Origin of the sequence: Neotamlana nanhaiensis (assembly GCF_000943555.1) — a bacterium.
Classification (GTDB): Bacteria; Bacteroidota; Bacteroidia; order Flavobacteriales; family Flavobacteriaceae; genus Neotamlana; species Neotamlana nanhaiensis.
The window spans coordinates 403,700-461,370 of record NZ_JTDV01000001.1 but is presented as its reverse complement, the minus strand read 5'-3'; the positions used below and the strand labels follow the sequence as shown (position 1 = coordinate 461,370).

Annotated in this window: 46 protein-coding genes (1 of these 46 cut by a window edge); 35 read left to right on the top strand and 11 right to left on the bottom strand. The window is 34.3% G+C overall.

Annotated elements, in window-relative coordinates:
- Window positions 1-227 precede the first annotated feature (227 nt).
- On the top strand, window positions 228-1,010 hold the full coding sequence (locus PK35_RS01765) for an SDR family oxidoreductase (protein WP_044624925.1): 783 nt from the start codon (window positions 228-230) through the stop codon (window positions 1,008-1,010).
- Between the two features lie 66 nt (window positions 1,011-1,076).
- Here PK35_RS01765 and PK35_RS01760 read toward each other — a convergent pair whose 3' ends face one another.
- Genes PK35_RS01760 through PK35_RS01730 form a run of 7 tightly spaced genes read right to left on the bottom strand, consistent with a single transcriptional unit; the run spans window position 1,077 to window position 9,193 of the window.
- Window positions 1,077-2,081 (bottom strand): polysaccharide deacetylase family protein, encoded by a 1,005-nt coding sequence (locus PK35_RS01760; protein WP_044624924.1) that lies wholly within the window; start codon window positions 2,079-2,081, stop codon window positions 1,077-1,079.
- 12 nt (window positions 2,082-2,093) lie between these two features.
- The gene (locus tag PK35_RS01755) at window positions 2,094-3,737 is read right to left on the bottom strand and encodes a glycosyltransferase (protein ID WP_044624923.1); all 1,644 of its coding nucleotides are present in this window, start codon (window positions 3,735-3,737) and stop codon (window positions 2,094-2,096) included.
- Window positions 3,738-3,741: 4 nt separating this feature from the next.
- Window positions 3,742-4,986: a glycosyltransferase family 2 protein gene (locus tag PK35_RS01750; protein ID WP_044625210.1), complete on the bottom strand. Its 1,245-nt coding sequence runs from the start codon at window positions 4,984-4,986 to the stop codon at window positions 3,742-3,744.
- A 7-nt stretch (window positions 4,987-4,993) separates the two neighbouring features.
- Window positions 4,994-6,007 carry a glycosyltransferase family 2 protein gene (locus PK35_RS01745; protein WP_044625209.1) on the bottom strand — a complete coding sequence of 338 codons (1,014 nt, stop codon included), beginning with the start codon at window positions 6,005-6,007 and terminating at the stop codon, window positions 4,994-4,996.
- A 16-nt stretch (window positions 6,008-6,023) separates the two neighbouring features.
- The gene (locus PK35_RS01740; protein ID WP_044624922.1) at window positions 6,024-7,286 is read right to left on the bottom strand and encodes an ABC transporter ATP-binding protein; all 1,263 of its coding nucleotides are present in this window, start codon (window positions 7,284-7,286) and stop codon (window positions 6,024-6,026) included.
- Window positions 7,287-7,289: 3 nt separating this feature from the next.
- On the bottom strand, window positions 7,290-8,153 hold the full coding sequence (locus PK35_RS01735) for an ABC transporter permease (RefSeq protein ID WP_044624921.1): 864 nt from the start codon (window positions 8,151-8,153) through the stop codon (window positions 7,290-7,292).
- Window positions 8,153-9,193 (bottom strand): glycosyltransferase, encoded by a 1,041-nt coding sequence (locus PK35_RS01730; RefSeq protein ID WP_044624920.1) that lies wholly within the window; start codon window positions 9,191-9,193, stop codon window positions 8,153-8,155. The genes PK35_RS01735 and PK35_RS01730 overlap by 1 nt, the downstream gene beginning before the upstream one ends.
- 249 nt (window positions 9,194-9,442) lie before the next feature.
- Between PK35_RS01730 and PK35_RS01725 the strand changes: the two genes are divergently transcribed.
- Together PK35_RS01725 and PK35_RS01720 are read left to right on the top strand one after the other, a co-directional pair.
- Window positions 9,443-10,390: an NAD(P)H-dependent flavin oxidoreductase gene (locus tag PK35_RS01725; protein ID WP_044624919.1), complete on the top strand. Its 948-nt coding sequence runs from the start codon at window positions 9,443-9,445 to the stop codon at window positions 10,388-10,390.
- Window positions 10,391-10,462: 72 nt separating this feature from the next.
- On the top strand, window positions 10,463-11,449 hold the full coding sequence (locus PK35_RS01720) for an aldo/keto reductase (RefSeq protein WP_044624918.1): 987 nt from the start codon (window positions 10,463-10,465) through the stop codon (window positions 11,447-11,449).
- Between the two features lie 5 nt (window positions 11,450-11,454).
- Here the strand turns inward: PK35_RS01720 and PK35_RS01715 are convergent, their stop codons facing one another.
- Window positions 11,455-11,817 (bottom strand): dsRNA-binding motif domain-containing protein, encoded by a 363-nt coding sequence (locus PK35_RS01715; RefSeq protein ID WP_044624917.1) that lies wholly within the window; start codon window positions 11,815-11,817, stop codon window positions 11,455-11,457.
- 208 nt (window positions 11,818-12,025) lie between these two features.
- Here PK35_RS01715 and PK35_RS01710 point away from each other — a divergent pair, with 208 nt between their 5' ends.
- On the top strand, window positions 12,026-12,643 hold the full coding sequence (locus PK35_RS01710; protein ID WP_044624916.1) for a MarC family protein: 618 nt from the start codon (window positions 12,026-12,028) through the stop codon (window positions 12,641-12,643).
- Here the strand turns inward: PK35_RS01710 and PK35_RS01705 are convergent.
- Window positions 12,635-13,210: a GNAT family N-acetyltransferase gene (locus PK35_RS01705; RefSeq protein WP_044624915.1), complete on the bottom strand. Its 576-nt coding sequence runs from the start codon at window positions 13,208-13,210 to the stop codon at window positions 12,635-12,637. The two genes, PK35_RS01710 and PK35_RS01705, sit on opposite strands and share 9 nt — an antisense overlap.
- 78 nt (window positions 13,211-13,288) lie before the next feature.
- On the opposite strand from PK35_RS01705, the gene PK35_RS01700 reads away from it, so the two are divergent.
- From PK35_RS01700 to PK35_RS01650, 11 genes are all read left to right on the top strand, one after another.
- Complete coding sequence (locus PK35_RS01700) at window positions 13,289-13,711, top strand: PaaI family thioesterase (protein ID WP_044624914.1); 423 nt, start codon at window positions 13,289-13,291, stop codon at window positions 13,709-13,711.
- 2 nt (window positions 13,712-13,713) lie between these two features.
- Window positions 13,714-14,832, top strand: coding sequence for a chorismate-binding protein (locus PK35_RS01695; RefSeq protein ID WP_044624913.1), 1,119 nt, complete (start codon window positions 13,714-13,716; stop codon window positions 14,830-14,832).
- A gap of 119 nt (window positions 14,833-14,951) precedes the next feature.
- Window positions 14,952-16,274 carry a TolC family protein gene (locus PK35_RS01690; RefSeq protein ID WP_044624912.1) on the top strand — a complete coding sequence of 441 codons (1,323 nt, stop codon included), beginning with the start codon at window positions 14,952-14,954 and terminating at the stop codon, window positions 16,272-16,274.
- 10 nt (window positions 16,275-16,284) lie between these two features.
- Complete coding sequence (locus PK35_RS01685; RefSeq protein ID WP_044624911.1) at window positions 16,285-17,490, top strand: efflux RND transporter periplasmic adaptor subunit; 1,206 nt, start codon at window positions 16,285-16,287, stop codon at window positions 17,488-17,490.
- A gap of 18 nt (window positions 17,491-17,508) precedes the next feature.
- Window positions 17,509-18,267 (top strand): ABC transporter ATP-binding protein, encoded by a 759-nt coding sequence (locus tag PK35_RS01680; protein WP_044624910.1) that lies wholly within the window; start codon window positions 17,509-17,511, stop codon window positions 18,265-18,267.
- 1 nt (window position 18,268) lies between these two features.
- On the top strand, window positions 18,269-19,489 hold the full coding sequence (locus tag PK35_RS01675) for an ABC transporter permease (RefSeq protein WP_044624909.1): 1,221 nt from the start codon (window positions 18,269-18,271) through the stop codon (window positions 19,487-19,489).
- Window positions 19,482-20,525 (top strand): sensor histidine kinase, encoded by a 1,044-nt coding sequence (locus PK35_RS01670; protein WP_052825758.1) that lies wholly within the window; start codon window positions 19,482-19,484, stop codon window positions 20,523-20,525. The genes PK35_RS01675 and PK35_RS01670 overlap by 8 nt, the downstream gene beginning before the upstream one ends.
- A complete protein-coding gene (locus PK35_RS01665; RefSeq protein ID WP_044624908.1) occupies window positions 20,525-21,268 on the top strand; it encodes a LytR/AlgR family response regulator transcription factor in 744 nt (247 codons plus the stop codon). The genes PK35_RS01670 and PK35_RS01665 overlap by 1 nt, the downstream gene beginning before the upstream one ends.
- Before the next feature lie 50 nt (window positions 21,269-21,318).
- Window positions 21,319-23,079: a 2-succinyl-5-enolpyruvyl-6-hydroxy-3-cyclohexene-1-carboxylate synthase gene (gene menD / locus PK35_RS01660; protein ID WP_044624907.1), complete on the top strand. Its 1,761-nt coding sequence runs from the start codon at window positions 21,319-21,321 to the stop codon at window positions 23,077-23,079.
- Window positions 23,080-23,175: 96 nt separating this feature from the next.
- Window positions 23,176-23,514 (top strand): DUF2853 family protein, encoded by a 339-nt coding sequence (locus PK35_RS01655; protein ID WP_044624906.1) that lies wholly within the window; start codon window positions 23,176-23,178, stop codon window positions 23,512-23,514.
- Window positions 23,515-23,606: 92 nt separating this feature from the next.
- Complete coding sequence (locus tag PK35_RS01650; RefSeq protein WP_414629293.1) at window positions 23,607-24,437, top strand: CvfB family protein; 831 nt, start codon at window positions 23,607-23,609, stop codon at window positions 24,435-24,437.
- Here the strand turns inward: PK35_RS01650 and PK35_RS01645 are convergent.
- Entirely contained in the window at window positions 24,430-24,852 is a 423-nt protein-coding gene (locus PK35_RS01645) for a hypothetical protein (protein WP_044624905.1), read from the bottom strand. The genes PK35_RS01650 and PK35_RS01645 overlap by 8 nt on opposite strands.
- 149 nt (window positions 24,853-25,001) lie before the next feature.
- Between PK35_RS01645 and mnmE the strand changes: the two genes are divergently transcribed.
- On the top strand, window positions 25,002-26,417 hold the full coding sequence (mnmE, locus tag PK35_RS01640; protein ID WP_044624904.1) for a tRNA uridine-5-carboxymethylaminomethyl(34) synthesis GTPase MnmE: 1,416 nt from the start codon (window positions 25,002-25,004) through the stop codon (window positions 26,415-26,417).
- Window positions 26,418-26,468: 51 nt separating this feature from the next.
- Here the strand turns inward: mnmE and PK35_RS01635 are convergent, their stop codons facing one another.
- Window positions 26,469-28,565, bottom strand: coding sequence for a helix-turn-helix domain-containing protein (locus PK35_RS01635; protein WP_044624903.1), 2,097 nt, complete (start codon window positions 28,563-28,565; stop codon window positions 26,469-26,471).
- A 227-nt stretch (window positions 28,566-28,792) separates the two neighbouring features.
- Between PK35_RS01635 and PK35_RS01630 the strand changes: the two genes are divergently transcribed.
- The 19 genes from PK35_RS01630 to PK35_RS17470 form a co-directional block, all read left to right on the top strand.
- Window positions 28,793-29,377 carry an ankyrin repeat domain-containing protein gene (locus PK35_RS01630; RefSeq protein WP_044624902.1) on the top strand — a complete coding sequence of 195 codons (585 nt, stop codon included), beginning with the start codon at window positions 28,793-28,795 and terminating at the stop codon, window positions 29,375-29,377.
- A 28-nt stretch (window positions 29,378-29,405) separates the two neighbouring features.
- The gene (locus PK35_RS01625) at window positions 29,406-30,515 is read left to right on the top strand and encodes an acyltransferase family protein (protein ID WP_044624901.1); all 1,110 of its coding nucleotides are present in this window, start codon (window positions 29,406-29,408) and stop codon (window positions 30,513-30,515) included.
- Between the two features lie 44 nt (window positions 30,516-30,559).
- The gene (locus PK35_RS01620) at window positions 30,560-31,147 is read left to right on the top strand and encodes a hypothetical protein (RefSeq protein ID WP_044624900.1); all 588 of its coding nucleotides are present in this window, start codon (window positions 30,560-30,562) and stop codon (window positions 31,145-31,147) included.
- 94 nt (window positions 31,148-31,241) lie between these two features.
- The gene (locus PK35_RS01615) at window positions 31,242-31,844 is read left to right on the top strand and encodes a hypothetical protein (protein WP_044625206.1); all 603 of its coding nucleotides are present in this window, start codon (window positions 31,242-31,244) and stop codon (window positions 31,842-31,844) included.
- A 96-nt stretch (window positions 31,845-31,940) separates the two neighbouring features.
- The gene (locus PK35_RS01610; protein ID WP_044624899.1) at window positions 31,941-32,381 is read left to right on the top strand and encodes a hypothetical protein; all 441 of its coding nucleotides are present in this window, start codon (window positions 31,941-31,943) and stop codon (window positions 32,379-32,381) included.
- 71 nt (window positions 32,382-32,452) lie between these two features.
- Window positions 32,453-33,145, top strand: coding sequence for a DUF6624 domain-containing protein (locus PK35_RS01605; protein ID WP_044624898.1), 693 nt, complete (start codon window positions 32,453-32,455; stop codon window positions 33,143-33,145).
- A 63-nt stretch (window positions 33,146-33,208) separates the two neighbouring features.
- A complete protein-coding gene (locus tag PK35_RS01600) occupies window positions 33,209-33,565 on the top strand; it encodes a hypothetical protein (RefSeq protein WP_044624897.1) in 357 nt (118 codons plus the stop codon).
- Window positions 33,565-33,933: a YchJ family protein gene (locus tag PK35_RS01595; protein ID WP_316930157.1), complete on the top strand. Its 369-nt coding sequence runs from the start codon at window positions 33,565-33,567 to the stop codon at window positions 33,931-33,933. Before PK35_RS01600 ends, PK35_RS01595 begins: the two co-directional genes overlap by 1 nt.
- A gap of 73 nt (window positions 33,934-34,006) precedes the next feature.
- Window positions 34,007-34,420 carry an HYC_CC_PP family protein gene (locus PK35_RS01590; RefSeq protein ID WP_238320851.1) on the top strand — a complete coding sequence of 138 codons (414 nt, stop codon included), beginning with the start codon at window positions 34,007-34,009 and terminating at the stop codon, window positions 34,418-34,420.
- A gap of 116 nt (window positions 34,421-34,536) precedes the next feature.
- Window positions 34,537-38,343 (top strand): efflux RND transporter permease subunit, encoded by a 3,807-nt coding sequence (locus PK35_RS01585; protein WP_044624895.1) that lies wholly within the window; start codon window positions 34,537-34,539, stop codon window positions 38,341-38,343.
- Window positions 38,333-39,568 (top strand): TolC family protein, encoded by a 1,236-nt coding sequence (locus PK35_RS01580; protein WP_044624894.1) that lies wholly within the window; start codon window positions 38,333-38,335, stop codon window positions 39,566-39,568. Before PK35_RS01585 ends, PK35_RS01580 begins: the two co-directional genes overlap by 11 nt.
- Before the next feature lie 3 nt (window positions 39,569-39,571).
- Window positions 39,572-40,303, top strand: coding sequence for a heavy-metal-associated domain-containing protein (locus PK35_RS01575; RefSeq protein ID WP_044624893.1), 732 nt, complete (start codon window positions 39,572-39,574; stop codon window positions 40,301-40,303).
- Window position 40,304: 1 nt separating this feature from the next.
- Window positions 40,305-42,017 (top strand): efflux RND transporter periplasmic adaptor subunit, encoded by a 1,713-nt coding sequence (locus PK35_RS01570; RefSeq protein ID WP_044624892.1) that lies wholly within the window; start codon window positions 40,305-40,307, stop codon window positions 42,015-42,017.
- A gap of 65 nt (window positions 42,018-42,082) precedes the next feature.
- Window positions 42,083-42,478 (top strand): heavy-metal-associated domain-containing protein, encoded by a 396-nt coding sequence (locus PK35_RS01565; protein ID WP_044624891.1) that lies wholly within the window; start codon window positions 42,083-42,085, stop codon window positions 42,476-42,478.
- A gap of 158 nt (window positions 42,479-42,636) precedes the next feature.
- Window positions 42,637-43,083, top strand: coding sequence for a hypothetical protein (locus PK35_RS01560; RefSeq protein WP_044624890.1), 447 nt, complete (start codon window positions 42,637-42,639; stop codon window positions 43,081-43,083).
- Between the two features lie 253 nt (window positions 43,084-43,336).
- A complete protein-coding gene (locus tag PK35_RS01555) occupies window positions 43,337-44,659 on the top strand; it encodes a hypothetical protein (protein ID WP_044625204.1) in 1,323 nt (440 codons plus the stop codon).
- A gap of 146 nt (window positions 44,660-44,805) precedes the next feature.
- Window positions 44,806-46,242 (top strand): T9SS type B sorting domain-containing protein, encoded by a 1,437-nt coding sequence (locus tag PK35_RS01550; protein WP_044624889.1) that lies wholly within the window; start codon window positions 44,806-44,808, stop codon window positions 46,240-46,242.
- Window position 46,243: 1 nt separating this feature from the next.
- The gene (locus PK35_RS01545) at window positions 46,244-49,099 is read left to right on the top strand and encodes a PorP/SprF family type IX secretion system membrane protein (RefSeq protein ID WP_044624888.1); all 2,856 of its coding nucleotides are present in this window, start codon (window positions 46,244-46,246) and stop codon (window positions 49,097-49,099) included.
- A gap of 248 nt (window positions 49,100-49,347) precedes the next feature.
- Window positions 49,348-57,671 carry the 5' portion of a T9SS type B sorting domain-containing protein gene (locus tag PK35_RS17470; protein WP_044624887.1) on the top strand. The gene runs 5,557 nt beyond the window's last position, so the window shows 8,324 of its 13,881 coding nt (coding positions 1-8,324); the start codon lies at window positions 49,348-49,350; its stop codon lies off the right edge, out of view.

The following is a 57,671-nucleotide window of genomic DNA, read 5'->3' as shown; positions in this document are numbered from 1 at the left end:
AATATTCTTCAGCAAATTCTACAAAGCATCTGTTTAGCTTAGTAAGCTATGTTAGGAGTACAAGAATAATAGGATTTAATAGCCAAATGTTCGTTAAAACTTCTACTAAATTAGGGTTAAAATCCCGATGAAATCACCTGTTTTTTAAGTTAAGTTTAATAGGCTCTTAACGACGATTCTTTTATGTTCTAGGTAACTTTATCTAAACCAAAAAACATAAAAAAATCATGAAAGATAAAGCAATTATAATTACAGGAGCAGCCATGGGGTTAGGGCTTGCCACAGCAAAAGTTTTGGCCGAAAAAGGCGCTAATTTATCATTAGTAGATTACAACGAAGAACAATTAATCAAGGAAGCTGAAAAATTAAAATCAGAGTACCCTGAAATCGAAATTATTAGAGTAAAAGCAGATGTTTCCAACGAAGAGGATGTTAAGAATTACATTAATAAAACAGTTGAGACTTTTGGTAAAATCGACGGACTTTACAACAACGCCGGAATAGAAGGGAAGCAAGCGCCATTAATTGATTACGATTTAAAAGTCTTCGAAAAAGTTATCGATATTAATTTAATGGGGGTGTATTACGGTTTACGTTACGTTATTCCTATAATGCAAAAACAAAAATATGGGCGTATTGTAAATGTAGCGTCTGTGGGAGGTATTCGTGGGGTTATAAACCAAACGCCTTATGTGGCAAGTAAACACGCCGTTTCAGGTATGAGTAAACAAGCCGCAGTTGAGTATGGTAAAGATGGTATTTTGACTAATGCCATTGCACCCGGAGCAATTTTAACGCCAATGGTGGCAGAGGCTTTTAAACAAGTAAACCCTGAAGACCCAAAGGCAGCCGAAGCAGAATATGCAAAACGCAACCCAACAAGAGCATTAGGCGATCCTAAACATGTTGGTTTGTTGGTGTCGTTTTTGTTAAGTGAAGAAAATGGTTATGTAAGTGGGCAAACTATTGCCATTGATGGTGGTGAATCGAATATGTATGGAAATGCATAACCATTGAGTGTTGTGTGTAAAAGAGCCTTTAATGTTTTATGTTAAAGGCTTTTTTGGGTTATCAAGTTAGTTTAAAATTTCCGTTAACTTTTCAATCAAATCAGCCCCAGAACAATTAGGGACTTGAATTCTTCCCAAAATAAATGGGTTCGATTTTTTAGTAATACATTCTGCTTTTGTAGTAAAACCTAGCTCTATTTTTAATTCTTTTATGCTTGATATTGTATCGTTGTTGTAATCTCCATAAGGAAAGGCAATAGCGTTTACATTTTTTAAATTGTTTTGCGTAAAAAACGCCTTGTTATTCATTATCTCTTTTAACTGAACAGGTTTTTCATGTGCGTGTAATGATAGATGCGTTTCAGTATGGAAACCTAGAGAGAATAATTTATTATTAATTAATTCTGAAAGTTGTTCCGTTTTCATTGCAAAATTATCTTCTAAATTCGTTTGCTCATATTTAGCCCAGATTTTAATACTATTCATTATTTTATTTATTTCAATTAAGGAACACGGTTTTAATAGGCTCCAAATTTCGAGGTAAAGCTCGCATCTTCGAGTTGGTGGGGCGGTATGCCAAGTCCAATCTTGTTGTTTCCTTTGTAGAGTATCAGTGAGAACTTCAACTTCAGTCTTAAATTCAATTGTATTATCTTTAATCGTTAAGGTAAGAGTTTTGGGGAGAATGTTAGTATGTAAAAAAATGTTTTCTAGTTCATCCCACCAAAACATTTGTTGTTTTCCTGTAAAATAATTTGGTACGAAAAATGTTGCAGGACATTGATGTTTTTCCAAAATAGGTTTTGCGAGGGTGAAATTATCTTGATAAGTATCATCGAAAGTAATATAAACGGATCGATTTTTAATTTTTAAATTATCAAATTGTTTAAATAGAGCACTAATGGGTAAAATTGTATAGTGCTTTTTGAGCTCATTAATTTGACTCTCGAAATTTTTTGGACTTACAGCTAATTCCCAAGGGTCTGTTTTAATGTTGCAAACTCTATGATACATCAATACGAGTGCCTTTGGTTCTGCTTTAACAAAATGTTTTTTTATTAAATTAAGCATATTATTGATGATTTATTTAATTGCAGAGGCACTTATAATTAATTGAAAGTGTGGGTCGTTATAATCTAATTGTTCTTGATTTAATTCTGGTAGCCCCAGTCCGTATAGAAAAGCACTTGAAACAAGTACATTTCCGTAGGTATTTGTTGTAATATTTTTTTCTGGGAAATATTCCTGTAAGATTTTTGTAATAGATGCCTTAGTAAAAGACCATAGCCAATATTCTCCCCATTGATCTTGGGCAATGTGACTTATACCAGGAACGGTTAGTAAAAGTGCACCACCGGGTTTTAAAATTCTGTAACAAGTTTCAATTGCGGCTTTGTAATTGTAAATGAGGTGAAGTGTTTGAGTAAGTATAACACAATCAAAATTATTTGATGGTACGTGAGGGGCATCACTTAAATCTCCTATATAGGTAGCTTTTTCATTTTTATCATCTATGTGTAAAATGTCGCTTTTTTTTATATTACTTCCTCCAAACCTTAAGGAGTACGTATTATCTCCAATTTCTAAAACATTGTTTTTTATTTTATTGGCATTTTCGCTTAAAAAGCTCTCAATATAATACCTGTCGATAGGCCCACCTCTGTCGTATCCAAATTGAGTACTAAAAGGCGTGGTTCGGTTAAAATCGCCTAAGTTGACTTTAATTGAATTTGACTTTTTATACTTTAGTTTGTTTTTAATAGTTCGTAATAATTGCATAAAAGTTGGTGCTTTTATTTTTTTAGTTCGATAATTGTTCTTTAAAGTTTTTTGGTATTCTTTTTTTTCTAATTTAAAGGCTTTGTAAAGTTTGGAATTATGACGTTTTAAACTTTTAATTTCTTGAATATTTAATGTATTGTTAGTTTCGTATAATTGATGGATAAGATGGTTGTAAGTTTTTTTTGAATAGTACGATTTCCAAAAATCTTGACCATATTTTAGAGCCGATTTTTCATTTTCTGACAGCTTTAGTTTTTTTTGTTTAGATAAAATTAAAAGGGCATAGCGAAGCATTTTGTGATAGTTAGACGACATATTATTATCGTGTATTCTATAGACTGCGATAATATTTGTATGATGCAAAACAGGAAATGATTTGGCAATTTTTAAATACAAATCGTAATCTTCACAGTATTTTATAGTTGTATCGAATTTTAACTTTTTAAAAACCCATTGACTGTACATGACGGTAGCATGCATTCCAATAAAATTCCCTTTTAATAATTCCAAATACGTATTGTTATTCGGTTTTTTTTGAATTAGCCAAGATTTATCATCTGGTTCGTAATAAATTTTATGTCCTCCTGAAACAAAGGCAATTTTAGAATTTTTTACGATGAAGGATAAATTTAGTTTTATCCCATCAGGAACAAGCCAATCATCAGCATCTAAAAAAACTAGGTATTCTCCTTTAGCGTGTTTAATTCCTGTATTTCTAGCTGCTGAAAGACCTGCGTTTTTTTGATGTATATATATTACTTCAGGAAATTTTAAACAAACATCTTTTGTATTGTCTGAAGACCCATCATCAATAACTATTATTTCATGTTCAGAATACGATTGATTTAATACGCTATTTATGGCTTTAGGAAGATATTGCGCATGATTATAACACGGAATTACTACTGAAACTAAAGGTGATTCTTTTAAAGCTGCTTGATCCATGTATTTATTTTTTGGTTATCGCTGGCTTATTTTTGTTTAAAATATAAAATTTAATTCCCGAAAAATATCCAGTAAATTCGGCCCATAAGGTTTTATATCTAAATCTATAATTAGGAAATCCTAGTCTAAATAAAAGTAAATAATATTTTGGAAGATTAAATATATACTTTTTATATCCTAGAGTTTTATTTTGACTATGGTGTATTAATGCAGCAACAACATGGCCTTTCATGTAACTAAACAGTTGTTTTTTTAATTGAGTTATTTGGCTTCTATGTTCGTGAAATACAATTATTCGTGGGTTATATTGAATTTTAGAGTTTTCCAGAAGCATTCTAAACCATAATTCAGAATCTTCACTACATCCTGACGCTCCAGCTCCTAAACGTTCATCAAAATAATTAAGCTTACAAATAATATCTTTACGGAATGCCATGTTTGCACCAGCTCCAAGTTCCCATATTCGCGGGACTTCTGTTGAGTTTGTTAAATATTTTTTGTCAAAATAAATATCTTGGTACCCTTTATTAAAACCCCAATATTTCTCAAATATTTGCTGGCTTTCAGTTTCTAGTGAAGACGCAATAATTAATCCTGTTAGTGCATCAATATTATTATTTTTAAATGTATCCCAAATATTGAATATCCATAATTTATCTACTTCAACATCATCATCTGTAAAAGCAATAATAGCATTTTTTGCTTGCTTTACGCCTAAGTTTCTAGCAAAAGAAAGGCCTGGTGTTGGCTCTATATAATAGTTAACATTACTAAATTGTTTTACTACTTTTTCTGTAGTATTATCAAAAGGAGCGTTGTCTATAACTAAAACTTCCGATGGTTGGCACGTTTGATTTTGTAATTTATTTAAACATTTTTTTAGGCTTTCGCTTCTGTTTCTAGTACAAATAACAACCGAAACATCAACTTTTTTAGGAATTTTTTTGTTTATAAAAGGAGTGAGAATAGAATTTATTTGTTTAAAAAAGTGCTCTCTTTTACTGGATAATAAACCTTCAATATTGCCAGTTTTTTTTAGTCCGTAGTATGTTAAAGTAGGTATTATTACCTTTAAAATCGTTCTTTCTAAGTCTTCAACACCATTTTCGTTAATGTATAAATTACCAAGAGGAATAGTTTTCCACCAAAAAACGAGGTAATATTTTTGGTTGGGTTTAATTACTAAACTTAAGTCATGATCTTTATTAAGTTTAATATGAATAATTTGATATGGTTTAGTTTTAGTCATTTTTTTATTACGAATGGCTAGTTTTAACAAAATATTTTCGAATGGGCCAAGTCCAAATAGAAAGTAATATTCGAGCAGATTTTGTAATAACAAACCTATCTAGGTAAATAGGTATTATAGTTTTTATTTGGTTGTAAATAATACCTGTATTACTTCTTTCTAAAACCCACATATTATGGATAACACCTAAAATCCAATGTATGTATATTCTTCGAGAAGTTCTTAGCATACTGGGTTGGTCTTTTTTTGGTAAATAACTAACTATTACCGATGTTACTTTGGCTAGGTCTCTAATGTTTTGACCATTTTTGTAGCTTTGCCAAGTAATTGAATTTTCATGTTCACGATACTCGGCTAAAAATTTTGGAGTGTAGGCAGTTGGGTAATGTTTTGCTATTCTAGCCCACATTTCCCAATCTTCGCCATAATGAGCTATATAAAAGCTACCTAATTTTTCGTAAACTTCACGTTTTACCGTGATAGCAGCATATTGCAATCTAGGATGTTCTGCAAGTTTATATAGCCAATTATCTAATATACAGGTTTCATTGGCTTCAATTCTTGATTCATGAGAGAACTTGCCATCACTGGTTATATAGTCCCAAGCTGTATATGCGGCTCCGGCATTTGGGTATTTTTCAAAAAGTTGAGTAATGGTATGGTAATATCCTTTTTTTACGCGGTCGTCGCCATGCAAAATATGTATATACTTACCTCTTGCTCGATTTATACATGTTTCAAAATTTCTTAAACTACCAACATTTGTTTTTTGTCTGTAAAAGTTTATACGTCCATTACCAATTGTCTTTACTAACTTTTCAATATCTTCATCAGTACTGTAATCGTCAATTACTTCAATTTGCATATTATCTTTCCCCAAATCTTGTTGCAAAACACTATTAATTGTTTCAGGTAAATATTGAGAACAATTGTATGTAGGTATCATAACAGACCATAAGGGTCGGTGTAAATTGTCTTTAATTGATGCAATTTTTGGTGGTGATTTAGGTATCCTTTCCATAACTTTAATGGTGAATTTATTCAACGGTTTTCAACTCTAAAGGAAAATCAGGACGAACATAGCCCCACCATTTATCATACCAATTAGTGTTTTTACGATAATCTGCGATGTCGAACATTAAGCAATCTTTATATGAAAATAATTCGGAAGATGTATTTTTTGAAAAGTGAAGCGTAAACGTATAAGATCCGTCATTTAAAAAATTACCAGGTATCTTACATTCACCTTCAATAACACCTTTGTTAAATATGGTTTGTTTAGAGGGGATATCAAAAATACAGTCACCAGATAATGTAAATAAAAGAAGGTCGGCAGATAGTGGTATATTATCACTTTGGTTATAAAACTTAAATTTTACTGTAAGTGGTGTACGTATATCAATAACCGAACTTCCTGGAACCAGTTTAGGAATAAGCTCTACGTAAAATACTTTTATAAAATCATTTCCTGGCGCCTCATTAATTTTAAACTCTTTTTTCCAACTTTTTTGATGAACGGTTGATAGGTAACTGTTAATAACCGTTTTAGTATTTCCAAAAGCCTTTAAATTTCCTTTTTCCAGCCAAATGGTACTTGCGCAAAGATTATTTATAGCTTGTAAATTATGGCTAACAAAAATTACAGTTCTTCCACTTTTGGAAGAAGCTTCGTTCATTTTACCCAAACATTTTTTTTGAAAATCGGCATCACCAACGGCAAGAACTTCATCAACTATAAGAATATCGGGTTCTAGGTGCGCAGCAACAGCAAAGGCAAGTCGTACGTACATCCCCGAAGAATATCTTTTTACAGGTGTGTCAATAAAAGCTTCAACCCCAGAAAAAGCCACTATTTCATCAAACTTATTTTGAATCTCAGCTTTTTTCATTCCAAGAATATGTCCGCTTATAAATATATTTTCTCTTCCTGTTAAATCGGCATGAAATCCTGTACCAACCTCAAGTAAACTACTAATGCGTCCTTTACCTCGAACAATGCCTTCTGTGGGTTTTACTATACGTGACAAAATTTTTAATAGGGTAGATTTACCAGCTCCGTTATGGCCAACAATACCTAAGGTTTCACCTTGTTTTATTTCAAAATTAATGTTTTTTAAAGCCCAAATAGCTTCATTATTATCAACTTTAACACCATTTTGTATGTAATTGTTAGGGTTGTCATGTTTTAAAATATGTTGTTCCCACCATAATTGCATGTCGCGTTTTAACGATCCCGATCCAATTTTACCAAGATGGTATAATTTTGAAATATTTTCGACTTGTATTACCGCTTCCGTCATAAATTATAAAACATCAATTAAACTATCACTGATTTTATTAAATAGCATAATACTTAATAGTAATAAAATTAGCATAAAAACAATACTATATACCAATAAAGAAAGCTCTAAGTTTCCAATCCCTAAAAGTGCAAATCTAAAATATTCGAATAAGGATGATAATGGATTTATTTTAACAATCCATTTAGCATTTGGTGGTACTAAACTTAAGGAGTAAAATACTGGTGAAGCAAACATAAGTAGTCGAATAACAAGTTGAATTAGTGATAATAAATCGCGATATTTTGAGGTTAGTACCGAAAATATTAACCCGCCACCAAAACCAATGCCAGCTGTTATAATTATTACAGGAATGAATAAAATAAAATTTGCTACATTAAAGGTAATGCCTCCTGTAATATAATAGTAGCTACAAACTAAAATTAAAAAAAATAATTGTATACAGAATAGAGATAATTGAAGCCAAAGTGCAGATATAGGTACTATTATTCTTGGAAAGTATACTTTAGAAAAAATATCGGCATTTTGAGCAAAAGATCTAGAAGTTTGTAAAAATATTTCGGAAAATAAGTTCCATAAAGTCAAGCCTGCTAAATTGAATAGAAAAGGAGGGATGTTACTTGTAGGAACACCAATTACTCTATTAAAAACAAATACATATACAATAACAGATAGTAAAGGTTGCACTAATGCCCAAAAGGGACCTAAAAGAGTTTGTTGATATTGCCCTAAAAATTCCTTACGAACGAGTTGTTTAATAAGGTCTTTATATGAAAATATTTCGCGAAAGTTTAGCTGCCACCACGAAGTTTCTGGTTTAATTTCCCAATCCCAATCGGAATTTTTTTGTAATATTCTATCTTTCATTAGCGCTTAAAAAAAAACTTTTTGAAACTTTTACTTTCAGGAAAAATAAAGCTTTCTATTTGTTTAAATCTAGAAAAATACATAACATAAAACCTAACAATACGATACATGGTGTAAAAATCTTTACTCATACTCCAAGCACCTTTTATTTGAGTTTTTGCAACTTTTGTGTTTTTTAATATTAAGCTATTTGCAATTTTTATGCAATAGTTTGCATTATATTTTAACGCAGCATCTTTTATGTGTTGTCTCTTATTATCGGGTAAATAATTTTGTATAATATTTATAACCGTAAGGAGGTCTTTAAAATTTTGGCCACTTTGAAAACTATTATAACTAATACCATCGCCATGACCAACTCTGTAATTAGCTAATTTTTTTGGCGAATAGGCAACAGGATAATGTGCGCTTATTCGTGTCCACATTTCCCAATCTTCTCCAAAATGAACAGCAAAAAAGCCCCCTAAATTTTCGTAGGTACTACGCTTAACTACAATAGCAGGTGGTTGCAATAATTGTTTAGATGCTATTTTTTCTAAAAAATTAGGTATTATTCCAGGAGCATCAAGTATAAATTCATCTTTCGATTCTGCAATTTTACTATTACCATTTATTAAGTGAAAATTAGTAAAGGCTGCACCTGCATTTGGGTAGTTCTTAAATAAAAAATCAATTTCGTTATAAAAGCCAGGTTCTAATTTGTCGTCTCCATGTAAAATATGAACATACTTACCTTTGGAGCGATTAATACAAGTTTCAAAATTTCTTAAGCTACCTACATTTTGTTTTTGACGAAAATATTGTACTCTGCCGTTTCCTAATTGTTTAACAAGTTCTTCAACTTTTCCGTCTGTACTATAATCATCTATTACTTCAATTTGCATGATATTTTCACCAAGATCTTGATCTAGTACACTTGTGATTGTTTCTTCTATAAATTTAAAGCAATTATAAACCGGAATCATTACAGACCAGATTATTTGTTCTTCCCCCAGATAAGGTAAAATATGTGGAGGACTTTCAGGAATTCTTTTAACCATTTGAGGTTGTACTATATTTTTCTAATAATTTTTTTGCTTTATAGTTTAGGAGTATTGTAAATCTATTTACAAAAAGTTCTGAGCAACAATTAAATAGACTAAAAACAAAATTATCGGTTTAATGTATAATTTGAGTATTTTGATGTTGTTATAAAAGTTTATTAATACAATTTGTAAATACAGGCTAACGCAATGTCTTATGCGTGCATAATATTTAGTATATTTGTGTGAAACCAAAACAAACTAAACATGGCAGCAAACCTCACACAATTGTTAAGCATTAAACATCCTATAATTATGGCGCCAATGTTTTTGGTGTCTAATGTGGCTATGGTTAAAGAAGCCATGAACTCAGGAATTGCGGGTTGTATTCCTGCTCTCAATTATAGAACACTTGATGAATTAAAAGTCGCCGCCAGAGAACTTAAAGCAGCGAAACCAAGTGGAGGTTCGTTTGGGTTTAATCTTATTGTAAACAAGTCAAACCCTAAAGCGAAAGCGCAATTAGACGTTTTGTGTGAAGCAGGTTGCGATTTTATTTTAACCTCTTTGGGAAATCCAAAAGAAACGATCGAGCAGGCTCACAAAGTTGGTATTAAGGTGTTTTGTGATATTACCGATTTACGTTTTGCGCAAAAAGTAGAATCTTTAGGAGCCGATGCTGTTGTTGCCGTAAATAATGAAGCTGGTGGGCATAGAGGAAATATATCACCAAAGGAATTAATAGCAACGTTAAAAAAACACTTAAAAATTCCAGTAATTTCTGCCGGTGGCGTTGGTGTGAAAGCCGATATTGACGATATGATAAGTTATGGTGCCGATGGTGTTTCGGTTGGTAGTCCGTTTATTGCTTCAGTTGAATCGAACGTTACAGATGAATATAAACAAGCCTGTGTAGATTACGGAGCGGACGATATTGTTATGACCGAGCGAATTTCAGGAACACCTTGCACCGTAATTAATACACCTTACGTTAAAAAGATTGGAACAAAGGCAACATGGATTGAGAATCTACTTAACAAAAACCGAAAGCTTAAAAAGTGGGTGAAAATGATTCGGTTTTCAATAGGCATGAAAGCTACTGAAAAAGCGGCGAAAAAAGCAACGTATAAAACGGTTTGGGTGGCTGGCCCGAGTATTAAACATACTACAGAAATTCTTCCTGTAAAAGCTATTGTAAAGCGCTTAACGGAATAAATTCGAGCTACTTTTAGGTTACACGATGTCCTTTTTTGTACTTTAGTCGGATAAAAACTGAACAACATAAGGATGAAAACTAGAAAACTGGGAGATAACGGATTTAATGTAAGTGAAGTAGGGTTAGGATGCTGGCAATTAGGCGCCGATTGGGGTGACGATATTTCAAAAGAAAAAGCATTTAAAATTCTTGATGAAGCCGTTAAAAATGGCATTACTTTTTTTGATACAGCCGATGTTTACGGTAACGGGAAAAGTGAATCTCTTATCGGTGAATTTTTAAAAACTTGCGATACACCTATTCGTGTGGCAACTAAATTTGGTAGAGCTGCAAATTCATACCCAGATAAATACTCGAAAGCGATTTTAAGACAAACCGTTGAAGAATCGATTGCTAGATTAGGCGTAGCTTCTTTAGATTTGTTACAATTGCATTGCATTCCTACGGAATACTTAAAAGATGGTGCTATTTTCAATTGGCTACGTGAATTGCAACAAGAAGGTTTAATAAAACATTTTGGAGCCAGTGTTGAAACCGTTGAAGAAGGCTTAATCTGTATCGAGCAAGAAGGCTTATTGTCTTTACAAGTAATATTTAATGTGTTCAGGCAAAAATTGATTTCAGAATTATTTCCAAAAGCGAAAGAAAAAGGTGTGGGTATTATTGTGCGTTTACCATTGGCTAGCGGACTTTTAACAGGAAAATTCAATGCCAATACGACGTTTCCAGAAAACGACCACAGAAACTATAATAAAGATGGCGAAGCCTTTAACGTGGGAGAAACCTTTGCTGGACTACCATTTTTAGATGGTTTAAATTTTGTTGAAACCATTAAAGACGATATTCTACCAAATGATTTGAATATGGTGCAACTGGCGTTGCGTTATATTTTAGATTTTGATGCCGTAAGTACTATAATCCCAGGCGCGAGTAGCGAAAATCAAGTGATTTCGAATGCTTCAGTTTCAAGTTTAGATAATTTATCAAACGAGACTCATAAAAAACTTAAGGCGCTTTATACTAATGAAATAGCTTCTAAGATTAGAGGAGGTTATTAAAAACCCTAATTAACCAGAGCTATTTCCTGTTGTTGTTTTTTCTTTTTACCTTTTCCAGTAAAAATATAAAAAGTTGTTGAGGCAAAAGCACCTCCTAATGCGGTTGCTAATACTTCCGATTTATCTAAAGGCGAATTAAATTTTTGGCTGTCGTAAATTTCTTTTCCAAAGCCTGCCAATACCGATGCGCCAAAGCTTATAAAAAAAGCTTTTCCTTTACGTTTTGTTGTCGAATAAATTACTGGATAAGTAATTCCAGATATTATTGCGCCAGCAGCAAAATGTTTTTTTTGGTCGGGTGTTGATAATTGGGCGTTGCAAAGCTGGGTAAAACAGCTAAGACCTAGTAAAATAATAAGTGTCTTCAATTGTAAGGGATTTTGAAGCTCCGAGGGAATTTTGTTTTAAAAATAGTAATAATATTTTTTAAATGGATGGTATTTGAGGATGAAATTAATTTTTAAGCAAAATTAATTTAAGTATAACGTGTTGTTAACTAGGGTGTTTTGTGAATTTTGATCAGCTGTTTTGATAATTTTATTATAAAATATAACTTCGTTGTTTAAATATTAAATAATGGATCATTTATTAGCGTTTTCAATTACAGTTTTTACAGGCTTTTTCGCCATAACCAACCCAATTTCTAACATGCCTATTTTTATGGCTTTGGTAGATGGTTACGATAAAAAAGACAAGCGCATGATTAGTAGAAAAGCGGCTTTCATTGCGTTTATCATTGTTTTAGTGTTTGTTATTTTAGGGAAATTTATTTTTCAATTATTTGGTATTACTATTCCCGCGTTTAAAATAACAGGTGGCATTTTAATTTTTTATGTCGGTTTTGAAATGCTTCAAAGTAAAAAATCCAATGTAAAACATCTAAATAAGCCTAATGTAGATGAAGATATTGCAGTGTCGCCATTAGCCATTCCTATTTTAGCGGGTCCAGGAACAATTGTAACGGCAATGAACTTCGTCTCTAAAGCAAATTACATTCAAATTGGTATCGTTATTTTAATTTACGCTATTATGTGTGCGCTAAATTATATGGCGTTTAGTTTAAGTGATTTCATTCTGAAAAAACTCGGTCGAAACGTAATATCGGTTATTGGGAAAATCATGGGATTAATCATCGCGATTATCGGTACCAGTATGATTATTGAAGGTGTGAAAATATCATTTAATTTAGGCTAAAATTTGTTGCTTTAAAGAAGGCCATTCTTCTTTTAAAATGCCATAACAACAAGTGCTACGCTTAAAACCGTCAAGCATTAAGGTGTCTTTTCGTAAAATACCCTCAAGAGTGCCACCAATTTTTTCAACAGCTTTTCTAGAGGTGATGTTGCGCTCGTCAACACGAAATTCAACTTTATCAAATTGTAATGTTTCAAAAGCATATTCAAGCATTAAAAACTTCATGTTTTTATTTAAACCAGTACCTTGAAAACGTTTACCAATCCACGTCCAACCGATGTGCAAGACTTTGTTGTGCCAGTTAATATGTCCAAATCTGGTACAACCGGCATAGGCGTTTTCCTTTTTATCAAAAATAATAAAAGGAATAGCGGTTTTTTGCTGAAAGCTATCTAATGCATTTTGCACATAGCTTTGTAAATCCTCTGGAGTATCAATTTTTGAAGGTGAAAACTGAACCAATTTATCTTCTTGTGCAATTTCAAGAAGTTGTTTATAGTTCTCTAAATTTATAGGAGATAAACGAATACGCTCATTTTCTAAGGTTGGAATCCTTAAGTTTTCCATTATTTTAAGATTAAATTCTAAAAAAATTGATTGCTGGTTTTGTATTTTTGTAATCTAGATTAAAAGTACAAGAATTTTATGAAATTATCGAAAGAAGCCATTTTAAAACAAGCGAATTTAGCTTGCAAAAACACGTTAATGGAAACGTTACAAATTGAAATGGTCGATTACGGTGAAGATTTCCTAGTCGCAAGAATGCCAGTGAATTCTAGAGTTTATCAACCCGATGGCGTATTACACGGTGGCGCAACAGCCGCTTTAGCCGAAAGTGTGGGTAGTTTTGCAACCCATGTTTTTATCGATACCGAAAAACTATTTGTTCGTGGTATAGAAATTACGGCGAACCATTTAAAAAGCGTTCGCGAAGGCTATGTGTATGCGAAGGCTACGTTTATTCATAAAGGAAGAACCACACAATTACTTGATATTAGAGTAACCGACGAGTCCGATAATTTAATTTCACTTTGTAAATTATCAACCATTTCTTTGCCTAAAAAATAAGCATGATTACAGCCGATTTTTTTAAACGTATTGAAACTCAATACCAAAATAAATTGCCTTTTGTTGTGTACCGAAAACCTAATACAGATACGGTGTTAGGCATGCTTCAATATGATGATGAATTACATTATACAACCCATTTTACCGAAAAAGGCTTTGTGTTTTCGCCGTTTGATGCCATTGAAAAATCAGTTCTAATTCCAAGTGATGCTTCGGAAGTTATTGAAACGGAATCACATTTTTCAATTTCTGAAGATTTAAAAAGCACCTCAGAATCCATCCGCGAAAGCGAAAAAACACATCATATAAATCTTGTAGAAAAAAGTATTGAGGCTATAAAAAACGATGCTTTTAAAAAGGTGGTGGTGTCTCGTTGTGAATCTGTGAATACTGATAATGCTAATCCTTTGACCATTTTTAAACGATTGGTTAAAAATTATCCTTCGGCATTTGCGTATTGTTGGTATCATCCAAAAGTAGGGTTGTGGTTGGGCGCTACACCAGAAACTTTAATGAAAATTGAAGGGAGCAACTTTTCAATTATGGCATTGGCGGGCACACAAGCTTACAAAAATACTAAAGAAGTAGTTTGGCAAGATAAAGAAAAGCAAGAGCAGCAGTTTGTAACGGATTTTATTGTAGCTAATTTAAAACCGTGGGTAAATGCTATAAATGTTTCGGAAGTTGAAACCGCAAAAGCGGGTAACTTATTGCATTTAAAAACGATGATAAATGCGCGCCTAAAGCCAGATGTTGCGTTAAATAAGCTTATTGAAAGTATGCATCCAACGCCTGCCGTTTGCGGATTACCAAAGGCTGAAACTAAGGCTTTTATTCTTGAAAACGAAAATTACAACCGAGAATTTTATACAGGTTTTTTAGGAGAATTAAATTTTACGACTGTAAAGAAACCACGTTCTGGACGTAGAAATATTGAAAACAGAGCCTACGCTATACCACAAAATAGCACACAATTGTACGTGAATTTACGCTGCATGCAACTTAAAGATAATCAGGCATTAATTTATGTTGGTGGTGGTGTAACCGAAACATCAAATGCAGAAAAGGAATGGCAAGAAACGGTTTTTAAAACGCAAACCATAAAAAAGGTATTATCTTAAAAAATACCATCGATAGAAATTAAGTTTCCGTCGAGACAATTACCCAAAACTTCTATTGTCTTTTATATAATGTAGCAATAGTTTCAATTTTGAAGTGTAAAATAAAATCACGCTTTAAAATGAAACAATACATTTACATAGCATTTTTTTTAATAGGAATTACTGCTGCGAAAGCACAAGATGTTACGCCAAAACAATGGACGTTTCAAGAGTGTTTAGAGTATGCCGTAGAAAATAATATTACCATTAAAGATGCTGAATACACCAAGCAAACAGCCGATGTTACCTATCAACAATCTAAAGATAGCCGTTTGCCAACATTGTCGGGTAGCGCGTCACAACGTTTTACTAACGGACAATCCATTGACCCAATTACCAGCGATTTTGTGAACCAACAAATACACTCCAGTAGTTTTGGTTTAAACACTTCGGTTAGTGTGTTTAATGGCAATCAAATTTCGAATCAAATAAAGCAAAACAAGCTTTTAGCAAATCAGAATTCGTTGTATTTACAAGAGGCTAAAAACAGCATTACTTTAAGTGTTGCCGAATCCTATTTACAAGCTTTGTACGCTAAAGAAGGTATTGCTATTGCTGAAGAAAATCTCGAAGCCACTGCGCAACAAGCCGAACAAGCTAAAGCGCGTTACGAGGCAGGAAGTATTGCGATGCAAGATTACACTGATGCGATTTCCCAAGAAGCTACCAACCGTTATAATTTAATTGATGCCAAAAACACTTACGCGCAACAAATATTGGTGTTAAAGCAGTTATTAGAATTAGGTCCAGAAACCGATTTCGATATCGCAGCGCCAGAAACCGATGCCTATGCTGCACCAATTTTACCAAACAAAACAGCCGTTTATAATGCTGCTTTGGGTATGCTACCGGAGTACGAAGCCGTAAAATTAGGCGTTGAGGTTTCTAAAAAGGATTTAGACTTAGCTAAAGGTAATTATTTGCCATCACTTACACTGTCAGGAAGTATTGGTACAGGCTATACCAATACACAGGATATGAATTTTTCCAATCAAATAAACGGGAATTTCAATCAATCTTTAGGCTTGTCATTAAGTGTGCCTATTTTTAATGGCAATCAAACCAAAGCTGCTGTTCAAAAGGCAAAAATAGCCATCGATCAATCTCAAATTCAGGTGCAAACTGCTCAAAAAGAGATTTATCAAAAAGTAGCTACGGCTTACCAAAATGCGTTGTCTTCGCAAGAACAATTATTGGCCGCAGAAGCAGCAAGTACAGCCGCCGAAGAATCGTATAAACTGGCACAGAAAAAATTCGATTTAGGCGCATTAAGCACTACCGATTTAGTGGTGAGTCAAAATACTTACACAACTGCCCAACAGAATTATTTACAAGCAAAATACCTAAATATTTTATACAACCAGTTATTACAATTTTATCAAGGAAATCAAATAAAAGTTTAAAACACTACACATGAAATCAAAACAAAAAACCATCATAATAACCATAGCGTTACTCGTTGTAGCCGTTGTTGCCTATGGATTTTTTAGTAGCGGAAGCGATACCGTTATTGAAGTAAAAACCACCGCAGTTAAAAAAGGAGAAGTTACAAAATTGGTAACTGCAACTGGTACGGTGCAACCTTTAACCGAAGTTGAAGTTGGTACGCAAGTATCGGGTAAAGTTTCAAAAATTTACGTGGATTACAATAGTGAAGTTAAAGCGGGCGATTTGTTGGCAGAATTAGATAAAACCAACCTGCAAGCCTCATTATTACAAGCCAGAGCGACTTACAACAATGCGGTAAATGATCGTGATTATTTACAAACCATTTATAACCGACAAAAACAACTTTTTGATAATAAAGTGATTAGTCAATCGGATTATGATGAGGCCTTGTACAACTTAAATGCAGCAAAAAATACGGTAACACAACGGTATTCCGATTTGGAAGAAGCTAAAACCAATTTAAGTTATGCCGAAATTTATTCGCCTATTGATGGCGTGGTGTTGTCGAGAGAAGTCGATGAAGGACAAACTGTAGCGGCAAGTTATTCAACACCAACCTTATTTACAATAGCAAAAGATTTAAAAGAAATGCAAGTTGAAGCGGATGTTGATGAAGCTGATATAGGTGAAGTTGAAGAAGGTCAGCGTGTAACTTTTACAGTTGATGCGTATCAAGGCACCGAGTTTGATGGCACCGTAACGCAAGTACGTTTAAACCCAACCGAAGAATCAAATGTAATTACTTATACGGTTGTTATTGAAGCTAAAAATCCAGATTTAAAGTTAAAACCAGGTTTAACAGCAACGGTTTACATCTATACTTTAGAGTTGAAAGATCAATTAACTATTGAAGCTAAAGCGGTAAATTTTATGCCAGATGAAAGTTTGATTCAAGCCTACGAAGCCCAAGAAGGTGTTGAAAATACATCAGTTAGAACTCAAGAGAAACCAGCGGACGATGCTTCAGTGGTTTGGGTGCTTAACAATAAAAAAATCACTCCAAAAACTATTGAGTTAGGTGAAAGTGATGGTGTAAATATTCAAGTTAAAAATGGCTTAAATGTAGAAGATAAGCTCGTGTATAGTTTAGAAAGTGTTTCAACTGCAACTACAACAGCATCGGGAGGTGAGAGTCCGTTTATGCCAAAACCACCAGGAAAGAAAAAATAATCGTAAACGCCATTTATCATGGAAATAAAAGCATTAAAAAAAGAAATTATCAGGATAACCGATTTAAAACGCGAGTTTAAAATGGGCGATGAGGTGGTGCATGCGTTAAAAGGAATTTCATACACCATTTACGAGGGAGAATTTGTAACCATAATGGGAAGCAGTGGCTCAGGAAAAAGTACCATGCTTAATATTTTAGGGTGTTTAGATCAGCCATCTTCTGGAGAATATGAAATTGATGGCGTGATGGTAAAAAAATTAAGCAGAAACGATTTGGCAACGATAAGAAACGAAAAAATAGGCTTTATTTTTCAGTCGTATAACTTATTACCAAGAACAACATCCATCGAAAATGCCGAATTACCATTGCTTTACAACAGTAAAGTAAGCACCTTAGAACGTCGCGAACGCGCCGAAACCGCTTTAAAACGGGTAGGATTAGCAGAAAGATTCGATCATACACCAGCGCAATTATCGGGCGGACAACAACAACGTGTAGCTATTGCAAGATCGTTGGTAAATAACCCAGTGGTTATTCTAGCTGATGAAGCCACAGGAAACTTGGACACTAAAACATCATACGAAATTATGGCGCTATTTCAAGAGTTAAACAGCCAAGGTAAAACCATTGTGTTTGTGACGCACGAACCAGATATAGCCGAGTTTAGTAGCCGTACCATTGTGCTAAAAGATGGACACATCATTAAAGATGAAAAAAACAACAATATAAAAGATGCTGCTAAGGCTTTGGCAGCGCTTCCTAAAGAAGAAGATTAGTATGAGACTTTTAAATTTACTTAAAACCGCTTGGAAAGCTATTTTACTCAACAAAGTAAGAACATTGCTTACCATGTTGGGCATCATTATAGGTGTGGGTTCGGTTATTGCCATGTTAGCGATTGGTGAAGGCTCTAAAGAAAGCATAAAAACACAAATTTCGAGTATGGGATCTAATATGATAAATATTCGCCCTGGAGCCGATATGCGTGGTGGCGTTCGGTTAGATCCAAGTGAAATGCAAACCCTAAAATTAACCGATTACAAGGCATTGGTTTCCGAAGCCAATTTGCTAACCGATGTATCGCCGCAGGTAAGTGGTAGCGGACAAGCCATTAACGGTGCTAACAACTGGCCAACATCAATTTATGGTGTGTCGCCAACGTATGCCGATATTAAGAAGTTCGATATTGAAGATGGTAGTATGTTTACCGAGCAGGAAATCAATTCAGCTTCAAAAGTAGCCGTAATTGGGCAAACTATTGTTGAAAATTTGTTTCCGAACGGCGACAATCCTATTGGTAAAATGATTCGTTTTGATAATACACCGTTTAAAGTTATTGGTGTTTTAAGTGAAAAAGGCGAGAATACCTTTGGGCAAGATCAAGATGATGTTATTTTGGCGCCTTACACGGCGGTACAAAAACGTATTTTGGCGATTGATTATCTACAAAGCATCGTAGCTTCCGCGATAAGCGAAGAAGAAGCCGATAACGCCGTAACACAAGTCACCGAAATTTTAAGAAAACAGCATCAACTTAGCAGTAATGAGGACGACGATTTTAATGTATTTTCTATGGAAGAACTCATTTCTACCTTCAGTTCCACTAGCGAAATGCTTACGGTTTTATTAGTGTCTATTGCTGCTATTTCACTATTAGTTGGTGGTATTGGTATTATGAACATTATGTATGTTTCGGTTAAAGAACGTACCCGTGAAATTGGCTTACGAATGGCAGTAGGCGGTAAGGGCAACGACATTTTAATGCAGTTTTTAATTGAAGCCATTTTAATAAGTATTGCAGGTGGATTAATTGGTGTATCTTTGGGTTTATTGTCAACATTTATTATAGAAAATTTTATAGGGTGGCCAACCAGCGTTACCACGTATTCTATAGTAATTTCGTTTGCGGTTTGTGCCATTACAGGTATCTTTTTTGGATGGTATCCGGCCAGAAAAGCATCGGCATTAGACCCAATAACAGCATTGCGTTATGAGTAATTTAATTTCAGCAAGAAATAAAAAGATAATTATATTTTTTCATGTGTTGGTATGGATTGTACTGTTTAGTTTTCCGTACCTATTATCCTCGGGTCAACAGCAAGGTTTGACTCGAGTTTTTGTGCATTCATGGTTGCCTTTACTGCTGTATGCAATCGTTTTTTATCTGAATTATTTTGTACTTGCTGATAAGCTCCTTATTGCTAAGAAATTTGTTTTTTTTGCAGTAATAAATATTGCTTTAATTATTGTTTGTGTGTTAATAAGAGAATATGCAAATACCTATTTTTTAATAGATTTAATTCCAGAAGGAGAAGATAGAAAAGGCCCGCCAATTCAATTTTTTATCTACTTGCAAAGTATCTCGTTTGTGGTGCCTATTGTGTTTGCAATTGCTTTAAAATTTGCCGAACGCTTGATAAAAACAGAATCGGAACGAAAAGAAGCTGAAAAAATAAAATTGGAAGCCGAACTTCAGCATTTAAAATACCAGTTGCAGCCGCATTTTTTCTTCAATTCATTGAATAATATTTATTCTTTAGTCGATATTTCGCCAGAACAAGCCAAATCGTCGATTCACAGTTTGAGTAAGCTAATGCGTTATTTGTTGTACGACACAACCACGGAGAAAGTATCGCTTAAGCAAGAAGTTCAGTTTTTAGAAAAGTACATTGAATTGATGCAACTTCGGTTAACCGATAAAACAACTGTTACATTCAAGTTTGCCGAGGTAAAAGATCATATTTTGGTGGCGCCGTTGTTATTTATTTCTTTAGTTGAAAATACTTTTAAACATGGTGTTTCAGCCAATAAAACAAGCGCATTGTATTTTGAACTTAAAATTGAAAATAATACGATTGAATTTCAAACGAAAAATCCGAATTTTCCTAAAACCGATCACGATAAAAGCGGCTCGGGCATTGGTATACAGAATCTCGATAAGCGTTTAAATCTAATTTACCCAAACAAGCATGTGTTTACGTATGGTGTAGACGATGATACTTTTTTTACAAAACTAATTTTTGAAGTCGACTAATGGAAAATTTAACTCTTAATTGCGTCATTGTTGATGATGAACCTATGGCGTTAAATCTCGTGGAAAGCTACGTAAAAAAAACACCATTTTTAGTGCTTAAAAACAAGTTTAGTAGTGCTATTGAAGCGTTAACTTATGTCACTACAAATCCTGTTGAAGTGTTGTTTTTAGACATTCAAATGCCCGATTTAACAGGGTTAGAACTTTCTAAAATGTTACCCAAGCAAACCAAAGTTGTTTTCACAACAGCTTTCGATAAATATGCTTTAGATGGTTTTAAAGTTGATGCGCTAGATTACCTATTAAAACCTTTTGATTATGCCGAATTTTTAATGGCAGCCAACAAAGCGAAAAACTGGTTTAATTTGGTGAACAAAACACAAGAACCTGTAAAAATTGAAACTGCCGAAGCTTCAAAAAAAGAGTTTTTATTTGTAAAATCAGAATACAAACAATTACGCATTAAGCTTGACGATGTTTTGTATTTTGAAGGTTTAAAAGACTACATCAAAATTTGGTTAAAAAACGAATCTAAAGCCATTTTAACGCTTATGAGTTTAAAATCGCTTGAAGAGCAACTTCCATCCGATGAATTTATGCGCGTACACCGTTCGTTTATCGTATCACTAAACAATATCGATGTAATTGAGCGCAGCCAAATTGTAATAAATAAGCAGCGTATAACCGTATCAGAACAGTACAAACCTAAGTTTTTAGAGTTTCTAAATAAAAACTCGCTTTAAGACTTAATTTCAGCTTTATTGGTTAATTTTGTTGTACTATTTAAACAATTATGGTTTATCCAAAAATACCTTTAGCACAAACCGTTGTGCAGCTTTGTAAAGCGAAAAACATTAAGCATATTATCATTTCTCCAGGTAGCCGAAATGCGCCTTTAACCATTGGTTTTACTAACGACGAATTTTTCTCGTGCTATAGTATTGTCGATGAACGTGCGGCGGCATTTTTTGCCTTAGGAATAGCGCAACAATTACACGAACCTACGGCTGTTGTTTGTACCTCCGGTAGTGCGCTTTTAAATTATTATCCGGCTGTAGCCGAAGCCTTTTACAGCGATATTCCGTTGGTGGTTTTATCGGCAGACAGACCAAAACATTTAATTGGCATTGGCGACGGACAAACCATTAACCAAAAGAACGTTTACGACAATCATATTTTATATTCAGCGAATTTAAAGCTCGATTTAAAAGACGAAAACAACATTCCTGGAAATGAAGATATTCCTATTTTAAAGAATTTAGAAGATAAATTTGAGCGTTTATTGGGCTTGCAAAAGGATATACAAACCAATAATGAAGAAGAAATAAATATTGCCATAAATTTTGCAGTGCAGAAAAAAGGGCCAGTACACATAAACATTCCGTTTGATGAGCCTTTGTATGAGATGGTTGAAAAATTAAGCGTAAATCCTAAAGTTATTGAAGCTTCCTCAAAGGCTTCAAAAATTGAAGATTATATGCTGCAATCGTGTTTGGAAGATTGGAATTCGGCAACCAAAAAAATGATTTTGGTTGGGGTAAATCCACCAAACGATATTGAAGAAAAATGGCTTGAAGAAATTGCACAAGACGATAGTGTAATTGTACTTACCGAAACTACGTCAAACTTACATCATTCAAGTTTCTTCCCAAGTATTGATCAATTAATTGCGCCTTTAAATAGCATTGAACAAAAGCAACTTCAACCAGAAATATTAGTCACTTTTGGAGGTTTAATTGTTTCAAAAAAAATTAAACAATTCCTAAGAAAATATAAGCCAAAACACCATTGGCATATCGACCCAAAAACGGCAAACGATACGTTTTTCTGTTTAGAAAATCATATCGAAATGACTCCAAACACCTTTTTTAGTTTGTTTCTACAAAAGGTTACTCATTTTGTGAAGAGTAATTATCGAGATACTTGGACGGCGGTTAAACAAACCCGAATAAAAAAGCATAAGGAATATTTAGAAGCTATTCCGTTTTCCGATTTTACTGTTTTTAATGAGGTTTTAAAGGATATTCCTCGTAATTATATTCTTCAAGTTAGCAATAGTTCGGCCATACGTTACACGCAACTTTTTAGTTTAAGTAAAACGCTCGAAGTGTATTGTAATCGTGGTACAAGTGGTATAGATGGTAGCACATCAACCGCGGTAGGATGTGCTGTTGTAAGTAAAAAACCTACGGTTTTAATTACGGGCGATTTAAGTTTTTTATACGATAGTAATGCTTTGTGGAACAATTATATACCCAAAAATTTTAGAATTATAGTTGTAAATAATACAGGTGGTGGTATTTTTAGAATTTTACCAGGACATAAAAACACCGAAAATTTCGATACTTATTTTGAAACCAATCATAAATTAACAGCCGAACATTTGTGTAAAATGTATGGATTTAGTTACCAAAAAGCTTCAAATATAGAAAGTTTGCAAAAAGAATTAAATACTTTTTATAAAGTTGGAAAACAGCCTAAGTTACTAGAGATTTTTACGCCAAAACAAATAAACGACGAGGTACTCTTAAACTATTTCGAGTTTATAAAATAAAATTGTGACTTCAATAATTAATTTGGTGTCTAAAAAATAGTATCTTTAAAGAGTTATCAATTAAATATTATTAAATTTTAAACATTACAAATTATCATGAGTAAACGTGACGAACTTATTGCAAAGTATGCATCAGATTTAAAAGAAAAATGCGGTGTAGATGCCGATATGGATTTATTAACTAAAGTAACCATTGGTTGTGGTCCTTCAATTTATAATGCCGATGCTTCAACGGTATCAGGCTCGGACGAATCTGAATTGGCAACAGTAAAAAACAACTTCTTAATTAAAAAATTAGGATTAAGCGAAAGCGACGATTTAGATGGCGCAATTGCTAGTGTAATTGAGCAATATGGTAAGTCTAACAGATCGAAATATAGAGCCGTTGTATATTACTTATTAACGAAGCATTTTGGTAAAGAATCTATTTACTAAAAGTTATAAAAAATATTTAAATTTAAGCGTTGCAATTATTGTGGCGCTTTTTTATTTGCAAAAAAACTAATATCGTTACCTTTGCGCCAATTATGGAATTAGGAAAAATACATACGCTAGAAATACTTCGTGAAACAGATCATGGTATTTATTTAATTGATGCTAACGATGATGAAGTTTTATTACCCAATCGTTATGTGCCAAATGAGTTTAAAATTTGGGACAAGATTGATGTTTTTGTGTATTTAGATAACGAGGAACGCCCTGTGGCTACAACCGATAAGCCATACATTACCCGCGATAATTTTGCGTTGTTACGCTGTAACCAAGTTACCGAATATGGCGCGTTTTTAGATTGGGGATTGGTAAAAGAATTATTTTGCCCGTTTAAAGAACAAGTTTTTAAAATGAAACCTGGAGGATGGTATTTGGTGTATTGTTATTTAGATGAAAAAACCAATAGATTAGTAGCATCTAGTAAAACCAACCGTTTTTTAGATAATAAGGATTTAACGGTTAAAGCCTTTGATGAGGTTGATTTAATTGTGTCGCATCCTTCCGAAATTGGTATGAATGTTATTGTAAATAACAAACACCACGGTTTAATATTTAAAGACACCATTTTTAAAGATATTAGTGTAGGTGATAAATTAAAAGGTGTTGTTAAAAAAATACGCCCAGGCAATAAACTCGATATTGTTATAGGGCAAATTGGATACAGAAATATCGAGCCTAATGCGCAACGCGTTTTACAGGAGCTTGAGGATAACAGCGGTTATTTAAATTTAACCGATAAATCGACGCCCGAAGCTATAAAAGAGGGACTACAAATGAGTAAAAAAAGCTTTAAAAAAGCTATTGGAACGTTATATAAACAACGCCAAATAGACATAAAAACGGATGGTATTTACCTAATTAACTAGCTAGTGTTCTTTTTTTTACTTTGTTGTTTACACTATCAACAGCTTCATAAATATTATCGTATCCAATATCGTCAGATAGACAAAAATTACTTTCAATTGCAGCATTCATAATTCCAGCCGGATCGTGTCCAACTACGGCATACGCACTCAAATTATCAACTTGACTTCTAAATGCAGGGATATCTAAAAGCTTAACAGAATACGAGTTTACGCGGTTTGCTACAACTCCAAAAGGTTTGTTTATGCCAAAAAAAGTTTTAAGCTCAGTAAATAGCGATTGGGTGTTGTTTAGTTCCACATGAACGCCTTCATTAAATTCAATAACCGCAATTTGGTTAAGAAAATGCATATAACCCAATTCGTTTTTTATGGTTTTTAAAACGTGTTTTCTTAAATCGGAATCTATAATTCTCATGGTTGTACTAAAAAATGGTTTGTAATGGTTTTAATTAATTTACTTTTTTAAGACACATTATTTTTAAATAGGTCACACACAGTTTATTAACATTTTGTGATTTTTTTTATTTGAAATTTTGAACGGCTTATTTTTTCTATTTTTGCCAAATGATTTACAACGATACCATAGTAGCATTGGCAACAGCATCGGGTGCTGGGGCAGTGGCCATAATACGCTTATCTGGAAAAGATGCCATAGCATTAGCGTCGCAGAATTTTAAATCGGTTACCCATGGTAAAAAATTAATAGACCAAAATACGCATACCATACACTTAGGCCACATTGTTGATGATGAACGTGTTATCGATCAGGTTTTGGTGTCGGTATTTAAAAATCCTAATTCTTACACTGGTGAAGATGTTGTTGAGGTGTCTTGTCATGGTTCGGTGTATATTCAGCAGGAAATTATTCAGTTGTTTTTGCGTAAAGGTTGTCGAATGGCAAATCCCGGAGAATTTACGCTAAGAGCTTTTTTAAATGGTAAATTAGATTTGAGTCAAGCCGAAGCCGTAGCCGACTTAATAGCCAGCGATAACGAAGCATCCCACCAAATAGCCATGCAACAAATGCGTGGTGGATTTTCAACTGAAATTGCTAAACTACGTGAAGAATTACTCAATTTTGCATCATTAATAGAACTTGAGCTCGATTTTGCAGAGGAAGATGTAGAATTTGCCGATCGAACTCAATTTAAAGATTTGGTAGAGCGAATTTCGTTTGTTTTAAAACGATTAATAGACAGTTTCGCAGTAGGAAACGTAATTAAAAACGGGATACCAGTAGCAATTGTTGGCGAGCCAAACGTTGGTAAATCAACACTGTTAAACGCGCTTTTAAACGAAGAACGTGCTATTGTTAGTGATATAGCGGGAACCACACGCGATACCATTGAAGATGAATTGGTAATTAACGGCATTGGCTTCAGGTTTATAGATACGGCAGGTATTCGCGATACCAAAGATGTGGTGGAGAGTATTGGTATTAAAAAAACCTTCGAGAAGATAGAGCAGGCGCAAGTTGTGATTTATTTATTTGATGCTGATGCTATTTCGGGTGATGATAAGAAATCTGAAAATATCGTGGTTGAAATTGAAAAAATCAAGAATAAATACCCGTTAAAACCATTACTAATTATCGCGAATAAAATCGATAAGTTAACTGAAGACAAAAGGCAAAGTTTAAACAGTACTTTAAGCGCGGTTGAAGGTTCTCAGTATTTATCAATATCTGCAAAAAGTGGCGAAGGTGTTGAAGATTTAAAAACTCAACTTCTAAATTTTGTGAATACTGGCGCACTAAAAAACAATGAAACTATTGTTACAAACACCAGACACTACGATTCGCTTTTAAAGGCTTTTGAAGAAATTCAAAAGGTGAAATACGGTTTAGAGTCTGGTTTATCGGGTGATTTAATGGCTATTGATATTCGTCAGGCGCTATGCCATTTTGGTGAAATTACTGGTGAAATAACTAGTGATGATTTACTTGGGAATATATTTGCTAATTTTTGTATCGGGAAGTAAAATTAAACTTAGTGTTGTTTAAAATTAGATTCCAATAGTATAAAACCTAGTTTATAACAATTTTTCCTTTTCTAAAGTTTCTTTAAGTTTTTTATGATTTTCCCAAAATCGTGATTCTATGCGCTTAATAGTTTCCTCATATTTTGGATGATTTTGCAATCGCTTCAATAAAGGATCTTCTCGAATAAATAAAATGACCCAATATTGAAAATCATTTTGTAAACTGAATCTGGTATAAGCTTCTATAGCTTTATCCGGCATATTTTTATAAAGATAAAGTACAGCTAAACCAGCCTCTTTGTAAATAGATTCATCTTTTTCAAGATAGTCTGTATATTTATTTAAGTAGTGTTCGGCTTCCTTAGAAAAGCCCATTTTATTATAGGTGTATGCTATTTTTATATTTTCGGCAGGATACAAATCAATTTTATTGATAGAAAGTATTTTAATATACTTTTCATAATAAAAAAGAGCATTATCGTAATCCTCTTGAAAATAGTACATTTTTGCCAATTCTTGAGTTATATCGGCACGTAACGTATCTTTTTTCCACTCTAAAAGCATTTTTTTAGTTAAGGCTTTTAGGTTTTTATTATTAGCATAATCTATAAAGTTTTTTAAATACGGAGCATAAGGATTTTTTGCATTATATTTTAAGGATTCCTCAATATATTCCGAAGCTTTTTCTGCAAAACCATTTTGCACTAATGCATTGCTTAAGTTTAAATATACATAACTTTTAGCTACAGAATCGTTAGCTTCAATATTCAATTTCATTCCTTTTAAGGCATAAGTAAGATATTTATTTGTATCTGGCACAACACGAGCATATAAATCAGATAAAATTAAAACTACAGAAGATGCATTGGGATTGTATTCTAGTGCTTTTTCCAAGTAAGGTATGGCTAACTTAAACTCATTTGTGTTTATATAATACAACGCTTTTGCAATTAAAGGCAACTCTGAAGTAGCATCATATAACAAGGCATTATCTGCATACTCATTTAAATGATCTAAATATTTTTTCTCAATTTTATTTAAATCTAAATAATAATAACAAATAGCAATTTGAGCGTAGGCATTAGCGTATTTTGAATCGTGTTCTATAGCTTTTTCAAAATTAAGTATAGCCTTATTTAATCCTGCTTCACTTTGCTCTTTTTGATTTTCTAATCCTTTTAAATAAAAATCATAAGCAATTATATTTTCCGTGGGTTTTTTATCAATAAGCGCCAATTCTTTTGGGGTTACATTGGCTTCTATGGCGACGGCTATTTTTTTAGCAATAGTGTTTTGAAGCTCAAAAACATCATCAAGTTGATATTTGTATTGTTCGGACCAAATGGGGGTGTCCTCATTAGCGTCAATCATTTGAATACTAATAAGTACCTCATTTCCTATTTTTTGTCCACTTCCTTCAATTAAATAATTGACTTGTAATTCTTCAGCAATTTCTGAAATGGTTTTAGTGTTGTTTCTATATTTTTCTGTGGAAGTCCTGCTGATTACTCGTAAATCTTTAATTTTCTGAAGATTATTAAGCGAAGATTCCATAACGCCATTAATAAAATATAAATTAGAATTGTCTTCACTTAGATTTTTGAATGGCAAAAAAGCAACCGACTTCTCTTTATTTATTTTTGATGGCGGCGACGTGAATTTATCCTTAAAAAAGTAGACAATAGCAACTATTGATAAGAAGGCGATTGCAATAACATATCTGTTAATGTTTTTGTTTTTTACAATAACTTCATTGGTTTCTTCTTCATTGGTTTCTTCTTCATTTTTATGAGACGTATTTTGTTCTTCCGCTTTTCTGGTTTTTGTCTCACCCGGCGGATAGCCATAATATTCGCGATAGCATTTTGTAAAATACGAAGGATTACTAAAACCAACTTCAAATGAAATTTCAGAAGCAGTTAAGTCAGTTTCTAATAATAACGCTGAAGCTTTTTGTAAACGAACTTCTCTGATAAACTGACTAGCAGACAAATTGGTTTGCTTTTTTATTTTTCTGAGTAAACTAGAACGGCTTATATGCATTTTATCTGCTAACTCAGAAACACCAAATTGTTCATTAGAAATATGATCTAAAACTATGGATTTCGCTTCAGATAAAAATGAATTTGATGTATTGTTTATCGTCATTTGTTTGTGTAATAGCAACGAAGATAAGTAAAATTTTAACACGAGTTTTTAAATCAGATTTTTACGGTTTTATTTCGGTTTGCGCCATAATTTATAGTCATGCTTCATAATTTATAGTCTTGCGTTAAACTTCATAACTCTTGATTCATAACTATTTACTGTTGCTTCAGCGTTGATTGCATCTTTGTAACATCAAAACGAAACAATAATTATTAAAATTTAAAATCATGAAAAAATCAATTAAAAATCAATTAAAAAGTTTCACTGTTATATGTATAGTGGCATTGTCGTTAACATCATGTTTGCAGAAAAAAGAGGCTAAAAATGTAGCAGCAACTTCAAACAAGGAAATAGCTAAACCAAGTCAAGACATTCACGAAGCTATCATCGCAAATAATTTTGAAGTGGTAAAACAACACATAGCAAATGGTTCGGATATTAATAAAATTGAAACTATGAGTGGTTCTACGCCTTTATTAACAGCGGTAACTTTTAATAAACCAAAAATAGTAGCGGCATTATTACAAGCTAAAGTTGATTTATCAATTAAAAATAATGATGGTAGTACCGCTTTACATACTGCTGCATTTTTTGGAAGAACAGAAACGGTTAAAATGTTGTTAGATGCTGGAGCCGATAAAACCATAAAAAACAATTTTGGAGCAACACCTAGAGAAACCGTATTGAGTGATTTTTCGCAAATGAAACCAGTCTACGAAATGCTTATTAAGCAATTACAACCTATGGGCTTTACTTTAGATCTCGCAGAAGTAGAAAAGGCAAGACCTGTTATAGCAATGATGTTGCAATAAAATTTAATAAACTAACAAATTCTATATTATGAAAACTGAAAGACGTTACGATATCGATTGGCTTAGAGTTATAGCTATTGCACTTTTGTTAATATATCATATTGCTATTGTGTTTCAGCCTTGGGCAATGTTTATAGCTTTTTTAAGAAGCGACGAAACCTCCACGGCATTATGGCAACCAATGACTATGTTAAATGTGTGGAGAATACCAATTCTTTTCTATGTCTCTGGTATGGGAGTGTATTTTGCGCTGAGAAAGCGTAATAATATAGAATTACTTAAAGAACGCACAAGACGAATATTAGTGCCATTTTTGTTCGGTTTTGTGGCTTTAACGCCGTTGCATATGTATGTCTTTCAAGATTTTTACAATATGCCTTTAGGTTACTATCCTCATATGGGACACCTATGGTTTTTAGGAAATATTTTTATCTATGTACTTATTGGGCTTCCAATTTTCTACGGTATAAGAAAAGGTGTGTTTTCAAAACCAATATCTCTTTTAACACGATTATTTAGCAATCCACTAGGTTTATTCTCAGTCAATGTATTTTTTATTGCAGAAGTATTACTATTTCAACCAAAACCTTTTGCAATGTATGCTCAAACCTGGCATGGTTTTGCAATTGGCTTACTAGCATTCTTTTTCGGATTCCTTTTTATGAGTACAGGACATATATTTTGGAATACAGTAAAACAATGGAAGTGGCTTTTTTTAGGGTTGGCAGCAATTCTGTACGCAGTAAGATATGTTATATATGGTGCCGAAGGACCTTTATATTTAACCGCTGTAGAGAGTAATAGTTGGATTTTCTCCATATTCGGATTTTGTTATCAATACCTAAACAAACCTAGCAAGGCCTTATCATATTTAAGTAAAGCGGCATATCCTGTTTATATCATACATATGATTGTGCTTTTTTTGGCCGCCAAATTTATACTGCCTTTACACTTACCGGCACTAATAGCGTTCGCTTTAATAACATGTGTCACATTTATTGGGTGTTATCTGCTTTATGAGTTTGTTATCAAGAGAATACCTATTCTTAGACCCTTATTTGGCTTAAACTGGAAAGTAGATATTAAGAAAAAAGATAAGCTAAATGTTGTGACTAATGAAGAAATATACAACAGTTAAAATTTAAAAATTATAAATAACCAGTCCAATTAACTAAAAATAAAATGAAAAACCGATTTATTATACTATTTGTTTTGATCATCCTTAGTGCGTGTAATCATAAAACTAAATCCAGAGCATATCAACAACCAACACTAACCGATTATACTATCGGCGAGAAATGGGTTTGGAAATACAAGGGTGTAACTACTGAAGGAGAAGTGCGTTCCAATGGAACAGATACCAGAGAAATAGTAGATTTTAAAGGAAACTTAGGTATAACTATTGGAAAGGACACCATTCCTGTTACAGAGATTGTGAAACCAGAAGAAAGTAAAACACCAAAGTACGACTGGCCTCTTAAGGTGGGTAAAAAGTGGAAATACGAAAACAATTGGACAAGTCAGGATGGAACAACTGGAAAACAAAGTCAAAACGCCGAAGTGCTATCTTACCAAGAAGAAACAGTAGAGGCGGGAACATTTATGGCATATACAATCAAGTATACAGGTAAAACCACAAATTCTAGAGGATATAGCGCCGATGAAACTGAAATTTGGTTATATGCGCCAGATGTAAAAAATTTCATAAAACTTACTCAAAATCAAGGCGATTTTCATTATGTAGAGGAATTAATCGAATATTCAAAATAACAAAAACAACTATTAATTAAAATAGAAATTATCAATCAAAAAACGAACAATTTAAACATCAATTAAAATGAAAACAATCAAAAAACAAACAATTATGAAGACAATTAAAAAACAAATCTTATTAAAAATGGCTTTTGTGGCCTTCGCATTATTATCAAGCGTAACTTACGCACAAAGCACAAAACCTGAAACGACAACACAAAGAGATGGCTTTATCTTCGAATTTGTAGTAGGTGGAGGCATTATTAGTTTAGAAGATAGTGCTGGTATTCAAACATTCGATAAATCTCAAGGAGCATTTGTTTTTCCAGATTTAAAGTTTGGATATATGCTAAATGAAAGACTAGCAGTGGCGATTTCTTTTCCAGGAAATATATACGAGTTTCAAGATAACGACAGGCATTTTGGAGCTGTGCTTCCCTCACTTCAATATTGGGTGAAAGATCGTTGGTGGATTAATGGAGGCCTTGGTTTAGCTGTAGATTCACCAGCTCTTTACGACATTAAAGACGATGTAAATGACGATTGGAACTTTGGCTTTGCGGTTAAGGCTAGTACAGGTTACGAAATTTACAAAAAGAAAAACTTTGCACTTAATATACAATCTAATTTAATGTTAGGCAGTGTTTATTTAGAAGGAGATGCACACCGAGATGCTGTAATTTTTAATATAGGATTAGGGTTTAACTGGTTTTAGGCTTTGATAAATGCGAAATAATGGAAAATAATTAAAATTTAGTACCTTTTATAAATATTCTAATTGGCTTTAAGTTTTGAAATTTAAATAGATAGAATGAAAAATAGAAAAATTATTGCAATAGCGTTTTTAATTGTAGGAGTAGCTTTAAGTATTAACTTTTTTTTAAAAATTGAATTTCTTCAAGGGGTTGAAGCATATTTTAAAAGAGCATATTATAACCAATTTGGGCCTTTCGTTATAAGTATTGAGCTTATAATGGCAAGTTATTACTTATTGATAGGGCATAAAAAAACGAATTTCTCTTTAGCACTTTTCGGGTTTACGGCTTTGTTAGATCCTATTTTTAATGTAATAGGGCTTTTTAACAGTTTAGTGCCTTTATACGGAACAATAATTTTTTCAATTTGCGCTATTGTCTGCCTATGGTTAGCATTTTCAAATACATTTAAATTAAAGCGGATATCAATTTTATCAACTGTGGTAAGTGTTATTATAAGTGTTTTTGTGGAGTTGTTTTTCAATTATTTAAACTAATAATTTTAAAAAAACTACCACTAGCTATTTTTGAAATTCATTAATAAAAACATTGTATAAAATTCAAAAGAATGAAATATATCTTATTATTTAGTTTAGCGCTATTATTTAATTGCTCAAATAAAACTAAAACAAAAGAGCAGGCTTCTGTAAAAGAAGAAAACTTATTAGCACTAATTGACGATATCTGGAAAACAGAACAATTACCCATTAGAACAAGAGATTCTTTGATGTCTATCTATGGTGTTGATTCAGAATTGGTAAAAGAACAACAAGTAATTATTAATAAGAATCATATCATTAATGAAAGTAGAGTAAAAAATATTCTTAAAGATTATGGCTGGCCAGCAAAAGAAATGATTGGAGAACGTGGTAATTGGACTATATGTAATGTGATACAACACTCAGATAATGAAGTTCGGAAACACTACCTGCCAATGATGAAGCAAGCCGTTAAAGATAAGAAATTAGAACCGCGATTTTTGGTAAGAGCAGAGGACAGGATAGCTACAGAAAGAGGAGACCTGCAGATTTATGGAGGACAAATGAAGTACTATCCAGAAACCAAAAGTTTTAATCTTTGGCCTGTTTTTGATCTAGAAAATATTGACCAACGAAGAACTGCAATTGGATTAGATTCAATTGCAGTCTTCCTTAAAAACAGATTTAATTTTGAATGGAATCTCGAAGAACAAATTAAAAGATCAAAGGCATTTGAGTTGGCAAAGCAAGAAATAAATAATACAAACCAGAAGTTAAAATAGGATTCTAAGATTTATCAGTTTTATTAGATTTGTTTTTAATAAATTACATCCTTTATTTTTAAAATGACACTACAAGATTTACCAGGTGAATACGCCATTACAGGCCAAAATCAAAATGCTGAAAAAACAGGTTATAAAGGTATTTTAACCTTAAGTTTAGATGTTAATAATCGGGTAGTAGCACGATGGCAAATAGGAGAAAGTCAAGTGCAGAAAGGCACAGGATTTTTTAAAGATAATATTTTAGTCATCAACTTTAATTATGAAGATGATGAGCGCAATATCTACAAAGGTGTTGTGGTGTACAAATGTTTGAGCAAAGATTTACTTGAAGGTTTTTGGTCCGAAAAACATGGTGATCCTTTATATTTAGGAGAAGAACGTTGTTTTAGAATGAAGCCAAACCAAATTTTAAATTAATGATGAATTGTCCGTGTAACCCCAATCTTTTGTATCAAGATTGCTGCGAAAAAGCGCATCTAAATATAGAATCTGTATCAACTTGCGAAGCACTTATGCGTTCCAGATACAGTGCATTTGTTTTGGTAAATATTGATTATTTATCTAAAAGTCATCATTCAAAAACAAGACCAAGTAAACACGATTATAAATCACTTGAAAAATGGACGAAATCTGTGGTTTGGGTGAAATTAGAAGTTTTAAAATCGACAGACACTACTGTCGAATTTAAAGCCTATTTTATGGAAAACGGTAAGTTAGATGTTATTAATGAAACTTCAGAGTTTGCTACGGAAAACGGGCATTGGGTTTATGTAAAAGGGTTGTAACTGATTTTTTTTAGTTCTAAACTTCTGTTAATTAAATTACTATTTTACAAAAATTCGTAAATTTGTAAATCAAATGAAAACAATATTCCGTAAAATAATGGCTTTGTTAATGGCATTTGTAGTATTAATAACTACGATGTCGTTCACAGTGAATATGCATTATTGCGGAGAAACTTTGGTTGAAACTACCGTGTTTCAAAAAGCTGAAGGTTGCGGTATGGAGATGCAAAAACCATCAACCGACAATTGTGCAGTAACTACAAAAAGTTGTTGTGCCGATAAGAAATTAACCATTGAAGGTCAAAACGAATTACAGCATTCGGTTGATAAAATTACTTTCGATCAGCAGGTTTTCATTGCATCATTCATTTACACTTATATTAAACTTTTTGAAGGTGAGCGTATCACGAATACTTCGTTCGACGCATACAAGCCGCCTCTGGTCTCTAGGCAAATCTTTAAACTAGACGAAACCTATTTAATTTGATTTTTAGTAGATAATTCCTAATCCATAAAGGATTCAGGAATGTTGTGTTTTATCGCTCGATAAAGCGCAAATCGTGTACGCTATATTTTGTACTTACTACTAAAATTCAAAAAGCAATGCTAAACAAAAGCATCAAATTTTTAATAGAAAATAAACTCGTTGCGGTTTTATTACTGGTTCTTTTTATAGGCTGGGGAACTGTAAATGCGCCTTTTAATTGGGATACTGGCTTTTTACCAAGTAACCCTGTAGCCGTTGATGCTATTCCAGATATTGGCGAAAATCAGCAAATTGTATTTACCAAATGGGATGGTCGTTCGCCACAAGATATCGAAGACCAAATAACCTATCCGTTAACCACATCATTACTGGGTATTCCTGGAGTTAAAACGATTCGTAGTTCATCTATGTTTGGGTTTTCGAGTATCTATATCATTTTTGAAGAAGATATCGAATTTTACTGGAGCCGCAGCCGTATTCTCGAAAAACTGAATGCATTACCAAGTGGTTTATTGCCAGAAGGTGTAAATCCTTCGCTAGGACCAGATGCGACAGGTTTAGGGCAAATATTTTGGTACACTCTAGAAGGGCGCGATAAGCAAGGCAATGTCACCGGTGGTTGGGATTTACACGAATTGCGTAGCATTCAAGATTACTATGTGAAATACGCATTATCTTCAGCAAGTGGGGTGTCCGAAGTTGCTTCAATTGGTGGTTACGTTCAAGAGTATCAAGTGGACGTCAATCCAGAGCTCATGCGCCAATATAACGTTGGTTTAAATCAGGTTGTGAAGGCTGTAAAGGAAAGCAATCGAGATATTGGAGCGCAAACTTTAGAGATTAACCAAGCCGAGTATTTGGTGCGTGGTTTGGGCTATGTTAAGTCGATATCAGATATTGAAAATGCTGTGGTGGCTTCAGAAGATTTTACACCAATAAAAATAAAAGACATAGCAAAAGTGACATTAGGACCAGCAGCGCGACGAGGTATTTTAGATAAAGAAGGCGCTGAAGTTGTAGGCGGTGTGGTTGTGGCGCGATATGGTGCAAATCCGTTAGAGGTAATTAATAATGTAAAGGCAAAAATAAACGAACTAAGTGCAGGATTACCAACAAAGACATTGGCAGATGGTTCAACTTCGCAAGTTACTATTGTGCCGTTTTATGACAGAACAGCGCTTATCAATGAAACCCTTGGCACTTTAAATGAAGCGTTAACCCTCGAAATTCTAATAACCATTTTGGTGATTATTGTTATGGTTTACAATATGAGGGCGTCGGTTTTAATTTCAGGTTTATTGCCAGTTGCCGTTTTAATGGTGTTTATTGCTATGAAACTTTTTAATGTTGATGCCAATATTGTGGCGTTATCAGGTATTGCGATTGCCATAGGCACCATGGTTGATGTTGGTGTTATCCTATCGGAAAATATTATTAGGCATTTAGATGAAAATGAAAAATTAGCAGAACAAGGAACAAGTGACAATGAATCTCAGAATCTTGCTTCTGAAAAAAATAGTCAAAACACAATAAATAAAATCGTTTATAAAGCTACCGCTGAAGTATCTGGAGCTATTGTTACTGCGGTTATGACGACAATCATCAGTTTTATTCCTGTTTTTACCATGATAGGAGCCGAAGGAAAGTTGTTTCGTCCGCTAGCATTTACCAAAACCTTTGCGTTAATAGCTTCATTGGTAATCGCTTTATTTTTAATTCCGCCGTTTGCAGCGTTTTTATTCCGAAAAATTCAGGTGAAAATACGCGTTTCGCTAGTCTTAAACGGTATTTTAATAGTTTTAGGTATCGCCATAATAATTTATGGTTATTGGTTAGGTTTAGTTTTAGTTGCGTTTGGATTGCTTCATTTGTATAGACGCTATCGTTTTCTTCCTTTAGGTCAATTAGAAAATGGAGAAATAATTATTTCGGCAATAGCGATAGTCTTTTTGTTAGCAGCGTATTGGCGACCTTTAGGTGTAGATAAAAGCATTTTGTTGAACTTGATTTTCGTAGCCGTAATTTGCCTCGGGTTATTAGGTGCATTTTCGCTCTTTAAGCGTTATTACACGCGAATTTTAAAATGGGCATTGGCAAACAGATTATTGTTTTTAACAATACCTGTTACGCTTTTAATATTTGGTTTTTTCATCTATAAAAACACAGGAAAAGAGTTTATACCATCGTTAAATGAAGGAGTGTTTTTACTGATGCCAACATCGATGCCTCATGCCGGAGTTGAAGAAAATAAACGCGTGTTACAACAATTAGACATGGCGGTTGCAAGCATTCCAGAAATTGAAACCGTGGTGGGAAAAGCAGGTAGAACCGAATCGGCTCTTGATCCAGCACCTTTATCCATGTACGAAAATATTATTCAATATAAACCAGAATATATGTTGAATGCGCAAGGTGAACGGCAACGTTATAAAGTAAATGAAGATGGTTTATATGAATTGAAAGATGGCAGATTAATTTATAATGAAAATGTAGCTGTCAGTTCGAGCGCAGTCGAGAACAAAGCGGTTATTGAATCAAGGCTGTTAAATATTGAAAAGTCTCAACTAATCGAAGACAACAACGGCGAATTCTACCGAAACTGGCGACCCGAAATACAATCACCAGACGATATTTGGAACGAAATTGTAAGAGTTACCAAATTACCAGGAGTGACTTCCGCACCAAAATTACAGCCTATTGAAACCCGCTTGGTAATGTTACAAACTGGTATGCGTGCGCCAATGGGTATAAAAATAAAAGGTCAAGATTTAAAAACCATTGAAGCCTTTGGCATGCAGTTAGAAACTATTTTAAAACAAGCCGAAGGTGTAAAAAAAGAAGCCGTTTTTGCCGACAGAATTGTGGGTAAACCTTATCTGCTAATCGATATAAATCGAGAAAATATAGCACGATATGGTGTAAGTGTGGAAACGGTTCAAGATGTTTTAAAAGTAGCCGTTGGTGGCATGCCATTAACCCAAACGGTTGAAGGTAGAGAGCGTTATGCTATTCGCGTGCGCTACCCAAGAGGTTTACGAGAAAATCCAACCGATTTACAGCAGATTTACGTTCCAGTAGCTAACGGAAGTCCTGTGCCATTGAGTGAATTGGCAACGATAAAATACGAACAAGGGCCACAGGTTATTAAAAGTGAAGACACATTTTTAGTTGGTTATGTGTTGTTTGATAAATTAGATGGTTTTGCAGAGGTTAATGTTGTAGAAAATGCCCAAAGACTCATTCAGCAACATATTGATTCAGGTGAATTAATCGTACCCAAAGGAATAACCTATAATTTTACAGGAACCTACGAAAATCAGTTGCGCGCTGAAAAAACCTTAGCTGTTATTGTACCGTTAGCTTTGTTGGTCATCTTTTTAATTCTTTATTTTCAATTTCGTTCGGTGTCAACCACATTAATGGTGTTTTCTGGTATTGCAGTGGCCTTTGCAGGTGGTTTTGTTATGATTTGGCTTTACGGACAAGATTGGTTTTTAAATTTTAGTGTTTTTGGTGAAAATATCAGGACACTGTTTAACATGAAAACGGTTAATTTAAGCGTTGCCGTTTGGGTTGGTTTTATTGCCTTGTTCGGCATTGCTACAGACGATGGTGTCGTTATGGCAACGTACCTAACACAATCTTTTAAAGCAAATGCGCCATTAAAAGTTTCAGAAATACGAGCATCAACTTTAGAAGCAGCTTCAAAACGTATTCGTCCTTGTTTAATGACAACAGTAACGACCATTTTAGCATTATTGCCTGTTTTAACATCAACAGGAAAAGGCAGTGATATTATGATACCCATGTCAATTCCCATTTTTGGCGGTATGATAATCGATGTAACATCCTATTTTATTGTGCCTGTTTTATATAGCTGGAAAGCGGAATTTCAACTTAAAAAAAATCAAAATGAAGCATAAATCACAACATATAAAATTGGTTCTGGTACTTGGTTTTTGTTTGCTGTGTTCAGTTGTCAATGCTCAAGAATTAAAACTATTAATCGATGAAGCTTTGCAGAATAATCCTGAAATTCAGCAGTTCGAATTGCAGTACAAAAGGGCTTCCGAAAAGGTAAATGAAGTCAACACTATGCCTAATACAGAATTTGGTGTCGGTTATTTTGTTAGCGAGCCAGAAACCCGAACAGGCGCGCAACGTTTTAAAGTTTCAGCAAAACAAATGTTGCCTTGGTTTGGCACAATTACATCGCGTGAAGCTTATGTAACCTCATTGGCCGATGCAAAATATCAAGATATTATTATAATCAAACGTAAACTCATGGCCTCGGTGGCACAATCGTATTATAATTTATATGCGAATAAAGCAAAACAGGCGGTTCTAGCAGAAAATATAGCGTTATTAAAAACCTACGAAACCATGGCGCTAACCTCGGTTGAGGTTGGTCAAGCATCAGCGGTTGATGTGCTGCGTTTACAAATGAGACAAAACGATATGGAGCAATTAAAAGCAGTTTTGCATCAGCAATTTTTGGCAGAAGAAAACGGTCTAAATAATCTTTTAAATAGAGAAACTACAGTTGCCGTAAATGTAGTTGATAGTTTAACGATTCCTACGGAAGATTTTGATTTAAACATTAATGATTTATCTATTCATCCAGAGCTTTTAAAGTATGATAAATTGTATGAATCCATTGAAAAATCAGAACTGTTAAATCAAAAAGAAAGTAGCCCGATGATTGGTTTTGGGATAGATTATATAAATGTGTCGCCACGACCAGATATTAACTTTTCCGATAATGGTAAGGATATTCTAATGCCTATGGTGTCGGTTTCAATTCCTATTTTCAATAAAAAGTATAAATCGGTTTCTAAACAAAACGAACTCGAACAGCAGGAAATTAATTATCAAAAACAAGCACGATTAAACACGTTAAAAACGGTGTTGTCTCAAGCTAAAAACGAACGCATTTCAGCAAGAATAAGTCATCAAACGGCTTTAAAAAATCTGAATCAGGCCAAAGATGCTGAACAAATTCTTATTAAAAGCTACGAAACGGGCACTATAAATTTTAATGATGTTCTAGATATTCAAGAGTTACAGCTTAAATTTCAAATAAATCAAATTGAAGCGGTAAAAACATATTACAAACAAAGCACAATTATAAATTATTTAATTCAGTAAAACATGACATATACATATAATATAACGGGAATGACCTGCAATGGTTGCAAAGCTTCGGTAGAAAAAAACTTAACCGCTTTAGATCGCGTAACCGATGTTGCGGTAAATCTAGAAAAGGGTGAAGCCGAAATAACAATGAGTTCGCATATTTCAACCCAAGATTTACAAAAAGCATTACCCGAAAAATACCAGATAACAGAGAAAAAAGAACGCAATGTTTTTGAATCATCAAACGCCATGAGCATGCCTGCAGAAAGCAAAGAAAGTAAGTTGCAACAGTTAAAACCGTTGTTACTTATTATTTTTTATATCGTTTCTGCTAGTGTGTTGTTGCATTATAAAAATTGGTCTTGGTCGGCATTTATGCTAGATTTTATGGGATTATTTTGCATCGTTTTCAGCTTTTTTAAAATGCTAGATTTAAAAGGATTTCCAGAGTCGTTTAGTATGTACGATCCGTTGGCAAAACGCGTACCTATTTACGGTAAAATTTATCCGTTTTTAGAAACTGCATTAGGACTAATGTTTTTAATGCGATTTCAAATTGAACTGGCATTAATTATAACCTTAGTTATTTTAGGAATAACAACCATTGGAGTAACAAAAACCTTGCTTGATAAAAAAGCCATTCGTTGCGCTTGTTTGGGTACAGTGCTTAAATTACCAATGACGGAGGCTACACTTATTGAAAATGCCATTATGATTGTTATGGCGGTATTAATGTTAATTTTTTAAAATGAAAAAGTATAGCATATATTTTATTATTCTAATTGTTGGCGTGTTTTTAGGATGGCTCTTTTTTGGTGGTTCATCAAACGAAAATCCTTCGCATGAGCATCAAGATCAAGCGCATACCAAGCAACTTTGGACTTGCTCAATGCATCCACAAATTATGCAACCAGAACCTGGAGATTGTCCCATTTGTGGCATGGATTTAATTCCTGCTGAAGCTGGTGCGGATGGTTTAACCGCTAATCAATTTAAATTAACACCCAATGCCATGGCTTTGGCAAACATTCAAACCACGGTAGTTGGAATGGCTGGAGCTGAAAATGATAGCATTACCTTATCGGGAAAAATTGCCGAAAACGAAGAAGAAAATGCGGTGCAAGTCAGTTATTTTTCAGGAAGAATTGAGCGACTAAATATAAATTTTACAGGAGAAGAAGTCCGTAAAGGCCAATTATTAACAACTATTTATTCGCCAGAATTATATGCAGCTCAGCAAGAATTAATTACTGCGGCTTCCTTAAAAGCGTCGCAATCAGCATTATATAAAGCGGTAAGAAATAAGTTGAAGCTTTGGAAACTTTCCGAAAATCAAATCAACAACATTGAAACAACAAGTAAAGTCATTGAGAATTTTCCCGTTTACGCAACTGTTTCAGGAACTGTAACCGAAAAATTAGTTGCCGAAGGCGATTATATAAAACAAGGACAAACATTACTCAAAATTGCAAATTTAAATACTGTTTGGGGAAATTTTGATGTTTACGAAAATCAAATCAGTCTATTCAAAAAAGGGCAATCGGTAAACGTTTATACCAAAGCGTTTGCTAATAAAACGTTTAGTGGTGTGGTTGATTTTATCGATCCTGTTTTAAATTCTAAAACGCGAACGGTAAATCTACGCGTCCAGTTAAATAATAAGGACGCTGTTTTTAAACCCGGAATGTTTGTTTCCGCAAAAATTGAAGCTGTAAATAATAGGAGTGAAGCTACATTGCTTGTGCCAGCATCGGCTGTACTTTGGACGGGAGAACGTTCGGTGGTTTATGTGAAGTCCCAACCTAATGCACCAATCTTTGAAATGAAAGAAGTAGCACTAGGAAATAAAATAGGCAGCAATTACGAAATTTTAAACGGCTTAGTTTCCGGAAGCGAAATCGTTACTAATGGTACGTTTACAGTAGATGCGGCAGCGCAATTGCAAGGAAAAAAATCGATGATGAATAATCTTAATAAAAGTGACTCTGGAGAAGATTTTTCAAATCGCTTAGAATCGCCTGTAGCGTTTCAACACGAACTAAATATCGTATACAACAATTATATTAAGGTAAAAGATGCATTAGTTGCCGATGATGTTAAGCAAACCAAAGAAGAAATCAATGCATTGTTGCAGAATTTAAGTCATATTAATATGGAGTTATTAAAAGGTGATGCTCACAATTATTGGATGATATTACAAAATGACATAAAAGCAGCTTCACAAGAAATTTCTAAAGCTTCCGATATTAAAATACAACGTAATCATTTTAAAGTATTATCAGATAACATGATTCGTGCTATAAAATCATTCGGCATAAATGAAACTGTTTTTGTAGAATATTGCCCGATGGCAAATAGCGATAAAGGTGCATATTGGTTAAGTAAAGAAAAACAAATAAGAAATCCATATTTTGGTGATGCCATGTTAACTTGCGGAGAAGTAAAACAAATCATAGAATAACACCATATATTATAGAAAAATAACATAACAAGAGAATTAATAGAATAACATATAAAATTAGAACAATGAAAAGAACAATTTTAAGTTTGGCAGTAGTAGCTGCTATCGTATTTACAAGTTGTAAAAGTGAAACAAAAAAAGAAACAGAAACAGCAACCGAAACCACTAAAGATTTAGCTTTAGCAAACACCTCATTTGGTGTGCGTGGTAATTGTGGTATGTGTAAAAGCACCATTGAAAAGGCGGCAAGTAGTGTAGAAGGTGTTGCAAATGCAACTTGGGATAAAAATAAAAAGACCATCGATGTAGCTTTTAATAGCGATAAAACTAACGAAATGGCAATCCATAAAGCTATTGCAGCTTCTGGTTACGACACCGATAAGGTTTCGGGAAATGAAGATGCTTACAAAAATTTACCAGGTTGCTGCCAATACGACCATGAGATGGAACTTGGCAAGTAAGAAGCGTTAGTTCAAATTTACCCTAAAATGCTGTTTTACATAACGATAAAACGGCATTTTTGGTTTTTAACAATACAATGTTGATAAATAAATCGATAAAACGCTTGTTTTTTACGATAAATTACATAAATTTGCATCAGAACCCTAAAGTCTATGTAATGAAAACCAAAGTTATACTCCTTATTTTCAGTGTTTTTTTAATGGCAAATTCTGCTTTTGCACAAAAAAAGAAAGAAGCCCAAAGTATTATTAGTGAAAAAGTAGCTATTAGAAAATACCATAATAAAGCCGAATTACAGGCGATGCAAAAAGGGGAATTACTTACCTTATATATAGAGCGTATTGAAAGCTTAGTGAAAACCTTACCTTATATTTCTTTTGCTACAAAGCCAGGTATAACAATGACTACGCTAGGAATTCCTAATACAAGTGATAATCGTAAAATGTTGGAAACGCAGTTTGAAGAAACTGATAAATATCTTGAAAGTACTAAAGAATTTCAAAATACATTTTTACCTTATTCCGATACAAAAAACTTAATTGCAGCGATACTGTTTTATGAAGAAATTATGAAATCGCTACACGAATTTAGTGAGTTTCGATAATACTCTTATTTATTTTTAGTTTGTGTTAAAAAAGAAGTGATTTAAGCTTCTTTTTTTTATTAAATTCCAAAAAATAATAAAATGCACATAGCAAAACGAAGACAATTGTGTATTTCATCGATAAAATAATGAAAATACATGTTGATTTTGTGTATTTTAACGTTAAAATTGGTATTTTGTGGATTTTATTATATTTTTGAGTAACCATATTAATAAGCTTCCCCAAAGCTACTAATAACCTAAAATTATGACTATGAATAACGTTACTAAAGTGTTATGGATTTGCCTGTTTATTGCGGGTAATACGTTTGCACAACAAGAAAAAGGAATTTATGGCGCAACCAATTGGCTAAATTATTGGACTGAATTTAAATCTGCAACAAAAGATTACGGCGAGCCTAATAAAATTTTAACGGGAGATATTACCAAAGACACCAAATTAAATAAACGCGATATTTATTTATTAGTAGGTAATGTTTTTGTAAAAGATAGCGCCACACTTACTATTGAGCCAGGTACAGTTATAATTGGCGATTACGAAACTAAGGCTTCGTTAACGATAACCCGAGGCGCAAAAATTATTGCCGATGGCTACGAGACCGATCCTATAGTTTTTACTTCAGAAAAAATATCGAAACGCCCAGGCGATTGGGGTGGTATTATTATATTAGGTAATGCGCCTTCAAATAAGTTTGGAAATGGTTCGGTAGCACAATATTATCATAATTTAGAACCTGCTGCCTATGCTAGTGCAAATTTTGGCGGGGTTAACGCCGATGATAATTCTGGGATTTTACGCTATGTTCGCATTGAATATGCAGGTAACAGATTACGTAATATAGGGTATATGAATGGTTTACTGTTAGCTGGTGTTGGTAGCGAAACCATATTCCAAAATGTTATGTCAAGCTATTCTGCTGGCGATTCTTATAAAGTATGGGGCGGTGCACCGCATTTAACCAAAATGGTGTCGTATCGAGCATCTGGTAACGATTTTAAATTTAATTTCGGCGCACAAGCCATAGTCGAAAATTCTATTGCTATTCGTTCGCCATATGTATCTAACAGTGAGGTAGCTCGTAGTTTACAAGTGAAATCATATAATAATGTACAAGAAGTCGATTTCTCTAAGAAAAATACTTTTGTTGCCGCAAAAAACCTAACTTTTGTAACAGCGAGCGAGAATATTAATGCCGATATTGAAAAAGGCTTGGTTAACGAAGCGGTTTATGTTGGCGAAAATGCTGCGTTAGATTTAAATAAAAGTGTAATTTCTGGGTTTAATCCAGCTGTGGTTTTTCAAAATACCATTAGGATTAACCAAGAAAGTTTAGATAAAATTAAGTTTTCAGAAATGTATTTTAATAACTGTAACGGAAATATTTTTATTGAAAACAACACTAATAACGAAGATTTAGAAAACTGGTACGGTAATAGCGCCTTTTTTAATGTATATTCTAAAGGTGAAGATTCTGAAACTTTTATAGATTCTAAAAATGAAAAGAAGCCAGATTTTAGACTCAGAATTAACAAAATTATGGCCACTAATATCGATCCAGATTTAGATAACGATTAAGCATGTAACCCAACAACCATACGCCCCAAAGCTAATAGTATTCCCAATTTAATTTAAATACCACATTGTTGGGACATCTATTTATACCAACCAAACTTTATAAGAGTAGTAAAAAGTTCGCGGGACGTTTTTAAAAAGTAATAAAAATGAAGAACTTAAGCATTACTTTTATACTGGTGTTAGCCATGGTTTTGCCAAAATTGCTAAACGCTCAAATAGTAATTGGTAAGCCAAGTTTGGGGTTTACTCAAGCCTGTGCAAGTCCGTCGTTTAATGAGTACAATGTTACATTTACATTCTCACCAAATACGGCGTTGTTAGCTTCAAATCAATTTATTTTAGAATTATCTGATGCTTCAGGCGATTTTGCTAATGCCACAACCATATACACATCGGCCGAGGGTGAAATTACAGCATCACCAGCTACCATAACCTTTGCGTTTCCCGATACTGTTTCGGGCGAGGGCTATAAAGTTAAAGTTAAAAGTACAGCTCCTGTGGCATCGAGTACGCCATCCGTAGCATTTGCTGCCTATTACAAAATTCAAGACACACCGTTTTCAATAAATAATTTAATTTCAACGGGTGTATTTTGTGCAGGTGGAAGTTATTTGCTAACGGTTGATAATCCTGGTAATCCCGATAACGATTCACCGCTTCAATATCCAGCATTAACCTTTAATTGGCGTAGAGTAATTACCGAAACAACTTCAGTAGTTGTACATACAGGTTTAACTTTTGAAGTTACCGAAGCAGGAACCTATTTTGCCGAGACAAATTATGGCACTTGCACATCCAACTCTTACTCTAACCGTGTATCAATTACGCAATCAGCTTCAGGCAATGCTTCCGAAATAACTTCAAGTTTAGGTAACCCGTATTGTGCGAGTGCTGGCGAAACCACCTTAAGTGCTATAAGTGCAAATGCTTATCAATGGTATTTAGATGGGAATTTAATTGAAGGCGCTACAAATCAAATGTATAAAACCAATCAATCGGGGTTATATGCTGTCGATATCGATTTAGGCGGTTGCAGTACTACGGCTTCAATCGATTTAGATACTATGACTTTTACAAGTAGTATAAATGTAGAAGAAACATTTGCTTTAATTGAAGGAGAAACTGTTTCGGTAAGTGTTTCCACTGATGCTAACGAACCTAAGTTTCAATGGTTTTTAAATGAAACTGAAATTTCGGGCGAAACAAATAGTACGCTCATTGTTGACAAAACGGGCGATTATAGCGTAATTGTTACCCAAACCAGTGGTTGTGAAACTGTACTATCACATCAATTCAAAGTTTCTGAACCTTTCCCAGATGTCGAAAATATTCCCAATACCATTAGTCCTAATGGTGATGGTATAAACGATACTTGGGTTATTCCGCAACATTATGTGAGTGGTTCAAATTCCGAAGTTACTATTATAAACTCGCAAGGTAAAGTGGTTTTACAAACTAATAATTATTTAAATAACTGGCCCGAGGAAACCATTGTGTTCACAAGCATTAATCCGGTGTATTATTACATTATAAAAGCAGAAAATAACCAAACCAAAAAAGGATCGATTACGGTAATAAAATAGCATGAAAAAACTAGTGCCATACTTAATTTTAGTTGTTTTGTTTTTGCAGCATCTTAGTGCGCAGGAGCAAGATGGCGTTGTGGCTTTACAATTACCAGTAAGAAATTCGTTGCGTTTTAATAAATATGCAATAAATCCAACCTTTAGTTTTGTTCGCGAACAAAATAAATATATCAGTATTACAAATAAACGTGAGTGGATGGGCTTTGAAAACGCACCACAAACCTATTTGTTTAGCTATGCTGGTCGTTTTAAAGAAAATTTAGGCGCAGGTTTAGGTTTGTTTCAACAAAATTATGGCGTTTTAACTACATTTGGAGGTGTAGTAAACGTGGCTTATAATGCGGTTATAAATCGCGATCAAAATTTAACCTTCGGACTTAATCTTGGAGCCTATAAAAGTGGTATTAACCAAGGAAGCGTTGTTACAAATTATCAAGATCCTTCATTACAAAATATTCCGTCAAATACATTAATTACTATCAATCCTGGAATTAATTATGGTACTATGTTTTTCGATTTTGGCGTGTCTTTAAATAATGTTGTAGCTTATAATTTTACAACATCAACCATGTTAGAAAATAACCCAGAGCAATCCGTTCAAGGTCATATCATGTACACGGGATATTTAGAAAGTCGTGGGTTTTTCGATGAAAGTAAATTTACGGGTTTTGTGCGTTCCGAATTTAAAAAAGAGCAAACTATAGTTTCAGGCGTGGTCATGCTTACCGTACCTAAAGGTGTTTGGGCACAATTGGGCTATAACACGCTTTACGGTGCATCTGGAGGTGTAGGATTTAATATTACAAAAACTATTGCTTTAGAATATAATTACGAAAAAGCAATTGGTGATTTGGCTAGTTTTGGTAGTTCTCACGAATTAACTTTAGCTTATACATTTAATAATAAAGACAAGCGTTTTCTTTATAATGGCGACGACGACGAGCAAGCATTATTAACATCTAGTAAAAAGCGTAAAAAGCCGGTTACTAAGCGTAAATCAACTACAAAAACACCAATTGCAAAACCTAAAGCAACACCTAAGGAAAGTAACCAAACGGATAAAAAGCAAGCTGAAGCGGAGGCATTAACGAAACAAGAAGAAGAACGATTGGCAGCCGAAGCCAAAGCCAAAGCTAAGGCGGAAGCAGAAGCGCAACGATTAGCCGAAGACGCTAAAAAACAAGCTGAGGCGGAGGAATTAGTGAAACAAGAGGAAGAACGATTGGCAGCCGAAGCCAAAGCTAAGGCGGAAGTAGAAGCGCAACGATTAGCCGAAGAAGCTAAAAAACAAGCAGAAGCCGGTGCATTAGTGAAGCAAGAAGAAGAACGATTGGCAGCCGAAGCCAAAGCTAAGGCCGAAGCAGAAGCGCAGCGATTAGCCGAAGACGCTAAAAAACAAGCTGAGGCGGAGGCATTAGCGAAGCAAGAAGAAGAACGATTGGCAGCCGAAGCCAAAGCTAAGGCGGAAGTAGAAGCGCAACGATTAGCCGAAGAAGCTAAAAAACAAGCAGAAGCCGGTGCATTAGTGAAGCAAGAAGAAGAACGATTGGCAGCCGAAGCCAAAGCTAAGGCCGAAGCAGAAGCGCAGCGATTAGCCGAAGACGCTAAAAAACAAGCTGAGGCGGAGGCATTAGCGAAGCAAGAAGAAGAACGATTGGCAGCCGAAGCCAAAGCTAAGGCGGAAGTAGAAGCGCAACGATTAGCCGAAGACGCTAAAAAACAAGCTGAAGCCGATGCATTAGCGAAACAAGAGGAAAAACGATTGGCAGCCGAAGCCAAAGCTAAGGCGGAAGCAGAAGTGCAACGATTAGCTGAAGAAGCTAAAAAACAAGCTGAGGCGGAGGCATTAGCGAAACAAGAGGAAGAGCGATTGGCAGCCGAAGCCAAAGCTAAGGCGGAAGCAGAAGCGCAACGATTAGCTGAAGCGGCCGAAAAAGCATTAGATACAGTAATGTTAGATGGCGTACTAATTCCAGTTTCAAAGGATAGGGAATCATTAGAAATGAAAAACCTAACCGAATTAACTGTAAGTGCTAAAATTGAACAGCAAAATTTAATACAACGTTTAAAAGAGGCCGTTGCGAGCAGAAAACAAGATTTAGCCGATTTAAAAGAAGAAAACGATTTAAGCGAGCAAGGAATTTATCAGCAGCCTAAACCTTTCAAAAGTGTATCGGCCGAAAATGCTAAATTAGAAGCCATAAAATTAGAAATTGATAATGCCTTAGAGGCTCAAAATAAGCGTATTGCTGAGTTAGAGGCCTTGTATAAAGCGCGTCTAAAAAATACACGAAATGCTAAAGATGAGGTAAATACGTATTACGCTGAAGAAATAGATAAATTAAAATCGGAACAAACCCAAATTTTAAAAACTAAGGAAACTTTATTGCAGCAGTTAGTTGAAATTAAGGAAGCTACCGATTTTGAAAGAAAACGTCGCATAAAGCGTGCCGCCTTCGATAACGAACAGGCACGTTATAATAAAGATAGAGCGGCACTTAAGACATTAAAAGAAACAACCTCAATTGCCGATAATGCCCCAGTAATTAGCGATTTTGATTTTGGAGAAGTTATACCAAATAATATTGTAATAATTAATCGTGTCGATAATGTTGAAGCTGGATACTATTTAGTGTTAGCGGTACATTCTAGTACGGATAAGCGCGATGATTTTGTTCGTAAAGTCATTCAATCTGGTAATAATGCTGTCGATTTCTTCTACGATGTTAATACCAGTAAATACTACGTGTATACCAAGGCGTTTGGTAGCTTAACGGAGGCTAGAGCTGCAATGCAAAATAGTGGTACTTCTGCCTATACCAGTAAAGCATCAATTGTAAATATTCAAAATTAATACAAAAAATACTACAAAATATTTAAGTTTGATAGACGCTTGACGTTTTTATGTCGTTAAAACGCATAATTTTTCTGTTAAAATTACTTATGTTAATAAAAAATTCACGATATTTACATCGTTTAAAGGCTATCAAAATAGGATTAGGTGAATTTAAAAGTAAGAATAATCTGGTTTTTGAGTCTTTAAGCAGTTAGAAATTTGATTTTGTACCCAAAGCAAAATGCACTTTAAAAATTCTCCTGCTTATGAAAAAAAAGTACTTTTTAAAAATTGTTCTAGCTATAGCACTAACATTAGGTTGTTATAGCAGCTTTTTTGGGCAAAATTTAGTGCCGTTTTCTCCAAGGTACGATCAAGCCATTAAGGGTGATATTCTTTTAATTGGTAACAGTAATGTTGGTTTACATCCTACAAATCCTTATAATGGTAACGATACTAACGATAGAGCAAATGCAGCAGTTCATGTAGATATTGATGGTGATGCGTCTACGTTTAATTCTAGTAGTGCCGACTTAAATGTACCAGACGATGTAACTTGTTATCAGGTGGTTTATGCAGGACTTTATTGGAGTGCCGTGGTAGATGGCAATTCTCCAATTTCTGATGTTAAATTTAAAGTGCCTGGTGGTAGTTATGTTGATATTACAGGAACACAGGTATATTACCAAAATGCTTCAAACGACAGAAACTCTAATACCTATGTATATTACCATGATGTAACCAATATGGTAACTGCCTTAGCCGATCCGGAAGGAACTTATGCGGTGGCAAATATTTCATCTTTAGTTGGTCCAAAGCCTAATTCCGAAGGTCTTTCGGCAGGTTGGTCTCTTTTTGTAGTTTATGAAGACCCTCTATTGCCAAGTAAATACATTACATCGTTTGATGGGTTTACAAGAATAACCAGTACCATAAGTGAAACCTTTCCTGTTTCTGGTTTTAGAACGATACCAACAGGGCCAGTTCGCGCTGAATTTGCTTTTAGTACTATTGAAGGAGATCGGCGGTATTCTGGCGATTATTTAAGACTTAATGGAAATACTATTGATGCAACAAACAATGCCGGTACTGTAATTAGACCCGGCAATAACTTTTTTAATAGTACGGTGTCGTACATCGACCCAAACACCAATACGCCAGAACTTTTTACAGCTCGAAACCCTAACGGATCGAACACCTTAGGTTTCGATGCAGGTATAATTAGTATTCCAAATGCAGGAAATTCAATTATTGCTAATAATGCAACAAGTGCTACCATTAGTTTAGGTAGTAATTTAGATATTTATTACTACTATTTTAGTGCTTTCGCTATCGAAATTATTGCTCCAAATATAGTTTTAACGAAAATTGTAGAGGACGAATTTGGTAATGATATTCGAAACCAAGAAGTAAATTTAGGAGACGAACTTTATTATACCATAGGCTTTCAGAACACTGGAAATGATGATGCAACCAATTTAACAATACGTGATATTCTTCCAGAAAATGTTGTGTTTAATTACCCAACAGATTTAGGCGTTTTACCACCTGGCGTTACTGTACAAAGTTATGATGCTGCGACACGTGAAATTATTTTTGCGGTAGATGAATCTGTTGTTGAAGAAAACGATCCGGTTACCGAAATTAGATTTATGGTTACGGTGGTATCATCGTGTAGTTTATTAAACGATGCTTGTTCTAATATTGTTAGCAATCAGGCATTCTCTACATATCAAGGTACTATTAATACCGATTTTACTATTTCCGATGATCCAAGTTTTGCAACCAATACTGGCTGCTTGTTAACGCCTGGAGCAACTAACTTTTTAGCCGATATTAATTGTACTTTCGAGGAAGAAGTTATATTGTGTGGTGCAAGTACAACCTTAACAGCAGGTTCTGGTTACGATGCCTATTCGTGGTCTACAAGTCCTTCTGGCACGCCAGTAATTGGCACCGAGCAAACACTAACAGTAACCGAAACAGGTACGTATTACGTACATAATTCAGCGGTGGCACCTTGTCAATCTACCGATCAAGTTTTCGAGGTTATTACTTTTGGTGCTGGGGTTACTAATCCTTTAATTCCTTTTGCAGATCAAGTTGTAACTTGTCCTAATGATGGTAAAGAATTGCCTAATTTTTATTTATGTGGCGCTAATGATACCAGACTCATTGAAACTGGTATTACAGATACGACTTCAATAATTTGGGAAAAGTTAGATGAAAGTAGTTGTACAGCAGTAACAAATCAAGACTGTGCGAACGAAGATGATGCTTGTACTTGGAACCAAGTAGCTACAGGTCCAGATTATACCATTGATACCGAAGGGCAATACCGATTAACATTAAATTATGATGGAGGTTGTTTTAATCAATTTTATTTTAACGTCTATACAAATATTTTAGTACCCAATGTAACAGCAAGAGATATTTATTGTACAACACCAGGTGAAATTAGAGTAGGTGGTGTACCAAGTGGATACGAGTATAGTATAGATGGTACAAACTACCAAACAAGTAATGTGTTTACCGTTACAACAGCTGGTTTATACGAGGTGTTTATTCGTCAAATTGGTGTTACGCCAAATCCGTGTATTTTTTCTGTACCAGATGTACAAGTTCGCGAGCGCGATTTTACAGTATCAACTATTATTAATCAGCCCTTGTGTTATGGCGATTTAGGAAGTGTCGTTTTAGCTGCTAACGATGTGCGTCCGCAGTATTTCTTTTCAATTTATCAAGGGGCTACTTTAATAAATAATGTTGGTCCAATAAACGATAATAATTATACCTTTAGTAACTTAAACCCTGGTACATATACTGTTAACGTTTCTACCGAAGATGGCTGTGAATATTCCCAAGATATTGAAATTAATAATCCGCCAGAACTTACAGTAACAGCGGCATTAACAACACCTCTAACCTGTACAGATGGCGAAATTACTATTTACCCTGTTGGAGGTACACCACCATATTCATATTTTATAAATAGTACAACCGTTTTCCAAGGAACACCTACATATAGTGTAACAAATGCAGGAACCTATAATATTACGGTTGTAGATTATAATAACTGTTCTGCTGAAACCTCCATAGTTGTAGATGCTATTGATGTGCCTACGTTTACGGTATCATCTAATAACATATTATGTTATAATGCTAATACAGGAGAAATTACTTTTAATGTAAACGATGCAAATGGTTTTACAGTAGAATATAGTATAGATAATGGTGTAACTTATAGTACTTCACCTATATTTTCAAACTTAAATTCAGGTACTTATACTACGCAGGTTCGATTTACATTAAACGGTGTAGAATGTTTAAGTGGTACGCAAGATTTAACCATTACCCAACCCGATAACGCATTAACGGCTGCTAGTGGTGTGTCCGAATTGGCCGGTTGTGGGCCAAATGGAGAAGGTCGTGTACGCATAACCAATCCGCAAGGTGGAACGCCTCCTTATGAATATAGTTTTGATAATCAAGCCACATGGAGTGCTACAAATAGTGCTTATGTTATGCCTGGAACGTATACTTTATATGTAAGAGATGCGAATGGTTGTATTTATGCTATGCCAGAAATAACATTAGCTCCAGAGCCAGTGGCACCTACAATTATAGTAAGTGATCCAGATTTTAACTGTGATGGTACAGCGAATACAACGGTAACTGTTACGAATGAAGAGACAGATTCTTTTACTTATACCTATTTATTAGATGGTGTAGAAAACACAAATACGTCAGATCCAAGAACATTTTTAGATGTGCCTCAAGGATCTCATGTTATTACAGTAAGGTATCAATTAGATAATGTACCAACTTATAGTAATTTATTAAACGAAGATTTTGGTTTCGGACAAGAAAACGTAGAATCTTCAGGAATTGAATTTTACATCTTTGAATCTCAACATAGGCCAGGTCCTGGGCGTGGTGGCATTAGTGTAAACGACGGTGAGTATTCTGTTACTTACAATATTGAAAGTCCGTTTGGAGCTTGGTGGAATCCTGCCGACCATACTACAGGAAATCGTTCTAGTTTTGGGAGATACTTATTGGTTAACGTAGGCGATCCATCAACCACAGCAGGAATTTCTTTAGATGATAATTTCTACAGAAAACGTATTACAGATATTATACCAAATCAGACGCTTAGAGTTAATTTGTTTGTTGCGAATGTTGTACGTTCTAGTAGTCATATAATTGAGCCAGATTTACTATTAGCTGTATTAGATCCGGCTACGGGGAATATTGTATCTTCAATAACTACAGGGAATATTCCTAATAATGAACAGTGGATTGAGTATAATTTGGAGTTAAATCCTGGAGCAAATACAACTTTAGATTTTGTTGTACGTACTAATATTTTTGGAATTAGTGGAAATGATTTGGCTATTGATGATATTCGCGTATATCAATTACCTGTTTCTTGTATTACCGAAGTAGATTTTCCATTTGTTGTTCAGTCTGGAAATGAATTTACTGCCGATGTAACTGGTTTTAGTAATGTATCTTGTTCAGGAGCATCAGATGGTTCTATTGAAATATCTGTAGAAAATTATGATACTAACAACGGATACCAATATTCTATTGATGGCGGCACAACTTGGTTAACGCAAACCACTTCACCGTACACTATAGATAATTTATCTGCAGGAAATTATACGGTTTTAGTTAGATATGAAGATGCTGCAGATACATGTGAATTTTCATTGGATCAAGAGATAACAGAGCCTTCAGCGTTAAGTGTTTCTATTTCACAAACAGCACCAACATGTTTAACAGGAGCAACATTAACAGCTTCTGCTACAGGAGGTACTGCTGCTTATACATATGAATTATTAGATACTGCTACGTTAACTTTAGTTGAAACTTTCCCTACTAACGGTGTTCTTGCAGATGTAGCAGAAGGAGATTATACGATAAGAGCGACTGATGCTAACGGTTGTACAACAACAACCACAGTTTTAGTAATAAATCCGTCGGCACCAACAGCAACAGTTACTGCAACTAGCGGATATTGTTATAATAGTGGTAGTGGTATAACATTAGAGGTTTCGGCTTCTGGAGGTTTAGCACCTTATGAGTATAATATTAATGGAGGTGCATTTACATCCTCAAACACATTTAACAATTTAACACCAGGTACTTACGATATTATTGTTAGAGATGCAAACGGGTGTACAGTAACTTTAGATACCGAAACCATTGCAACTGAATTACAATTAAATGCAACAGTTTTAAAAGGATTAGATTGTACAACAACTCCTGATGCCGAAATAGAGATTAGTTTTAACGGTGGCTATACACCATATGCAAGTTATGAGGTGTCTAACGATGGCACTACATTTACTGCAATAGCACCAACACCAGCAGCTAGCCCGTTTACTTATGTTGCTTCAAGCAGCGGAACCTATTATTTTAGAATTACAGATGCTGAAAGCTGTGTTGCAGAAGCTTCAGTTGTTATTAATCCAATAACCAATCCAACGGCAACAGAAACAGTTATTAATCCTTTATGTAATGGTGATGTTAATGGATCGGTACAAATTGTAGTTTCAAACGGACAAGCACCTTACGAATATAATTTTGATTCAGCTGGATTTACATCAGCATCATTTTATGATAATTTATCCGAAGGGACTTATACTTACGTAGTAAGAGATGCTAACGGTTGTATTTATAACGGATCTGCAACCTTAACAGCTCCAACAGCATTAGCGACATCGCATACTGTTACAGGTTTTTCTTGTAATGCTTCAAATACATTCGATCCAGCTCAAATAACTATTGCAGTACCTACAACAGGAACAGCTCCGTATTTATATAGTTTTAATGGTGGCGGATATACTTCAACGAATACATTAACAATTAACGATAATGGAAGCGACCAAACTATAAATTATTCGGTTAGAGATGCTAACGGATGTATTTATAGCGATAGTGTTACTTTAACGGCTTTAAATCCACCTTCAGATTTATCATTTTCTGCAACGGCGGTTACCTGTTTAATAACTACTAGCGATGTTACTTTAACCGCTACCAATGGTGTAGGTATATTAACTTATAGTATTATATCGCCTGCAAGTGCGACATCAAATACTACAGGAGCTTCTACAGGAATTTTTACAGGATTAACACCGGATACTTACGTGTTTAGAGTAACCGATGAAAATGGTTGTTTTTATGAAGAATCATTCACTATAACTCCAGTTACAAATATTGTAGTAACAGGAACCTTAATTGCCGATGTTGATTGTTTTGGTGATACCACAGGAGCGATAACATTTGATGTTTCAAATTTTGGAAGTACTTATAGTTATACCGTTGATGGAGGAACAACTGTTGTTACAGGACAAACAGGACCTTCTATTTCGTTAACCGGTTTAAATGCTGGGGCTTATACTATTGAAGTGACCGATGAGGCCACTGGATGTACCGATACAACTTCGGTTACCATTACGGAACCTTCAAGTGCGTTGGCTGTTTCGGCAACTACAACAAATATTTATTGTGATGACGATACATCACAAATTACGGTATCAGCTTCTGGAGGAACTCCAAATTACACTTATGCAGCCGTTGTTTCAGGTGCCACAGCGCCAATAGCAACAGCGTATTTAAATAGCAACGTAATTACGGTTGATACTAATTCGGCAACCAATTTAACTTGGGATGTGTATGTTCGAGATAATAATGGTTGTATCACCTTTACAACAGTTAATATCTCTCAAGATGCAACGCCTATATTAAACCCAATTGCTCAGCAATGTTATATTGGAAGTGATTTAGTTGTAACATTAAGCGGATCGGTATCTGTAGGAACAGCCATGTATAGTATGGGAACGGGTTATCAAACGAGTCCTAATTTTACTATCACATCACCAGGAACTTATACTTTTACAATTCGAGATGACAATGGTTGTACAGCCACACAAACGTTGGTTGTTAATCCACAATTATTAGCCAATGCATTGCTTACAACTGATATTGCTTGTTCTGCACCAACCGATGCTACTATAGATGTAAATATTTCAGGCGGATCAGCTTCATATACCACTTACGAAGTATCTACAGATAGTGGAGCAACTTATACAGTAGTTACACCAACACCAACAGGAAGTTCATTTACTTACAATACAACTGTTGCTGGTACTTATAGATTTAGAATAACAGACACTAATAATTGTAGCGTTGAAACTAACGATATTACTGTTACAAACCCTGTAAACCCTGAGATTTCTTTAGTTACCCAAACAGCATTCATTACGTGTAGTGGTGAAGCTAATGCGGCTATTGATGTTACCATTAATACGACTTTAGGAACACCTCCATATGTAATAAACGTATTTAATAATACCACAGGAACAGATTATGGTACCCAAACCGCAGGATTAGCAGCAGGTAGCTATACGATTACAGTAACCGATGCTAAAGGTTGTACCGATACAGATACTATTACTATAACAGAACCAACACCCGTGGTTTTATCGCATACCGTAACGCCAATAACTTGTGGCGCAGGCGGTGTTTCGTTAGGAACAATTACTATTAATTCGGTTTCTGGTGGTACACCAAATTACACCTATCATGTAACTGGTGTAAATGGTTATGATAATGCTATTACCAACCAAAATGGTTCAACTGCAGTATTTGAAGTAGTTGATTTTGGTTTATATGAAATAATAATTACAGATGCTAATGGGTGTACTGCAATGGTACAAAATATTCTTGTGGCCTCACCACCAGACGATTTAGATATTTCTGTAATTGCACCACCAGCAGATTGTTCAACTGGAGGATCTGCAACGGTATCAATAGGAACGCCGTTAACAGGATCAGGACCATTTCATTTTGCGATTTACACAGGTCCTGGAATGGTTTATACAGCGCCAACAACGGCACCATGGCAAGACGAAACTTTACCAGGACAAACTACTTTTATAAATTTAGTGCCTGGAGCAACTTATACTTTTGTGGTTTACGATGAAGCTACAATGTGTTATTATTATGAGCAAGCAGATATTCCTATTCCAACAAACTCAACCTTAACAGCATCGAGTGTGGTGCCAAATAATATTACCTGTACAGGAAGTGCCGATGGAACAGTAAGTTTTAATATTAATAGCACTTATGGCGTTGCAACCAATGTAACTTACGATATAAGAGAATCGTTATCGTTAAATCCAACAGGAGTTTCTGGAACAGGAACTGTACCAGCCAATGGTACATTAACAGTTACTAATTTAGGAACTTTAGATTTTGGAAATTATGTTATTGTAATTACTGAAGATTCGGGTGCTACAAATGAAGGTTGTAGCGTTGTTAGTACCGAATTTAATATCACCGAATCTGCTATATTATTATCGGTAACGGCAATAGTTTCAGAAAATGCAAATTGTAATAATTTAGGAACAATTGTAGCTACGGCTAGCGATGGAACAGGACCGTATGAATATCAAGCAGTGGTTACGGGTAATCCTATTGTACCAGGAAATTGGTCTGCATCTAATGCATTTAATCTTGCAGGCGATGAAACTTACGATATTTATGTTCGCGATGCTTACGGATGTATTCAATTTGATAC

Excerpts from the sequence above, each read along its gene's own strand:
- PK35_RS01645 (WP_044624905.1), bottom strand. The coding sequence starts at position 24,852 with ATGAGAATTATAGATTCCGATTTAAGAAAACACGTTTTAAAAACCATA.
- PK35_RS01710 (WP_044624916.1), top strand. The coding sequence starts at position 12,026 with ATGGATCATTTATTAGCGTTTTCAATTACAGTTTTTACAGGCTTTTTC.
- PK35_RS01575 (WP_044624893.1), top strand. The coding sequence starts at position 39,572 with ATGACATATACATATAATATAACGGGAATGACCTGCAATGGTTGCAAA.
- PK35_RS01655 (WP_044624906.1), top strand. The coding sequence starts at position 23,176 with ATGAGTAAACGTGACGAACTTATTGCAAAGTATGCATCAGATTTAAAA.
- PK35_RS01695 (WP_044624913.1), top strand. The coding sequence starts at position 13,714 with ATGATTACAGCCGATTTTTTTAAACGTATTGAAACTCAATACCAAAAT.
- PK35_RS01560 (WP_044624890.1), top strand. The coding sequence starts at position 42,637 with ATGAAAACCAAAGTTATACTCCTTATTTTCAGTGTTTTTTTAATGGCA.
- PK35_RS01730 (WP_044624920.1), bottom strand. The coding sequence starts at position 9,193 with ATGGTTAAAAGAATTCCTGAAAGTCCTCCACATATTTTACCTTATCTG.
- PK35_RS01690 (WP_044624912.1), top strand. The coding sequence starts at position 14,952 with ATGAAACAATACATTTACATAGCATTTTTTTTAATAGGAATTACTGCT.
- PK35_RS01700 (WP_044624914.1), top strand. The coding sequence starts at position 13,289 with ATGAAATTATCGAAAGAAGCCATTTTAAAACAAGCGAATTTAGCTTGC.
- PK35_RS01625 (WP_044624901.1), top strand. The coding sequence starts at position 29,406 with ATGAAAACTGAAAGACGTTACGATATCGATTGGCTTAGAGTTATAGCT.
- PK35_RS01630 (WP_044624902.1), top strand. The coding sequence starts at position 28,793 with ATGAAAAAATCAATTAAAAATCAATTAAAAAGTTTCACTGTTATATGT.
- PK35_RS01720 (WP_044624918.1), top strand. The coding sequence starts at position 10,463 with ATGAAAACTAGAAAACTGGGAGATAACGGATTTAATGTAAGTGAAGTA.
- PK35_RS01595 (WP_316930157.1), top strand. The coding sequence starts at position 33,565 with ATGATGAATTGTCCGTGTAACCCCAATCTTTTGTATCAAGATTGCTGC.
- PK35_RS01735 (WP_044624921.1), bottom strand. The coding sequence starts at position 8,153 with ATGAAAGATAGAATATTACAAAAAAATTCCGATTGGGATTGGGAAATT.
- PK35_RS01570 (WP_044624892.1), top strand. The coding sequence starts at position 40,305 with ATGAAAAAGTATAGCATATATTTTATTATTCTAATTGTTGGCGTGTTT.
- PK35_RS01620 (WP_044624900.1), top strand. The coding sequence starts at position 30,560 with ATGAAAAACCGATTTATTATACTATTTGTTTTGATCATCCTTAGTGCG.
- PK35_RS01605 (WP_044624898.1), top strand. The coding sequence starts at position 32,453 with ATGAAATATATCTTATTATTTAGTTTAGCGCTATTATTTAATTGCTCA.
- PK35_RS01590 (WP_238320851.1), top strand. The coding sequence starts at position 34,007 with ATGAAAACAATATTCCGTAAAATAATGGCTTTGTTAATGGCATTTGTA.
- PK35_RS01765 (WP_044624925.1), top strand. The coding sequence starts at position 228 with ATGAAAGATAAAGCAATTATAATTACAGGAGCAGCCATGGGGTTAGGG.
- PK35_RS01760 (WP_044624924.1), bottom strand. The coding sequence starts at position 2,081 with ATGCTTAATTTAATAAAAAAACATTTTGTTAAAGCAGAACCAAAGGCA.
- PK35_RS01675 (WP_044624909.1), top strand. The coding sequence starts at position 18,269 with ATGAGACTTTTAAATTTACTTAAAACCGCTTGGAAAGCTATTTTACTC.
- menD (WP_044624907.1), top strand. The coding sequence starts at position 21,319 with ATGGTTTATCCAAAAATACCTTTAGCACAAACCGTTGTGCAGCTTTGT.
- PK35_RS01650 (WP_414629293.1), top strand. The coding sequence starts at position 23,607 with ATGGAATTAGGAAAAATACATACGCTAGAAATACTTCGTGAAACAGAT.
- PK35_RS01615 (WP_044625206.1), top strand. The coding sequence starts at position 31,242 with ATGAAGACAATTAAAAAACAAATCTTATTAAAAATGGCTTTTGTGGCC.
- PK35_RS01545 (WP_044624888.1), top strand. The coding sequence starts at position 46,244 with ATGAAAAAACTAGTGCCATACTTAATTTTAGTTGTTTTGTTTTTGCAG.
- PK35_RS01555 (WP_044625204.1), top strand. The coding sequence starts at position 43,337 with ATGAATAACGTTACTAAAGTGTTATGGATTTGCCTGTTTATTGCGGGT.
- PK35_RS01685 (WP_044624911.1), top strand. The coding sequence starts at position 16,285 with ATGAAATCAAAACAAAAAACCATCATAATAACCATAGCGTTACTCGTT.
- PK35_RS01665 (WP_044624908.1), top strand. The coding sequence starts at position 20,525 with ATGGAAAATTTAACTCTTAATTGCGTCATTGTTGATGATGAACCTATG.
- PK35_RS01745 (WP_044625209.1), bottom strand. The coding sequence starts at position 6,007 with ATGGAAAGGATACCTAAATCACCACCAAAAATTGCATCAATTAAAGAC.
- PK35_RS01600 (WP_044624897.1), top strand. The coding sequence starts at position 33,209 with ATGACACTACAAGATTTACCAGGTGAATACGCCATTACAGGCCAAAAT.
- PK35_RS01550 (WP_044624889.1), top strand. The coding sequence starts at position 44,806 with ATGAAGAACTTAAGCATTACTTTTATACTGGTGTTAGCCATGGTTTTG.
- PK35_RS01755 (WP_044624923.1), bottom strand. The coding sequence starts at position 3,737 with ATGGATCAAGCAGCTTTAAAAGAATCACCTTTAGTTTCAGTAGTAATT.
- PK35_RS01740 (WP_044624922.1), bottom strand. The coding sequence starts at position 7,286 with ATGACGGAAGCGGTAATACAAGTCGAAAATATTTCAAAATTATACCAT.
- mnmE (WP_044624904.1), top strand. The coding sequence starts at position 25,002 with ATGATTTACAACGATACCATAGTAGCATTGGCAACAGCATCGGGTGCT.
- PK35_RS01680 (WP_044624910.1), top strand. The coding sequence starts at position 17,509 with ATGGAAATAAAAGCATTAAAAAAAGAAATTATCAGGATAACCGATTTA.
- PK35_RS01610 (WP_044624899.1), top strand. The coding sequence starts at position 31,941 with ATGAAAAATAGAAAAATTATTGCAATAGCGTTTTTAATTGTAGGAGTA.
- PK35_RS01750 (WP_044625210.1), bottom strand. The coding sequence starts at position 4,986 with ATGACTAAAACTAAACCATATCAAATTATTCATATTAAACTTAATAAA.
- PK35_RS01635 (WP_044624903.1), bottom strand. The coding sequence starts at position 28,565 with ATGACGATAAACAATACATCAAATTCATTTTTATCTGAAGCGAAATCC.
- PK35_RS01580 (WP_044624894.1), top strand. The coding sequence starts at position 38,333 with ATGAAGCATAAATCACAACATATAAAATTGGTTCTGGTACTTGGTTTT.
- PK35_RS01705 (WP_044624915.1), bottom strand. The coding sequence starts at position 13,210 with ATGGAAAACTTAAGGATTCCAACCTTAGAAAATGAGCGTATTCGTTTA.
- PK35_RS01670 (WP_052825758.1), top strand. The coding sequence starts at position 19,482 with ATGAGTAATTTAATTTCAGCAAGAAATAAAAAGATAATTATATTTTTT.
- PK35_RS01565 (WP_044624891.1), top strand. The coding sequence starts at position 42,083 with ATGAAAAGAACAATTTTAAGTTTGGCAGTAGTAGCTGCTATCGTATTT.
- PK35_RS01585 (WP_044624895.1), top strand. The coding sequence starts at position 34,537 with ATGCTAAACAAAAGCATCAAATTTTTAATAGAAAATAAACTCGTTGCG.
- PK35_RS01725 (WP_044624919.1), top strand. The coding sequence starts at position 9,443 with ATGGCAGCAAACCTCACACAATTGTTAAGCATTAAACATCCTATAATT.